Source organism: Mycobacterium sp. 050128, from assembly GCF_036409155.1.
In the GTDB taxonomy this organism is placed as follows: Bacteria; Actinomycetota; Actinomycetes; order Mycobacteriales; family Mycobacteriaceae; genus Mycobacterium.
Genome location: NZ_JAZGLW010000001.1, coordinates 3196464 through 3254134, shown reverse-complemented (window position 1 = coordinate 3254134; position 57671 = coordinate 3196464). Strand labels below are relative to the sequence as shown.

The window sequence follows — 57671 nt, the reverse complement described above, 5'->3', positions numbered from 1 at the left end:
CAAAGCGGTGGTCGGTGAGACGGTCCCAGTCAGCGCCGCGGTGTGGCGAGAAGGCCACGACGCAGTCGCGGCCACCCTGGTAGTCCGCTACCTGGGGACGCGCTACCCGCAGGTCACCGAGACGCGCCGGGTGACGGCGGTACAGGCCCCCGAGAAGCCGCTGCCTGCGTTGGATGCCGAGCCGCGCGAGCGGGTCAAGCCCCTGCAGCTGCCGATGACGATGGGCCTCGAGCCTTATGTGTTCCATGGTCAGTTCACGCCCGACCGGGTCGGGCTGTGGACCTATCGTGTGGACGGCTGGGGTGACCCCATCCACACCTGGCGGCACGGTCTGCTGGCCAAGCTGGATGCCGGCCAGGGTGAGAAGGAACTGTCCAACGACCTGTTGGTGGGCGCCGGTTTGCTCGAGCGCGCCGCCACCGGGGTGCCGCGCACGATTCGTGAGCCGCTGCTGGCCGCCGCCGCGGCGTTGCGAGCCCCGGGAGATCCGGTGACACGCACCGCGCTGGCGCTGGCGCCCGATATCGAGGAAATCCTCGACGCCTATCCGCTGCGGGAGATCGTCACCCGTGGCGAGCAGTACGGCATCTGGGTGGACCGGCCACTGGCCCGCTTCGGCTCCTGGTACGAGATGTTCCCGCGGTCAACCGGCGGCTGGGACGCCGACGGAAAACCGGTGCACGGCACGTTCGCGACGGCGGCCGCGGACCTTCCGCGCATCGCCGAGATGGGCTTCGACGTCGTGTATCTGCCGCCGATCCATCCGATCGGCAAGGTACATCGCAAGGGGCGCAACAACTCCCCCACCGCCGCTCCCGGCGACGTGGGCTCGCCCTGGGCAATCGGTAGCGACGAGGGCGGCCACGACGCGATTCACCCGGAGCTGGGCACGATCGAGGACTTCGACAATTTCGTCGCCGCGGCCCGGGATCTGGGCATGGAAGTCGCCTTGGACCTGGCGCTGCAGTGCGCCCCGGATCACCCGTGGGCGCGCGAACACCGGCGGTGGTTCACCGAGTTGCCGGACGGCACCATCGCTTACGCGGAGAACCCGCCGAAGAAGTACCAGGACATCTATCCGATCAATTTCGACAACGATCCCGCAGGGCTCTACGACGAAGTGTTGCGCGTGGTCCGGCACTGGGTTGACCACGGCATCAAGTTCTTTCGGGTCGACAATCCGCACACCAAGCCGCCCGACTTCTGGGCGTGGCTGATCGGTCAGGTCAAGGACTCCGACCCCGATGTGCTGTTCCTGTCCGAGGCCTTCACCCCGCCGGCCCGGCAGTACGGCCTGGCCAAGCTCGGCTTCACCCAGTCCTACAGCTACTTCACCTGGCGCACCGCCAAATGGGAACTCACCGAATTCGGCAACGACATCGCCGCTCTTGCGGACTTCCGGCGGCCGAATCTGTTCGTGAACACGCCCGACATCCTGCACGCGATACTGCAGCACAACGGCCCGGGCATGTTCGCCATCCGCGCGGTGCTGGCCGCGACCATGAGTCCGGCTTGGGGTGTCTACTCCGGCTACGAGCTGTTCGAGCACCGCGCGGTACGCGAAGGCAGCGAGGAATACCTCGACTCGGAGAAGTACGAATTGCGGCCCCGCGACTACGCGGCGGCGCGCGCCGAGGGCCGGTCGCTGGAACCATTTCTCAAGCAGCTCAACGCGATTCGCCGGGTCCATCCCGCGCTTGCGCAGCTGCGCACCATCTACTTCCACGGGGTGGACAACGACGCGTTGCTGGCCTACAGCAAGTTCGACCCGGCCACCGGCGACTGTGTGCTGGTGGTGGTGACGCTCAACGCATTCGGCCCTGAAGAGGGCATCTTGTGGTTAGACATGGCGGCATTGGGTATGGAGCCCTATGAGCGGTTTTGGGTACGCGATGAGATAACCGGCCAGGAATTCCAGTGGGGGCAGTCTAATTTCATTCGCATCGATCCCGGTCAGGCCGTCGCCCACATCATCAATATGCCAATCATCCCGCAGGAGTCTCGAATCACGTTGCTGCGCAGGAGGTAAGAGGGCCCGGAAGGGGATACCAGCATGAGTCGAACCGAGAGCCGAACCGATAGAACGCACCTGGCGCCCGACCCGGGCGACTTGGGCCGGCTGGTGAGCGGCACCCACCACAACCCGCACAGCATCCTGGGCGCGCACGAGTACGGCGACCACACGGTGATCCGGGCCTTCCGCCCGCATGCGCAGGAAGTCGTCGCGCTAGTGGGTGCCGACGAGTTCGCAATGGAGCACGTCGAAGCCGGATTGTTCGCCGTCGCGTTGCCGTTCACGAACCTGATTGATTACCGGCTCAAGGTTGACTACGGTTCCGGCGCGCACGTGACCGCCGACGCTTACCGCTTCCTGCCCACGCTGGGCGAGGTCGACCTGCACCTGTTCTCCGAGGGCCGCCACGAGCGACTCTGGGAAGTCCTCGGTGCCCACCCCCGCTCCTTCACCACGGCCGACGGCGTCGTCGACGGTGTGTCGTTCGCGGTGTGGGCGCCTAACGCCAAGGGCATCAGCCTGATCGGCGAGTTCAACGGCTGGACCGGTACCGAGGCTCCGATGCGGGCGCTGGGCTCCACCGGGGTCTGGGAGCTGTTCTGGCCCGGGTTCGCGACGGACGGCCTGTACAAGTTCCGCGTGCACGGGGCCGACGGCGTCGTCACCGAACGGGCCGATCCGTTCGCCTTCGCCACGGAGGTGCCTCCGCACACCGCGTCGCGGGTGACGACGAGCGAGTTCACCTGGACCGACGCGGACTGGATGACGCAGCGCGCCCAGCGCAACCCGGTGTTCGAACCGATGAGCACCTACGAGGTGCATCTCGGCTCGTGGCGGCCCGGACTCAGCTACCGCCAACTCGCCACCGAGCTGACGGATTACGTTGTGGAGCATGGCTTTACCCACGTAGAGCTACTGCCGGTGGCCGAGCACCCCTTCGCCGGATCGTGGGGATATCAGGTCACGTCGTACTACGCGCCGACATCGCGGTTCGGCACCCCCGACGATTTCCGGGCGCTCGTCGACGCCCTACACCAGGCCGGCATCGGCGTGATCGTGGACTGGGTTCCGGCGCACTTCCCCAAGGACGCATGGGCGCTGGGCCGCTTCGACGGCACTCCCCTCTACGAGCACTCCGACCCCAAGCGCGGTGAGCAACTCGACTGGGGCACTTACGTATTCGACTTCGGTCGCCGCGAGGTACGCAACTTCCTGGTCGCCAACGCCCTGTACTGGCTCGAGGAATACCACATCGACGGTCTGCGGGTGGACGCGGTGGCCTCGATGCTCTACCTGGACTACTCGCGGCCCGAGGGCGGCTGGACCCCCAACATCTACGGCGGGCGAGAAAACCTCGAAGCGGTGCAGTTCCTGCAGGAAATGAACGCCACGGCGCACAAGGCCGCGCCGGGCATCGTCACGATCGCCGAGGAGTCGACATCGTGGCCGGGCGTAACGCGGCCGACCAACCTTGGCGGCCTTGGCTTTTCGATGAAGTGGAACATGGGCTGGATGCACGACACGCTCGACTACATCAGCCGCGACCCGATCCACCGCAGCTACCACCACCACGAGATGACCTTCTCGATGCTGTATGCGTTCAGCGAGAACTACGTGCTGCCGCTCAGTCACGACGAGGTGGTGCACGGCAAGGGCACACTGTGGGGCCGCATGCCGGGCAACAACCACGTCAAGGCCGCCGGGCTGCGCAGCCTGCTCGCCTATCAGTGGGCCCACCCTGGTAAGCAATTGTTGTTCATGGGACAGGAATTCGGCCAGCGCGCTGAGTGGTCCGAGCAAAACGGTTTGGATTGGTGGCAGCTCGACGAGCAGGGATTCTCCAACGGCATACTGCGTTTCGTGCGCGACATCAATGCCATCTACCGCGACCGTCCGGCGCTGTGGAGTCGCGACACGACGCCGGAGGGCTATTCCTGGATCGACGCCAATGATTCCGGCAATAACGTGTTGAGCTTCCTGCGGTACGGCAAGGACGGCTCGGTGATGGCGTGCGTGTTCAATTTCGCGGGCGCCGAGCACAGCGGCTATCGACTCGGCCTGCCCAGCGCCGGTCGCTGGCGCGAGGTGCTCAACACCGACGCGACGGACTACAACGGGTCCGGCATCGGCAATCTCGGCGGCGTCGACGCCACCGAGGACCCCTGGCATGGTCGTTCGGCCTCGGCGCTGCTGGTGCTGCCGCCCACGTCGGCGCTTTGGCTGGAACCCGAGTAATCAGTAGAGCGCGTTGGCGAGGTTTCGACGACCGGCGATGACCTCAGGATCGGCGGGATCGAAGAGTTCGAACAACTCGATCAGCCGGGTTCGGACTCGGGTGCGCTCATCGCCGGATGTGCTGCGTACCAACGCCGTCAAGCGCTCGAATGCCGCGGTGACGTCCTGGTTGAGGATCTCCACGTCCGCGGCCGCGAAGGCCGCCTCGATGTCACCCGGAGCGGCATCCGCGACGGTCACCGCGTCGGGACGCTGTGTGGTTGCGCGCGTGAGGAAGTCGATCTGACGGATCGCACCCTTGGCCTCGACGCTGTCCGGATTGGCGTCCAGCAGCACCTGGTAGGACTGCTTGGCCGCCTCGAAGTCACCGGCCTCCAGCTGCTGGCGAGCCTGGGCCAAGGCCGGGTCGACCTCGGCCTCGTCCTCGGAACCGGTTGCGCCCTTGAGCTTTCCGGCCGTCGCCGACAGCAGCTGGTCGAGCCAACGGCGCAACTGATCGGCGGGCTGCGAACCTTGGAAGCTGGACAGCGGCTGGCCGGCCGCCAGGGCCACGACGGTGGGAACGGCTTCGACACCGAAGATCTGGGCCACCCGTGGCGCCACATCGACGTTGACGGTCGCCAGCGCCCATTTGCCACCGTCCGCGGCGGCCAGACCGGACAGCGTGTCGACCAGCTCGACGCAGGCCTCGCTGCGCGGCGACCACAGGGCGACCACCACGGGCACTTCGTCCGAGCGGATCAGCACCTCGGCTTCGAAATTGGCCTCATTGACCTCGGTGGTCCCCGGCCCCGCCGGCGTCGGCCGACCCGCGGCACCAGCGGCCGAAGGGCTCTGCTGGGCACGTTGCTTTAGACCGGACAGGTCGACCGCACCGGCGAGGGCGGGCCCGATCGAGGATCTCGGACGCGTCACGCCGTCAAGTCTGTCATGCGCGCCGACCACCCATCCACCCGGTCGCGTAGGGGCTCCCGCACGGGCGATTCCGGCCGAAAGTCGGCCCCACCAAGGTCCCTGGTCGGCTCATGAGAGCAACATCACAACGCGCACCGAATCCGGGCTTCCAGCAACGCTGACCGGTGGTCAGCATTGGGTTAGCCAGCCCGCAGAATCAGTGCGTCGCCCTGGCCCCCGGCGCCGCACAGCGCCGCGACGCCATAACCCGAACCGCGCCGCGCCAATTCCAGGGCCACGTGCAGCGTGATCCGGGCGCCTGACATGCCGATCGGATGTCCCACCGCGATCGCACCGCCGTTGACGTTGACGATCTCGGGGTCGATCCCGAGTTCACGCGTGGAAGCCAGTGCCACCGCCGAGAACGCCTCGTTGATCTCGACCACATCGAGCTGGTCAGCCGTGATGCCCTCGCGGCCGAGTGCCTTCTTGATGGCATTGGCGGGCTGGGACTGCAGCGTCGAATCGGGCCCGGCCACGACTCCGTGAGCGCCGATCTCCGCCAGCCACGACAGACCCATCTCCTGCGCCTTGTCCTTGCTCATCACCACGACCGCGGCGGCCCCGTCCGAGATCTGCGACGCCGAGCCGGCGGTGATGGTGCCGTCACTGCGGAAGGCCGGTTTCAGGCCGGCCAACGACTCGGCAGTGGTGTTTGCCCGGATGCCCTCGTCCTCGGTGAACTGCAACGGATCGCCTTTGCGCTGCGGGATGTTCACCGGCACCACTTCGTCGGTGAAGACGCCGTCCTTCCACGCCGCGGCCGCCTTTTGATGCGACCGTGCAGCGAACTCGTCCTGCTCGGCGCGGGTGAACTTGTCGACGTCGTTGCGCTGCTCGGTCAACGCCCCCATCGGCTGGTCGGTGAACACGTCGTGCAGGCCGTCGTAGGCCATGTGGTCGAGCACCGTCACGTCGCCGTACTTGTAGCCCGCACGGCTGTCCATCAGCAGGTGCGGGGCCCTGGTCATGGACTCCTGGCCACCGGCCACCACGACGTCGAACTCCCCGGCCCGAATCAGCTGATCAGCCAGTGCAATGGCGTCGATGCCGGACAGGCACATCTTGTTGATGCTCAGCGCCGGGACGTCCCAGCCGATGCCGGCAGCCACCGCGGCCTGGCGGGCGGGCATCTGGCCGGCGCCGGCGGTCAACACCTGGCCCATGATCACGTACTGCACCGCGGAGGCGGGCACGTTGGCCTTCTCCAGCGCACCGGAGATCGCGATCGCACCCAAATCGCTGGCCGAGAAATCCTTCAGCGAGCCCATCAACTTGCCGATCGGGGTCCGTGCTCCAGCAACGATCACCGATGTCGTCATAACAACCTCCTAGCGACGCATGGACGGCCCGTTCGGCCTCCCGGAGAAGCGCAATCTTTGCCGCCAGGTTACCTTTATGTGATGACGACCGATCAAGTTGACGCCCGTCAGATCCTGGCCACCTCGTTGGTGACTGCGATCGATCACGTCGGCATCGCCGTCGCCGACCTCGATGCCGCCATCGCCTGGTACCACGACACCCTCGGCATGGTCTTGGTGCACGAGGAAATCAACGAGGACCAGGGAATCCGCGAAGCCATGATCGCCGTGCGGGACGGCGAACCCGGCACGGCGCAGATCCAGTTGATGGCCCCGATCGACGAGTCCTCGACGATCGCCAAATTCCTGGACAAGCGCGGACCGGGCATCCAGCAGATGGCGATCCGAGTCAGCGATTTGGACGCTCTCTGCGAGCACCTGGAGTCGCAGGGTGTTCGGCTCGTCTACGAGGCCCCGCGTCGCGGCACAGCGAACTCGCGGATCAACTTCATCCACCCCAAGGACGCCGGCGGCGTACTGATGGAGTTGGTCGAGCCGGCTTCCTAGCCGCCCTTATTTCACGACCACTTTCTCGTCGGGCTGCGCTTTGCCCGATTCGTCCAGCACGGCGTGTGCCAGTGCCGACGGTCATCCACCCCGCCCAGCGGTGAGTCGGTCGGCCACACCACCAGATGTGCTGTACCGGAACGGATTTCGTGATCGCAGCCGGGGCAGCGGTAGGTCTTGAGCGCACGCGCGGCCGCGATCGGGCGCACTTCGTAGTCGTCACCGTCGGGCCCGGTTTCCACCCGCCGCAGGGCCGGCGACAGCGATGGCAGCTGTTGCCGGCGGGGCGGGGTGCGGCGCCGAGCCATGCCGACAAGTCTAATCGGGCAAATCAGAACAGCCGGTACTCGTCGCTGTCCATTCCCCGCATTCTGTCGTAATCCAATGTGAGACAACGAATCCCGCGGTCGGTGGCTAAAGTTCGCGCCTGAGGCTTAATCTGCTGCGCGGCGAACACGCCTTTGACCGGAGCCAGCACGCTGTCGCGATTCAGCAATTCGAGGTAGCGGGTCAGCTGCTCCACGCCGTCGATCTCGCCGCGCCGTTTGATCTCCACGGCCACCGAGCCACCGTGGGCGTCACGGCACAACAGATCGACCGGGCCGATCGCCGTCATGTATTCGCGGCGCACCAACGTATATCCCTCGCCCAGCAGCTGGACGTGTTCGGCGAGCAGCGCCTGCAGATGCGCCTCGACGCCGTCCTTGACCAGCCCGGGGTCGACGCCCAAATCGTGGCTGGAGTCGTGCTCGACCTCTTCGACGGTGATGCGCAGCTGTTCGCCCGCCTTGTTCTCCACCACCCATACCGGCGCCTCGCCGATGACCTCTTCGGTCAACCAGCACGGCGGACTCATCCAGTTCAACGGCTTGTAGGCGCGGTCGTCGGCGTGCACGCTGACCGACCCATCCGCCTTGAAGAGCAACAATCTGCGCGCCGACGGCAGATGTGCGGTGAGCCGGCCAACGTAGTCGACGGTGCACTGGGCGATCACTAGACGCACCCGACTCACCTTAGAGCGTCGTCAACGAATTAGGCTGACGCCACCATGTCGGCCAAAAAGAGCATGTCGGCGAACAAGAGCATGGCGCAACGCTTGGGACGGGTGCTCGAAAGGGTCACCCGTCAGAGCGGCCGGTTGCAGGAGACACCCGCCTACGGTTCCTTTTTGCTCGGCCGGGTGAGCGAGAGCCAGGCCCGTCGGCGGGTGCGCATTCAGCTCATCCTGACCACCTTCATCCTTGCGACGAACCTGATCGGGATCGGTGTTGCGGTGCTGCTGCTGGCCGTCGCCCTCCCGTCGCCCAGCATCTTTACCGACGCGCCGGGCTGGATCACCTGGGCCGTCGGGCCCGGATACATCGCCGTCGCGCTGGCGCTCGGCACCTTCTGGATCACCCACCGGACGACGGCCGCGCTGCGGTGGGCGATCGAGGAGCGCGCGCCCACGCTCAACGACGAACGCAACACCTTCCTGGTCCCGTTCTGGCTGGCGATGGGGGTGCTGGTGCTGTGGGGCGTCGGAACCGCGTTGCTGACGACGCTCTACGGATTGGTCAACAGCCTGTTCATCCCGATCGTGGGCTTCTCGGTGAGCTTCTGCGGCATTTTGGTGGCCACCGCGTGCTATCTATTCACCGAGTTCGCCTTACGACCGGTCGCCGCCCAGGCCTTGGAGGCCGGCCGCGTACCGCAGCGGCTGGCGCCGGGCATCATGGGCCGCACGCTGACCGTGTGGCTGCTCGGTTCCGGCGTGCCGGTGCTCGGCATCGCGCTGATCGCGTTCTTCGCGCTGGTGCTGCGCAATCTGACCGAGACCCAACTCAGCGTCGCGGTGCTGATCGTCTCGACCGCGACGCTGATCTTCGGCTTCATCCTGATGTGGATCCTGTCCTGGCTGACGGCGACACCGGTGCGGGTGGTGCGCGCGGCCCTCAAGCGCGTCGAGCAGGGCGACCTGCGGGGTGACCTGGTGGTGTTCGACGGCACCGAACTCGGCGAGCTGCAACGCGGCTTCAACTCCATGGTCGACGGCCTGCGCGAGCGCGAGCGCGTACGCGATCTCTTCGGCCGGCATGTCGGTAGGGAAGTCGCTCTGGCCGCCGAGCGTGACAAACCCAAACTCGGCGGCGAAGAGCGCCACGTCGCGGTCGTGTTCATCGACATCGTCGGCTCCACGCAATTGGTGACCAGTCAGCCCCCGACCGAGGTGGTGCAGCTGCTCAACCGGTTCTTCGCGATCGTCGTCGAGGAAGTCGACCGACACCACGGCCTGGTCAACAAGTTCGAAGGCGACGCGTCGCTGGCCATCTTCGGCGCTCCAAACCACCTCGACTGTCCCGAAGACGAGGCGCTGGCCGCGGCGCGCGCGATCTGCGAGCGGCTGACCAACGAAATATCCGAACTCGAGGCCGGTATCGGGGTGGCAGCCGGCCAGGTCGTCGCGGGCAATGTCGGAGCCAAGGAACGGTTCGAATACACCGTGATCGGCGAACCGGTCAACGAGGCGGCCCGGCTGTGCGAGCTGGCCAAGTCGCACCCGGGTAGATTGTTGGCGACCGCGGACACTGTCCACGGTGCGAGCGAAAGCGAAAGTGCCCGTTGGTCTTTGGGTGAGACTGTGACACTGCGTGGACACGATCACCCCACCCGGCTGGCCTCGCCCCGACGCGGCGAGTAGCGGAGCTGTTCAGTGGCAACCCTCGTCGCCTTTCACGCGCATCCAGACGACGAGGTGGTCCTCACCGGCGGCACGCTCGCCGCGGCGGTGGCTGCGGGGCATCGGGTAGTCCTGGTGACCGCGACCGACGGACGGGTGAACGACGAGGACGATGGCACCCGAATGGATGAATTACTGACGAGTGCAAGCGTTCTCGGTGTGCACCGCGTCGAGTGCCTCGGCTACGCCGACAGTGGCTACGGGCCGATCTTCTACCCCGATCCACCCGGCCGGATCAGGTTCGCGAGGGCCGAGGTCGAAGCGGCGGCGCGGCGACTGGCCACCATCCTGCGCGACGAGGACGCACAACTGCTGCTGAGCTATCAGCCCAACGGCGGATACGGACACCGGGATCATGTGCAGGTCCATCACGTCGGCAAGCGTGCCGCCGAGTTGGCCGCGACCCCGCGGGTCCTCGAAGTCACGATGCCACGCGAATTGCTGCGCCGCGTCTCCAATGTGCTTCGCTTGCTGCGACTTCCGGCACCATACGATGCCGACACGCTGCGCACCGCGTACGCGCCGCAAGCCACGATCACCCACCGCATCGACGTGCGGCGGTTCGCCCGGCAAAAGCGGGATGCCTTCGCCGCCCATCGCTCGCAGATCGGCGGCGGACTCAACGCGCGCTTGTTCGGACTGGTGATGCTGTTGCCACCGCAAGTGTTCGGACTGATGATGAGCCACGAATGGTTCGTCGATCCGGGCGCCCACCCGGGGACCGTGCGCCGCGATATCTTCGACCACTAGGAAAGACTGCGAACTCGCACCGGCACAGCCGCTCTCACCAACGATGCCACCAGTAGCAGGGCGAGGATCAGCAGCGTTCCCACAAACCAGACGGTGGCCCGCCAGCCGCCCACGCTGTAGACCAGCCCACCCACCGCCCCGGCCACCGATCCGCCCAGGTAGTAGCTGAACAGGTACAGCGCGGAGGCCTCGGCGCGATCGCGGCGTGCCACGGCCCCCACCCAACCGCTGGCCACCGCGTGCGCGGCGAAGAACCCGCCGGTGAACACGCCGGTCCCGACGACGATCACGGGCAGCGCATCGGGCAGTGTCATCAGCAGCCCCGTCACGGTGATCGGCAGGGCGCCACCCAGCACGAGCACGCGCCCCCGGCGATCGGCGAGCCGTCCCGCCACGACCGACGTCCAGGTGCCCACCAGGTACAGCAGGAACAGCAGGCCCACCACCGACGGCTTCAACTCCAACGGCGCGGCCGCCAGCCGATAGCCGAGGTAGTTGTACACGGTGACGAATCCGCCCATCAGCGTGAAAGCCAGGACAAAAAGCTTCAGCAACAATGGGTTTCGCAGATGTGTCAGCAGACTCTGGGTGGTCGCCCGGAGGCTCGCCGGCTTCGGGGCAAAGAACTGTGACTTCGGCACCAGCAAGGCGAATACCACCGTCGCGGCCAACGTCGTCAACGAACACACCAACAGCGCGATCCGCCAGCTGCTGACCTCGAGCACCAGCGCCGGGACGATCCGTCCCGCGCAGCCACCGATCGTCGTCCCGGCGATGTAGCGCCCCATCGCCGATCCCAGCGACGACGCGTGCACCTCCTCGGCCAGAAACGCCATCGCGACCGCGGGAATCCCGGCGAGCGCGACGCCTTGGGCCGCCCGCCCGACCAGCAGCACAGCGAGCGTGGGGCTGAACGGCAGCAGTAACCCGATCACGCTGGAGGCGACCCCCGAGATCAGCATCACGGTGATTCGCCCATACCGTTCCGAGAGCACGCTGGCCGGGACGATGGACAAGGCCAGCATTCCGGTGGTGAGCGAGACCGTCAGCGCCGACGTGGCCGGGGAGATCCTGTAGTACGCCGACAGCGCGGGAAGCAGCGCCTGAGTGCAATACATGGCGGCGAAACTGGCCAGACCGGCGCCGACCAGCGCCGCGGTGATACGCCGGTAGCCGCGGCTGCCGGCTTGGTGCGCGCGGGGAGTCGCGGTGAGCTGGGGCATAGAAATGATCGTCCGCGCCGGCCAGCCCAATCGGAAATGAATTATTTCCGACATTATGATGCAGTTGCGACATAAGTAGAGGTGGCAGTCATGGCCGATGGCGACTACGAGTGGTTCCTCACACTTGCCGAGCTGCAACACGTAACGGCGGCGGCCCAACAACTGCATATCGCGCAGCCGACGCTGACGCGGATGCTGGCACGCCTGGAACGCCGGCTCGGGGTGCAGCTATTCGATCGCCACGGCCGCCGCCTCACCCTGAGCACCTACGGCCGGATCTTCTACCAGCACGCGCGCCGGGCGCAGTTGGAGCTCGATTCGGCCCGACGCGAAATCGCGGACCTGAGCAACCCCGCGGCCGGTGAGATCCGGCTGGGGTTCTTGAGTTCGTTCGGATCGATCGTCGTGCCGCGGTTGATCGCCGCGTTCACCGAGGTGTCGCCGCGCGTGACATTCTCGCTCGAGGAGGGCGCGGCCGAGTCGATCAGTGATCGCGTGTTGGAGGGCTATATCGACGTCGCGGTGGTATCGCCGCGACCACAGAGGCCAACCTTGGCCTGGCGCAGCCTGTTTCGTCAGCGCCTGGGCGTCGCGGTGCCCCGCGACCATCGGCTGTCGGGCGCGACGGCGGTGTCGATGACGGATCTCGCCGACGAGCCGTTCATCACCATGCATCCGGGATTCGGCATGCGACAGCTGCTCGATGAGCTTTGTGCCGCAGCACAATTCCAGCCACGCATCGTCCTGGAATCGGCGAACCTGACCACCAACGCCGGGCTGGTGGCCGCCGGCCTGGGCATCAGCCTGACACCGATCGACGGCAGCGAGCATGCGCCCGGGGTCTGCATACTGCACCTGGCCGACGCGGACGGCTACCGCGACATCGGGATGATCTGGGACTCGTCGCGGCCGTTGTCGCGTGCCGCCCGGGATTTCATCGCATCCGCCGCGACGGCTTAGCCGTTCGATGTGGACAACCCACATATCGACTGAATTGGCGTGGCCGAAGGGATGGAGTCGAGGCGGTCGATGGCTGGGACGCGATGAGTCTGGCGGTGGCCGTCAAGTCCGCCATCGACGATCGCGGCCCGACCCTCATCGGGGCCGTCAGCCGGCCCATTGACCGCCGCTCCACGATCATGTCGCTTTTCCGCCAGTCTTGTCGGCCCGCTGGTGTAACTGTGGAAACGTGCACGACGATTTCGAACGCTGTTACCGGGCGGTCCAGTCCAAGGACGCCCGGTTCGACGGCTGGTTCGTCACCGCGGTGCTTACCACCCGCATCTACTGCCGGCCCAGCTGCCCGGTGCGCCCGCCGTTCGCGCGCAACGTGCGCTTTTATCCGACCGCGGCGGCCGCGCAGCGGGCAGGTTTCCGCGCGTGCAAACGATGCCGCCCCGACGCCTCGCCGGGGTCGCCCGAATGGAATGTGCGCGGCGACGTCGTGGCACGGGCCATGCGGCTCATCGCCGACGGAACGGTGGACCGCGACGGAGTGGGCGGTCTGGCCGCCCACCTTGGGTACACGACGCGGCAGCTGGAGCGGCTGTTGCAGGCCGAGGTCGGCGCCGGACCGCTCGCGCTGGCGCGCGCGCAACGAAGCCAGACCGCCCGGCTGTTGATCGAGACGACCGACCTACCGCTCGGCGATGTGGCGTTCGCCGCCGGCTTTTCCAGCATCCGCCAGTTCAACGACACCGTGCGCCTGGTGTTCGAAAGCACGCCGACCGACTTGCGCAAGCGCGCGGCGGCCCGGTTAGGGTCCTTGAGAGCCGGAGCGACTTCGCCTGGGACAGTGTGCCTTCGGCTGCCGGTGCGCACTCCCTTCGCCTACGAGGGCGTCTTCGGACATCTGGCCGCGGGCGCCGTTCCCGGCTGCGAGGAAGTGCGCGACGGTGCCTACCGGCGCAGCCTTCGGCTTCCGGCCGGCAACGCCGTGGTCGCGCTGACGCCGGCCGTCGATCACGTCCGCTGTCTGCTCGTGCTCGACGACTTCCGCGATCTCACGACCGCGATCGCCCGCTGCCGGCGGCTGCTCGACCTCGACGCCGATCCGGAAGCGATCGTGGACACCCTGAGTCGCGACCCGCTGCTGGCTCCCGTCGTGGCCAAGGCGCCGGGACAACGCATTCCGCGCGCGGTCGACGAGGCCGAACTCGCGGTGCGCGCGGTGCTCGGTCAGCAGGTCTCGACCAAGGCCGCACGCACCCACGTCGGCCGGTTGGTCAGGGCGTACGGGCCGGCAGTCCACGATCCCGAGGGCGCACTGACGCATGCCTTCCCGTCGATCGAGCAGCTCTCCGAGATCGATCCCATCCATCTGGCGGTGCCCAAGTCGCGACAACGGACGATGACGGCGCTGGTCGCCGGGCTCCTCGATGGCAGTGTGGTCCTGGACGCCGGAAGCGATTGGGACAGCGCACGTACTCAGCTGCTGGCCCTGCCGGGGGTGGGCCCGTGGACCGCCGAGGTGATAGCGATGCGTGGCCTTGGCGACCCGGACGCGTTTCCCGTCAGCGACCTTGGGCTCCAACTCGCCGCCAAGCAGCTGGGCCTGCCGACGAATCAACGCAAACTCATTGAGCACAGCGCACATTGGCGCCCCTGGCGCTCGTACGCCACCCAGCATTTGTGGACCACGCTCGAGCACCCGGTGAACCAATGGCCGCCACAGGAGGCCGCATGATCCAGTACCGCACCATCGACAGCCCCATCGGGCTGCTGACCCTGGCCGGCCACGGCTCGGTGTTGACCAATCTGCGGATGGTCGATCAGACCTATGAACCGGGTCGCGCCGACTGGTCGCCAGATCCGGCAGCGTTCGGCGCGGCCGTCGAACAATTAGTGGCGTACTTCGCCGGCCAGCTCACGACTTTCGACATTGAACTCGACCTGAGGGGCACCGAATTTCAGCGCCGCGTCTGGAAAGCGCTGCTGACGGTTCCCTATGGAGAGACCCGTTCGTATGGAGAAATCGCCGAACAGATCGGGGCCCCGGGCGCCGCACGTGCGGTCGGACTGGCCAACGGTCACAATCCGATCGCGATCGTCGTACCATGCCATCGCGTCATCGGCGCCAATGGCAGCCTGACCGGCTTCGGCGGCGGGCTCGGCCGCAAGCGCACATTGCTCGAATTGGAAAATCAGCGGTCGACTTTAACGCTATTCGACTAAAAGAAAACGCAAAAATGCCCCCTTTGCAGGGGGCATTTTTGTGTATGTTCGGCGGTGTCCTACTTTTCCACCCGATAGGGCAGTATCATTGGCGCTGACAGGCTTAGCTTCCGGGTTCGGAATGGGACCGGGCGTTTCCCTGTCGCTGTGGCCGCCGTAACTCTATTTATTTTTCATTCAAGTGTTCTGGTGGGGGGTGTGGTATTCGACGCGACTAAAAGTCACGAAAAGAATAGTGGTTGCGATTGTGTTGGTAAGTTTTCGGCCGGTTAGTGCCAGTTCCCTGCACTCATTGCTGAGCTTCTAGGTCTGGCCTATCAATCCCGTGGTCTGCGGGGGGCCTTATCCCTCTAAAAGGGTGAGAAACCTGATCTTGGAGAAGGTTTCCCGCTTAGATGCTTTCAGCGGTTATCCTGTCCGAACGTAGCTATCCAGCAGTGCCTCTGGTGAGACAACTGGTGCACTAGAGGTTCGTCCGTCCCGGTCCTCTCGTACTAGGGACAGGTTTCCTCAAGTTTCTGACGCGCGCGGCGGATAGAGACCGAACTGTCTCACGACGTTCTAAACCCAGCTCGCGTGCCGCTTTAATGGGCGAACAGCCCAACCCTTGGGACCTGCTCCAGCCCCAGGATGCGACGAGCCGACATCGAGGTGCCAAACCATCCCGTCGATATGGACTCTTGGGGAAGATCAGCCTGTTATCCCCGGGGTACCTTTTATCCGTTGAGCGACACCCCTTCCACTCGGGGGTGCCGGATCACTAGTCCCGACTTTCGTCCCTGCTTGACGTGTAGGTCTCGCAGTCAAGCTCCCTTGTGCACTTACACTCAACACCTGATTGCCGTCCAGGTTGAGGGAACCTTTGGGCGCCTCCGTTACATTTTAGGAGGCAACCGCCCCAGTTAAACTACCCGCCAGGCACTGTCCCTGAACCCGATTAGGGTTCGAAGTTAGGTGTCCAATACGGTCAGAGTGGTATTTCAACAACGACTCCGCTCTAACTGGCGTTAGAGTTTCACAGTCTCCCACCTATCCTACACAAACAGTACCGAACACCAATACCAAGTTGTAGTGAAGGTCCCGGGGTCTTTTCGTCCTGCCGCGCGTAACGAGCATCTTTACTCGTAGTGCAATTTCGCCGAGTCTATGGTTGAGACAGTTGGGAAGTCGTTACGCCATTCGTGCAGGTCGGAACTTACCCGACAAGGAATTTCGCTACCTTAGGATGGTTATAGTTACCACCGCCGTTTACTGGGGCTTAAATTCTCCGCTTCACCTTACGATTAACGGGTCCTCTTAACCTTCCAGCACCGGGCAGGCGTCAGTCCGTATACATCGTCTTGCGACTTCGCACGGACCTGTGTTTTTAGTAAACAGTCGCTTCCCACTGGTTTCTGCGGCCGGTTCCCGCTCCCAGCGCAAGGCTGTTCACGGTATGCCGGCCCCCCTTCTCCCGAAGTTACGGGGGCATTTTGCCGAGTTCCTTAACCATAGTTATCTCGTACGCCTTGGTATTCTCTACCTGACCACCTGTGTTGGTTTGGGGTACGGGCCATGTATGCGCTCGCTAGAGGCTTTTCTTGGCAGCTGAGGATCACCGAATTCGCCTCAATCGGCTATGCATCACCTCTCAGGAATATGAACGACGGATTTGCCTATCGTTCTCCCTACAGGCTTGCCCCAGTATTACCACTGACTGGTACGGCTACCTTCCTGCGTCACCCCATCGCTTGACTACTACCCATCCGGGTCCCACGCAGCCGGCAGTCCTCGCACCCCGAAGGGATTGATAGACCACCATTTGGGTGGTTAGCAGAATGGATTCGTCAGGGACGCTCATACACGGGTACGGGAATATCAACCCGTTGTCCATCGACTACGCCTGTCGGCCTCGCCTTAGGTCCCGACTCACCCTGGGCGGACTGGCCTGGCCCAGGAACCCTTGGTCTTTCGGCGGGCAAGGTTCTCACTTGCCTAATCGCTACTCATGCCTGCATTCTCACTCCCCCAAACTCCACCATCGGTCACCCGACAGCTTCTCTGCATGGGGGACGCTCCCCTACCCAACCTTGCGGTTGCCGCGGCTTCGGCGGTGTGCTTGAGCCCCGCTACATTATCGGCGCACAATCACTTGACCAGTGAGCTATTACGCACTCTTTCAAGGGTGGCTGCTTCTAAGCCAACCTCCTGGTTGTCTCTGCGACTGCACATCCTTTTCCACTTAGCACACGCTTAGGGGCCTTAGCCGGCGATCTGGGCTGTTTCCCTTTCGACGTACGGAGCTTATCCCCCGCCGTCTCACTGCCACGCTATACACCACGGCATTCGGAGTTTGGCTGACGTCAGTAACCTAGTAGGGCCCATCGGCCATCCAGTAGCTCTACCTCCGTGGTGAAACACGTAACGCTGCACCTAAATGCATTTCGGGGAGAACCAGCTATCACGGAGTTTGATTGGCCTTTCACCCCTACCCACAGCTCATCCCCTCAGTCTTCAACCTAAGTGGGTTCGGGCCTCCACGCGGTCTTACCCGCGCTTCACCCTGGCCATGGGTAGATCACTCCGCTTCGGGTCCAGAACATGCCACTCAAGCGCCCTATTCAGACTCGCTTTCGCTGCGGCTACCCCACACGGGTTAACCTTGCGACATGTCCCTGACTCGCAGGCTCATTCTTCAAAAGGCACGCCATCACTCCACAAGGAAGCTCTGACGGATTGTAGGCACACGGTTTCAGGTACTATTTCACTCCCCTCCCGGGGTACTTTTCACCATTCCCTCACGGTACTAATCCGCTATCGGTCATCGAGAAGTATTTAGGCTTACCGAGTGGTCTCGGCAGATTCACAGCAGATTTCACGGGCCCGCTGCTACTCGGGAGTTGATAAAGGCAGGTGCCAGGTTTTCGCGTACCGGGCTCTCACCGTCTGCGGCGGACCATCCCAGGCCACTTCCGCTAACCACGACACTTTCTGACTGCCTCCCAGCTAGGTAGAGCTGAGAAATATCAATCCCACAACCCCGCACACACAACCCCTACCCGGTTACACATGCATGCGGTTTAGCCTGTTCCGCTTTCGCTCGCCACTACTCGCGGAATCACTTTTGTTTTCTTTTCCTACGGGTACTGAGATGTTTCACTTCCCCGCGTTACCTCCCGCACCCTATATATTCAGATACGGGTAACACGACATAACTCGTGCTGGGTTTCCCCATTCGGAAATCCTCGGATCAACGCTCGGTTGACAGCTCCCCGAGGCATATCGCAGCCTCCCACGTCCTTCATCGGCTCTCGATGCCAAGGCATCCACCATGTGCCCTTAAACACTTACGAACACAAAAACCAAAAGAAAAAATTACACATATATATGGACACATCACCACAAGGGCAATGCATCCACTAGATGCTCGCAACCACTATTCAATAACTCAAACACCACACCCCACCACCAAGATGGAGGGACACCACATCGACCAAAGCCGGCCGAGTGTTGTCTCAGGGCCCAATAGTGTGTCTGGCGATTGCCTGTTGTTGTGCACCCGGCCCTCGTCCACTACAGACGAGAACCCCTCACGGCTCACACTCCACCAATTGGAGTGTTTCTCGTGGTGCTCCTTAGAAAGGAGGTGATCCAGCCGCACCTTCCGGTACGGCTACCTTGTTACGACTTCGTCCCAATCGCCGATCCCACCTTCGACAGCTCCCTCCAAAAGGTTAGGCCACTGGCTTCGGGTGTTACCGACTTTCATGACGTGACGGGCGGTGTGTACAAGGCCCGGGAACGTATTCACCGCAGCGTTGCTGATCTGCGATTACTAGCGACTCCGACTTCACGGGGTCGAGTTGCAGACCCCGATCCGAACTGAGACCGGCTTTAAAAGGATTCGCTTAACCTTACGGCATCGCAGCCCTTTGTACCGGCCATTGTAGCATGTGTGAAGCCCTGGACATAAGGGGCATGATGACTTGACGTCATCCCCACCTTCCTCCGAGTTGACCCCGGCAGTCTCTCACGAGTCCCCGGCATTACCCGCTGGCAACATAAGATAAGGGTTGCGCTCGTTGCGGGACTTAACCCAACATCTCACGACACGAGCTGACGACAGCCATGCACCACCTGCACACAGGCCACAAGGGAACTGATATCTCTACCAGCGTCCTGTGCATGTCAAACCCAGGTAAGGTTCTTCGCGTTGCATCGAATTAATCCACATGCTCCGCCGCTTGTGCGGGCCCCCGTCAATTCCTTTGAGTTTTAGCCTTGCGGCCGTACTCCCCAGGCGGGGTACTTAATGCGTTAGCTACGGCACGGATTCCAAGGAAGGAAACCCACACCTAGTACCCACCGTTTACGGCGTGGACTACCAGGGTATCTAATCCTGTTCGCTCCCCACGCTTTCGCTCCTCAGCGTCAGTTACTGCCCAGAGACCCGCCTTCGCCACCGGTGTTCCTCCTGATATCTGCGCATTCCACCGCTACACCAGGAATTCCAGTCTCCCCTGCAGTACTCCAGTCTGCCCGTATCGCCCGCACGCCGAGGGTTAAGCCCCCGGTTTTCACGAACAACGCGACAAACCACCTACGAGCTCTTTACGCCCAGTAATTCCGGACAACGCTCGCACCCTACGTATTACCGCGGCTGCTGGCACGTAGTTGGCCGGTGCTTCTTCTGCAGGTACCGTCACTTGCGCTTCGTCCCTGCTGAAAGAGGTTTACAACCCGAAGGCCGTCATCCCCCACGCGGCGTCGCTGCATCAGGCTTGCGCCCATTGTGCAATATTCCCCACTGCTGCCTCCCGTAGGAGTCTGGGCCGTATCTCAGTCCCAGTGTGGCCGGACACCCTCTCAGGCCGGCTACCCGTCGTCGCCTTGGTAGGCCATCACCCCACCAACAAGCTGATAGGCCGCGGGCCCATCCCACACCGCAAAAGCTTTCCACCAAAAGGCATGCGCCAAAAGGTCATATCCGGTATTAGACCCAGTTTCCCAGGCTTATCCCGAAGTGCAGGGCAGATTACCCACGTGTTACTCACCCGTTCGCCACTCGAGTACCTCCGAAGAGGCCTTTCCGTTCGACTTGCATGTGTTAAGCACGCCGCCAGCGTTCGTCCTGAGCCAGGATCAAACTCTCCAAACAAAAACTCCTCGATAAACGAGGTGTATTCGAATCAGAGAAAATCTGACCTAACAAAAAGACACCAAAAACTGGCATCAAAATAAAACGACCACACCCATCACACGGGGAGTGTTTACGGTGCGGTCATAAAAAACAACAACAAACAAAAACACCAAACACACTATTGAGTTCTCAAACAACACTCTTGCTTATTTCGCCCGCTTCGGGGCAACCCTGCCAGCTTAATACAGATCCGGCAGAGGCGTCAACCCCCAATTTCTTGCGATCGTGGTGATCGCTGCGGAGGGCAGCCGTGCCAGGTTAGTACCAATCCGGCGAGGGAGTCAAGCCCCGGTCTCGGTCTCCTTCGAGGGGTGACCGCGCCTGTGGGGCACTGACTTTGGTTACTGTACCCGCTCGATCTCCGCTCCCAAAATCGCCAGGTTTTCGACGAACAATGGGTAGCCGCGATCGATGTGAAAGACGTCGTGGACCTCGGTGTCGCCGTCGGCGACGAGCCCGGCCAGCACCAGGCCGGCACCGGCCCGAATATCCGAACACCAGACCGGTGCGCTGGAAAGTTGCGGCAGGCCCCGCACCACGGCGTGGTGGCCGTCGGTGCGCGCGTCGGCGCCCAGCCGGATCATTTCTTCGACGAATCGGAAGCGCGCCTCGAACACGTTTTCCGTGATCATCGAGGTGCCGTCGGCGATCGATGCCAGCGCGATCGCCATCGGTTGCAGATCCGTCGGAAAACCGGGAAACGGCAACGTCGCAACGTTCATCGCCTTCGGGCGCTCGTACTGCGTCACGCGAAAACTAGTGTCCGTCTGGGTGACGGTGGCACCCGCGTCATGCAGTTTGTGCAGCACCACCTGAAGATGCGCGGGATCGATACCGCTGATCGAGATGTCGCCCCGGGTGATCGCGGCGGCGATCCCCCAGGTGGCGGCGACGATGCGGTCACCGATCACCCGGTGCTCGGTGGGATAAAGCCGCGGCACCCCGGTAATCGTCATGGTCGGCGAACCCGCACCCTCGATCTGCGCGCCCATCTGATTGAGCATCGTGCAGAGGTCGACGACGTCGGGCTCCCGCGCGGCATTGTGGATCGTGGTGACACCCTCGGCGACCACGGCGGCCATCAGGATGTTCTCGGTGGCACCCACCGAGGGGAATTCCAGTTGAATCTCCGCGCCGCGCAATGTATCTGCGTGAGCGACGACACACCCGTGCTCGATGTTGCAGGTCGCACCCAGTTGCCGCAGGCCCGCCTGATGCATATCCAGCGGGCGCGATCCGATCGCATCGCCACCGGGCAGCGCGACCTTGGCCCGCTTGCATCGGCCGACCAGCGGGCCCAGCACGCACACCGAGGCGCGGAACTGCCGCACCGCGGCGAAGTCCGCGTCGTACTTGGGTTCGTCGGGTGAGGTGATCCGGGCGACGTCACCGTCGAGTTCGACGGTGGCGCCCAGGCCACGCAGGACCTCGGCCATCAGCGGCACATCGAGAATGTCGGGGCAGTTGGTGATCGTGCTGGTGCCTTCGGCCAGCAGGGTCGCGGCCATCAGCTTGAGCACGCTGTTCTTGGCGCCCCCTACCGCGACTTCGCCGGACAACCGATTGCCGCCGGTTACCACGAATCGCTCAGCCACCCGCGTCAGTCTAGTGAAGGGGTACCGGCTTGTCAGTCAGCTAACTCACGTCGCCGGGTACGGTTTGATCATGGCAGTACATCTGACCCGCATCTATACCCGGACCGGCGACGACGGAACGACGGGATTGAGCGACTTCTCGCGCGTCTCGAAGAACGATCCTCGCCTGGTCGCGTACGCGGATTGCGACGAAGCCAACTCCGCGATCGGCGTCGCCATCGCCGTCGGGCAGCCTGATTCCGAACTCGCGGACGTGCTGCGTCAGATCCAAAACGACTTGTTCGACGCCGGGGCGGACCTGTCCACCCCGGTAGTGGAAAACCCGAAATATCCTCCGCTACGAGTCGCCCAGTCCTATATCGACCGGCTCGAAGGATGGTGCGACAAATACAACGAGCCCCTGCCGGCGCTGAATTCCTTTGTGCTGCCCGGAGGTTCGCCATTGTCGGCACTCTTGCACGTCGCCCGCACAGTGGTGCGTCGGGCCGAGCGATCCGCTTGGGCTGCAGTCGATTCCGCGCCTAAGGAAGTCAACGTGCTGCCGGCGAAGTACCTGAACCGGCTGTCGGACCTACTCTTCATCCTCTCGCGGGTGGCCAACGCGAGTGGTGATGTGCTGTGGAAGCCGGGCGGCGGCGCCTGACAGGTTGAGCTGCTGGGCTTTTCGTCAGACGCTGCGACGCCGTGCACGCGGTGACGGGCGAGACTCCAGCCACGACAAGAACGCGGTCAACGCACCCTGATCGAGCGCCAGTTCGTGACCCGACCTGCGCTCCTGGGTGGTATCGCGTAGTTCCAGCACCACGATCTCGTCGGTCATGATGTCGAACTCATCGCCGCGCGGCGCGCGCCGGGCGACGATCTCCACACCGCGCCGGGATAGCCGTCGATCCGGCCAGAGCCGGACGCTGGAGAGCCGGTAGAACGCGGCTTCACCGCCGCGATAACGGATTACGCCGTGACGCCAGCCGTGACCTCCGACCGCCGGGATGTCGCGCATGATGCCGGCTGTTCCACCCTGCCGGAGTTTCAGCAGCCGATAACTCAGCGCCAGAACCGCAGCTCCCAACACGACGACGAGCACGACCATGCCAACCATGGGCGCGCTCATCGCCTTGTCCTGGGCGCTAGTCGATCGCGCCGACGGCGCGCAATCTCGCGCGGCCCCTCGCGGCAATGCGAGGGTCGTCGGACTCGGAATCTTGCTTGGCGGAAGCCTCGTCGATCTCAGATTCGAACTCGGCGGATTCGGCGAGGATGGTCACGCTCTCCTCGGTCACCGATAAGAACCCGCCATCCACCGCGACCCGTAGATCGTCTTCGCCCTCACGCTCGACGCGCACCATTGCGTCGTCGACCAACTGGGCCACCAACGGAATATGGCGGGGCAGGATGCCGATCTCGCCGGCGGTGGTTCGGGTGAATAGGAACGACGCCTCCCCCGACCAGATCTTGCGGTCGACGGCGACGATCTCGACGTTCAATTCAGCCATCTCACACCACCTTTCGACTCGGCCAGCGGTTAGAGCTTGGCGCCAAGAGTCTCGGCCTTCTTCGCCAAGTCGTCCAGGCCCCCGATCAAGAAGAAGGCCTGCTCGGGCACGTGGTCGAAATCACCCTTGCTCAGCCGGTCGAACGCCTCGATGGTTTCCTTGACCGGGACCGTCGAACCCGGCTGGCCGGTGAACTGTTCGGCCGCCATCATGTTCTGCGACAGGAATCGCTCGATGCGCCGGGCCCGGTTGACCAGCTGCTTGTCCTCCTCCGACAGCTCGTCGATACCGAGGATCGCGATGATGTCCTGAAGGTCCTTGTACCGCTGCAGGATTCGAATGACTTCCTGCGCAACACGGTAGTGCTCGTCACCGACGACGCTCGGGTCGAGGATGGTCGAGCTCGACGCCAGAGGGTCGACGGCGGGGAAGATGCCCTTGGAGAACACCGATCGGGACAGCTCGGTGGTGGCGTCCAGGTGGGCGAACGTCGTCGCCGGGGCCGGGTCGGTGTAGTCGTCGGCCGGCACGTATACCGCCTGCATCGACGTGATCGACTTGCCTCGCGTCGAGGTGATGCGCTCCTGCAACTCGCCCATCTCGTCGGCCAGCGTGGGCTGGTAGCCGACCGCCGACGGCATCCGGCCGAGCAGTGTCGACACCTCCGAGCCGGCCTGCGTGAACCGGAAGATGTTGTCGATGAACAGCAGCACGTCCTTGCCCGCCTCGTCGCGGAACCACTCCGCCATCGTCAGCGCGGACAGCGCCACTCGCATACGAGTACCGGGCGGCTCGTCCATCTGACCGAAGACCAGCGCGGTGTCCTTGAGCACATTGGCTTCCTTGAGTTCGACCCAGAGGTCGTTGCCCTCGCGGGTGCGCTCCCCCACGCCGGCGAACACCGAAGTACCGGAGAAGTTACGGGCGATGCGGTTGATCATCTCCTGGATCAACACCGTCTTGCCCACGCCGGCGCCGCCGAACAGTGCGATCTTGCCGCCACGCACGTACGGAGTAAGGAGGTCCACCACCTTCAGTCCGGTCTCGAGCATCTCGGTGCGGGGTTCGAGGTCCTCGAAAGCCGGCGGCTTGCGGTGAATCGACCAGTGCTCGAAGTCTTCTCCGTATCCCGGTTTGTCGAGGCAGTATCCCAGCGCGTTGAAAACGTGGCCCTTGACGTCCTCACCGACCGGCACGGTGATCGAATTGCCGGTGTCGGTCACCTCGACGCCGCGCACCAGGCCGTCGGTGGGCTGCATCGAGATGGTGCGCACCAGATTGTCACCGAGGTGGTTCGCCACCTCCAGCGTGAGGGTTTTTTTGAGCTCTTCGAACGTGATCTCCGCGTGCAGTGCGTTGAACAGTTCAGGGACCGAACCCCGCGGGAACTCGACGTCAACGACCGGCCCGGTCACCCGTACCACGCGGCCGCTGGTGTCCGATTTCGTCGGCTTGTCGGTCTTCTCGGCAGTAGCGCTCATATCTTTTTCGCTTCCTTGGGGGGCTACTTAGCGGCGTCGGCGAGCGCGTTTGCGCCACCGACGATTTCGCTGATTTCCTGGGTGATCTGGGCCTGCCGCTCGCGGTTGGCCTCCAACGTCAGAGCCTTGATGAGGTCGTCGGCGTTGTCGGTGGCCGATTTCATCGCCCGCTGACGCGATGCCAGCTCCGATGCCGCGGACTCGAGCATGGACGCATAAACCCGCGTGGTCAGGTACCGCGGGAGCAGCGCCTCGAACAGCGTCGTCGCGTCCGGTTCGAACGAGTACAGGGTGCGCGGTCCGGTGTCTTCTTCGACATACTCCACGACCAAGGGCGCCATCCGGTGGGCCACCGGGGTCTGCGACATCATCGACTTGAACTCCGAATACACGATGTGCAGTTCGTCGACGCCCGGGCCGTCGTCGGCCTGCTGATCGTCGTCATCCCCGGCGCCCTTCATGAACGCCTCCACCAACGTCGAACCGATCTCCGCGGCGTTCTCGTACTGGGGTTGCTCAGAGAAGCCCGACCACGACTCGACGATGTCCCAGTTCCGGAAGGTGTAGTAGTTCTGCGCCTTTCGGCCCACGGTGTAGAGGACCGGTTCCTTTCCCTCATCTCGAAGCTGGGCGAAAAGCTGCTCGGAGCGACGGAAGATGCCGGAGTTGTAGGCGCCGCACAAACCACGGTCGGAGGACACCACCAAAACACCGGCCCGCGTCGGGTTCGGGCGCTCGACGAGCAACGGATGGTCCAGAGCGGCTTCGCTGGCCAGGGTGGTGAGCATCCGGGTGATCTCGAAGGCGTAGGGACGGGCGGATTCGAGCCGATTCTGCGCCTTGGGAAGGCGCGATGTCGCGATCAGCTCCTGGGCTTTGGTGATCTTCTTGATCGAGCCCGCGGAGCGGATCCGCCCGCGTAGTTCGCGAAGTGTGGCAGCCATGGTTAGCTACTTCTTGTCCTTCTTGGACTCTGTCTTCGCGTCCTTGTTCTTGGGCTCCGCCTTTTTGACCTTCACCGATTCCTTGTCGTCGTCTTCCTTGGCCTCGGCGTGCTCGTCGGGCACCACCGAAGCACCGCCGGTGGCCGCGAAGCCCTTCTTGAAGTGGTTGATGGCGTCGGTGAGGGCCTTCTCGTTTTCCTCACTGAGCTTCTTGCTGGTGCGGATCTCTTCGAGGATCTTGTCCTCGGAGCCCCGGATGTGGTCCAGCAGTTCGGTTTCGAATCGCCGGACATCCTCGACCGGCACCGAGTCCACGTGCCCACCGGTGCCCAGGAACATGGACACCACCTGCTCCTCGACGGGCAACGGCTGGTTTTGCGGCTGCTTGAGCAGCTCGACCAACCGCGCGCCACGCTCCAACTGCGCCTTCGATGTGGCGTCCAAATCCGAGGCGAAGGCGGCGAAGGATTCCAATTCGCGGTACTGCGACAGGTCCAAACGCAGGCTTCCTGCCACCTCTTTCATGGCCTTGATCTGCGCCGCACCACCGACTCGGGACACCGAGACGCCGACGTTGATGGCGGGCCGGACGCCCTGGTTGAACAGGTCGGTCTCTAAGAAGCACTGTCCGTCGGTGATCGAGATGACGTTGGTGGGGATGTAGGCCGAGATGTCGTTGGCCTTGGTCTCGATGATCGGCAAACCGGTCAGCGAACCGGCGCCGAGCTCGTCGGAGAGCTTCCCGCATCGCTCCAACAGCCGCGAGTGCAGATAGAAGACGTCACCGGGGTATGCCTCGCGGCCCGGCGGGCGGCGCAGCAGCAGCGAGATCGCGCGGTACGCCTCGGCCTGCTTGGTCAAGTCGTCGAAGACGATGAGCACGTGCTTGCCCTGATACATCCAGTGCTGAGCGATTGCCGAACCGGCATACGGCGCAAGCCATTTGAAGCCCGCCGCATCCGAGGCGGGTGCCGCGACGATGGTGGTGTAGTCCATCGCACCGCCCTCTTCGAGCGTGCGGCGCACGGACGCGATCGTGGTGCCCTTCTGGCCGATCGCCACGTAGACGCAGCGCACCTGCTTCTTCTCGTCGCCCGTCTCCCAGTTCTGCCGCTGGTTGAGGATGGTGTCGACGCAGACCGTGGTCTTACCGGTCTTGCGGTCGCCGATGATCAGCTGACGCTGGCCACGCCCGATCGGTGTCATCGCGTCGATGGCCTTGATCCCGGTCTGCAGCGGCTCACTGACGCTCTGCCGTTGCACCACCGAGGGCGCCTGCAGTTCCAGCGCGCGACGAGTCTCGGCTTCGATGTCGCCGCCGCCGTCGATCGGTTGGCCCAGCGGATTAACCACCCGCCCGAGAAAAGCGTCGCCGACGGGGACGGACAGGACTTCGCTGGTGCGCTTGACCTGCTGGCCTTGTTCGATCTTCTCGAAGTCACCGAGGATCACCGTGCCGACACTGTGCTCATCGAGGTTGAGGGCGACCCCGAGGACGCCGCCTGGGAACTCGAGCAGCTCCTGGGTCATCACCGACGGCAGACCCTCGACGTGCGCGATGCCGTCTCCGGCATCGATGACGGTGCCGACCTCCTCGCGAGAGGTGTCGGAGGTGAAGGAATCTACATACTCTTCGATCGCGCTCTGGATGTCAGCAGCGGATATCGTCAACTCGGCCATAGCTTTTCGTCTTCCTACTTCGGTTATTGCTGACTAGTTCGTGATCATTCGGGCAGTTGAGCCGCGGCCGCGGTCAGGCGAGACGAGAGCGTCCCGTCGATCACCTCGTCGCCCACGGAGATCAGGAGCCCGCCCAGCAGTGCCGCATCGGTCTGCAGCTGGACGGCCACCGGGTGCCCGTAGATGCGGCTGAGCACCTCGATCAGCCGGGTGCGCTGAGCATCGGTGGGCTCGGCCGCCGCAGTCACCTGCGCGACGACCTCGTTGCGGCGTGCCACCGCCGCTTCGGCCAAGAACATCACGGCGTCGTCGGCGGATTGACCTCTCAACAGCTCGATAGTCTGGGCCAGCAGTGAATTCGTGATCCGATTGCTCTGGCCGGTCGCGCTTTGGAGCACGCTGCGTAGCAACCTGACTCGGCCTTCCGCCGGAGCCCCGTACTCGCCAAGCAGGACCGCAAGGCGCGGCTGCGCCTCAAGGATCCGGGCGAACCGGAACAACTGGTCTTCGACCTCGTCGACCCGATCCTCGCGCGCGGCGACTTCCAACAGCGCTTGCCGCGCCACATGTTCGACGGCCTCGACCAGATCCGAGTTGGCGGACCACCGTTGCGAGACAGCGGTTGTCAACACCTCAAAAGTGGTGTCGGCGACTTTGCCGGATAGCAGGCGCTCAAGCAACCTGACCCTGGGCGCGGCGTCTTCGGAAGGCAGGGTGAGATACCGGGTGACGACGATTTCGCCGTTCAGCATCTTGGCTACCGAAACCAGTTCAGCGGCCAGCTTTTCCAGTCCGCGAGTGTCGAGATCCTTTGCGATGGCTTCGAATCGATCCGTGACGCTCTTCAGCGCACGCCGACTCGCCGAGCGCATCTTCGCCATCAAGGGGTACTTGACATCAGTCGCCGCGGGGGCCATGGCATCGAGCTCGTCCAGAATGCGATCGACCGTGGACGCTTGCTGCTGGGCGTCGGCCACGTAGTTGCGCACCAATTCCTCTGCCTGGCGGACAGATTCGTGCCCGAGCTCCAGCCTTAGCTGACGGCTCAGCTGGGCCCGCAACAGCTCAGCCTGACGCACACCCTGTGCCTTGATCCGCTCCGCATCGATCTCGGCCTGGGCCTGTAGCTGTTCGGCAATCCGTCCCGCGTCTACCTTGGCCTCTTCGACGACCTGCTCGGCGTCCGACTTGGCGGCTTCCACGGCCTTGCTATGGGCTGTCGTCGACTCGGTCAGCCGCTCGGCGGCCGCCGCCGAATCTTCCAATTGCTGGCGCACCGTGTTCTGACGAGCGGCCATCAAATTGCGTACCGGCGGCACGACATAACGCACCACCAGGAAAACGATGGCGGCGAAACCGATCAGCTGTCCAATAAACGTCGACATTGATTAGTTACCCTGTCGCGGCGGAAGTTGTGACGTCGACGCCGAGAATCCGACTGGCCAACGTCGCCGACATGGTAGCCACGTTGGCACGCAAATCCAGTTCCACGGCGTCCCTTTCCCGCTTCAATTGCTCGCCGGCCTGCTGCAACGTCGCCAACACCTGCCGCTCGGCGTCTGCGCGCGCGTCGTCAACGACCTTGCGGCCGTCCGCGCGGGCTTTGTCGCGGAAGGATGACGCCTGCACCCGGGCTTCTTTCATCGCCTTCTCGTAGTCGGCCTGCGCGGCCTCGAACTGCTCGTTCGCCTTCTTGGTGTCGGTGGCGGTCTTGGCGACCATCGCGTCGCGTTCGCGCAACACCTTCATGACCGGCGGCACGACGAACGTGCCGATGACGGCCAGCACGATCAAGAAGATCGCCAGCACGAAAAAGAACGTGCCGTTGGGGACGAGGAAGTTGTTGCCTCCCTCGGCTACTGACTGGCTGGACGCCAGAACGCTGCGGCTCGCGTCACCCATCACTGCGAACTAGCCGACGGGGGTGGCGAAGACGAACAGCGCCATGAAGGCCAGGTTGATGAAGTACGCCGCCTCAACCAGACCGACGGTGATGAAGAACGGCGTGAACAACCGGCCTTGCGCTTCCGGCTGACGGGCAATACCCGCAACCAGCGCGTTACCGGCAATACCGTCACCGATACCGGCACCGATTGCGCCGCCGCCCATGATGATTCCACCGCCGATGAGAGCAGCGGCAGCGACTTGGGGGTCCAGGGCCATTCTTATCCTCCTTATAACTGGTAGCTGTCTACCAGGCTTCTGTAATCGTGTGTGGCTCAGGCCGATTCAAGATGGTCTTCAGTCATGGTGATCCTCGATCTCCATGGCTTGGCTGAAGTACAGGATGGTCAGGATCGAGAAGATGAACGCCTGGATCGCGCCGACGAACAGGTCGAACGCTTTCCAGATCGCGTTGGGCGCCCACATGATGTAGGGCGGGAAGAGCGCGATCAGCGCGACCAGAATGCCGCCGGCGAAGATGTTGCCGAAAAGTCGCAGCGACAACGAGATCGGCTTGGCGAGTTCCTCGACGAGGTTGATCGGCGCCAGGAACGCCACGTGACCCTTGAGCACCGCAAGCGGGTGCCCCACGATGCCGCGGCGCCAGATTCCGGCCACGTGGTAGCAGACGAATACGAAAAGAGCCAGCGCGAGAACGTAATTGATGTCCGCGGCCGCCGAACTGAGTAACTCGGTGGTGCGCCCGGATTTGTCGGTGTACTGCAGCGGCAGCACCGACAGCCAGTTGGAGATCAGGATGAACACGAAGATGGTGACCGCCAGCGGCAGGACGAAGGGTGCGATCCGCATCCCGACGGCGGCCTCGATCTGGTCGCGCATCTGGACGGTGATCGCCTCCCAGAACAACTGAACTCCGCTGGGTACCCCGGTCGAGGTGATCTTCGCGCGCAGGTAGAAGGCGAGTGCCAGGACGATCACGGCAGCGATCCCGGTCGACAGGATCGTGTCGGTGTTGACGGTCAGCCCGAGCCAGGTGGCGTGGGTGTGCTCGCCGACCTCGATTGCGCCTTCGGCCAGGAACCTCGTCTCACTCATCGCTGGTGTTACCTCTTTCGGTACCTTCGGACGCCGGCTCCGCCCAGTCGCCGGCGCGCAGCTTCTTCCATACCGGCAGGGCGGTCGACAGCACCAACACCACCTGGAACAGGGCCAAGCCGAACACCACGCCCAAGCCGGCGGGCCGGAAGATGTAAGCAATGATCAGGCCGATGACGGTGATGATCGCCAGCCGAGTCGCCGAATTCAGCGCCATCGAGCTTTTCATCGGATGTTCTTTCGCCGTTATCGACGCAACCGAGCGACGCACCAGCAGCGCGTTGAGCAAACCCAGGAGCAGTCCGACGCCGAAGAACACTCCGACCATCAGATGACCGGAGAAAGCGGCGCCAGCTACCGCCACCGCGGTGATCCCAGCGCAAACCACCAGGAGCCGAGACGGATTGAATGCAACGGACGGAAACACCAACGGCGCGTCCTGCGCTGGTGTCGTCACTGCAGCACCTCAATCCGGATTGGCGGAGCGGAAAACTTCCGACCGACTGATCGGTAGCCCGCCGAGCGTATCGCACGTCACAGGGGATTCACTCAAGGGGTATCTCCCTTAGTCGGTCGTCGATCGGCGCGGTCGGAAAACGATCCGGCGGGCCGATTGGCCGGCAACCCTCAAGATTCTTTTTGGGGTTCTACCAGCACCGTACCACAAGGTCAGCGGTACTACTACCGCCCGTCGTAGTCCTCGTCTTGGTAATCGTCGCGGCGGCGCAACAGCGGGATCACCGTCGCAACGCCGGCAACCACGATGGCGCCCAACATCACCGCGCCGGTATCGCGCGGGTTGAAAAAGATCGTGCTGGCGGCGCCGAACGCGACGATGCCGACCCACAAATAGATGAGCAGTACCACCCGGCGATGCGAATGGCCGATCTGCAGCAACCGATGGTGTAGATGCATCTTGTCGGGGCTGAACGCGCTGCGGCCCGCGCGGGTGCGCCGCACGATGGCCAGCAACAGGTCGAGCATCGGCACGAACATCACCGCGACCACCAGCAGGAACGGTGACAGCAGAGCAAAGACGTCACGGGCGCCGTAGGCATTTTGCGAGATCGGTCCGGCCGCGGTGGTGGACGCGGCAGCAAGCATCAAGCCGATCAGCATCGACCCGGAGTCGCCCATGAAGATCTTGGCTTTGTGGAAGTTGTGTGGCAGAAAGCCAAGGCAGGCCCCCGCCAGCACGACGGAGATGACGGCGGGCGGATAGAACAGTACGTCGCCGCCGTGGTCGCGCAGCAGACCGACCGAGAACACGCAGATGGCCAGCGCGGTGATCAGCCCCAACCCGGCCGCCAGCCCGTCGAGCCCGTCGACGAAGTTCATCGCGTTGACAATCGACACCGTCAGCGCCAGCGTCAGCAGGATCGACGACGCCTGGTCCAGCACGATGGTGCCGACGCCGCCGAACGGGATGTACAGCACGCTCCATGCCACACCCATCGTGACCAGCACGCTGGCGGCGGTGATCTGGCCGGCGAATTTCGTCAGGGCGTCCAGACCCCAGCGGTCGTCGATGAGTCCGATGCCCATGATCACCGCGCCGGCCACCAGAACCGCCGGCATACCGGTGGAATAGACGAAACCGCGGGTGAGCGCCGGGAGCTGGGATGCCAAGAACACCGCGCAGAGAACACCGACGAACATCGCCAGCCCGCCCATGCGTGGGGTCGGCGTGACGTGCACATCGCGTTCGCGCGGATAGGCGACCGCTCCCAAACGAGTGGCCAGCACCCGCACCGGTCCGGTCACGAAGTAGGTGATGATCGCGGCCGTCAGTCCGACCAACGCCAGCTCGCGCAGCGGGACCCCGGCGCCGCGGTCGGACAGCGCGTGCAGACCAGCGGCAATGCTGACGAGATTGCTGGCTGGGTCGCTGGACACCACGAGACCGTACGCCACCTTCCTGAGACCTGAGGTCTCACTCCATCACCGTTGCGCCGCTAGGCGATTAACCGTCCCGGGTCCATTCCAAGCACTTCCGCGATGCGCTCGACGCTTACCGGTCCGGCGCGCAGCAGGCGCGGAGTCTCGCCGGTGAGGTCAACGATCGTCGACGCCGCCTGCTGCTGCGAGGGTCCCGCGTCGAGATAGACATCGACGAGATCGCCGAGTTGGTCGCGCGCCTCGGCGGCGTTCACCGCAGGCGGACGACCGGAGACATTGGCGCTGGATACCGCCATCGGACCGACCTCGCGCAGCAGCTCGATCGCGACCGGGTGCAACGGCATCCGCAGCATGACCGTGCCGCGGGCATCCCCGAGATCCCACTGCAGCGACGGCGCTTGCGCCACAACCAGACTCAGCGCACCGGGCCAGAACGCGCGGATGAGTTCGCGGGCGCCGTCCGGCATGGTGTAGACCAGGCCCTCGATGGTGTGCCAGGAGCCCACCAGCACGCCGACCGGCATGTCGCGCCCGCGGCCCTTCGCCGCCAACAGCGCGGCCACGGCGCTGCTGTCGAATGCGTCGGCGCCGATGCCGTACACGGTGTCCGTCGGCATCACGACCAGCCGGCCACCCTTGAGCGCCCCGACCGCCGAGCTGATACCGACCGAACGCTGTTCGGGTTCAGCACAATTGAACAACTCAGCCACGAGCGCTCCTACAGGCAGTCACAAACCTTGGCCGGCCGGTGAGATCTTGGCGAGCGCGGACGTCTTCGAAAAGCCCTGTGCGCTGGATCAATTCGACAGTCTGCGACGACGTGGTGTCATCGTGCTCGACGGCGAACAGGCCGCCGGGGCGCAGCCAGCGTCCAGCGAGGTCCACCACCGCGCCGATCACCGTCATGCCGTCCGGGCCGCCGAACACCGCGTGCGCCGGATCATGCTGGGCGACTTCGGGATCCAGCTCGACACCATCGGGCACGTAGGGCGGATTGGCGACCACTAGGTCGACTCGTCCGTCCAGCTCGGGCAGCAGGCCTTGCGTGGTGACGTCGGCACGAACCAGCTGCACCGCGGTGCCCTCGACATTGCGGCGCGCGTAGTCCAGTGCCGTCTCGGAGTCATCGATGGCGATCACCCGCGCCGCCGGCCGATGTCCGGACAGTGTCACCGCCAACGCGCCGGATCCCGTACACAAATCGACGATCACCGGCGCCGCGGCGAGGCACTGTGCGGTGGCCCACTCCAAGATGGCCTCGGTCTCCGGGCGCGGGATGAAGACGCCGGGGCCGACGTGCAGCACGACCGGCCCGAATGCCGCGGTCCCGGTGAGATGCTGCAACGGCACGCGCCGCGAGCGGGCGGCGACGACGTCGTGATATCGCACCAGGAACTCGTCGTCGATAGATTCGATCAAGGTCAGCCGACCGCGCTCGGCACCCGCCACATGAGCAGCCAACTCCTCGGCATCCCAACGCGCAGAATCGATTCCGGCCTCGGCGAGCACCGCCGCAGCAGAGTCGATTGCGCGCCGTAGGACGGTCATGCCTGTTGGAGCCTCGCCTGCTTGTCGGCGGCACTCAGTGCGTCGAACAACGCATCCAGGTCACCGTCGAGAACCTGGTCGAGATTGTGTGACTTGAAACCGATTCGGTGATCGGTGATCCGGTTCTCCGGGAAGTTGTAGGTGCGGATCCGTTCGCTGCGATCCACGGTGCGGATCTGGCTGGCCCGGTCCGCCGACGCGTCGGCTTGCGCCTGCTCCTCGGCAAGTGCCTGCAGGCGGGCGGCCAGCACTTGCATCGCCCGGATCTTGTTCTGCAGCTGCGATCGTTCGTTTTGGCAGGTGACGACGATTCCGGTGGGCAAGTGGGTGATTCGCACCGCCGAGTCGGTGGTGTTGACGCCCTGCCCGCCCTTGCCGGACGAGCGGTAGACGTCGATGCGCAGATCCGACTCATCGATCTGCACCTCGCCGACTTCCTCGGGCTCGGGGTAGATCAGCACGCCGGCCGCCGAAGTATGCACGCGGCCTTGGGATTCCGTCACGGGGACCCGTTGCACGCGGTGCACCCCGCCCTCGAACTTCAGGCGCGACCACACCCCGTCGGCCGAGTCGCCCTTGCTGGCGATCGTCAGCGTCGCGTCCTTGTAGCCGCCCAGATCGGAGGTGGTTTCGCCCAGCATGGTCACCGTCCAGCCATGCCGCTCGGCATAGCGGATGTACATCCTGGCCAAGTCGGCGGCGAACAACGCCGATTCCTCGCCGCCTTCACCGGATTTGACCTCGAGCACGACGTCGTCGGCATCATGCGGATCGCGCGGCGCCAGCATGTCGGTGAGTTGAGTGTCCAGTTCGGCCACCCGCGCTTCGAGCTCGACGACCTCGTCGGCGAACGAGTCGTCGTCGGCGGCCAGTTCGCGGGCGGTCTCCAGGTCGTCGCGCGCCGACCCCAGTTTGCGATGCGTGGCGACGATCGGGGCCAGGCGGGCGAATCGACGGCCGGCCTTGCGCGCCTCGTCGGGATTGCTGTGCAGCTCGGGGTCTGCCAGTCGCCGCTCCAGCTCGGCGTGCTCGGCAAGCAGCACGTCAATCGTCTGTACCGGTTGCGTCATCACACACCTCCTCCCCCGCCGTTTGCCGCGAACGCAAACCGACGCCCGGCCTGCGCAATTTCGTGCGCAGTTCGGGCGTCGGTAGGGCAGCTATTTGTCGGCCGATTCCTGGTCAGCTCCGGCCTTGCGCTTTCCGTAGCGCTTTTCGAAGCGCGCCACACGGCCACCGCTGTCCAGGATCTTCTGCTTGCCGGTATAGAACGGGTGGCATTGCGAGCAAACCTCGACAGTGATGTGACCGCCGTCTTTGGTGCTACGCGTCTGGAACGTATTACCGCAACCGCAGAGCACGGTGGTCTCCCCGTAGGCGGGATGAATGTCAGCTTTCATGATGTCCTCTTCGATCGTTGTCGCCCTGGTCCCCGCAGGGATCCGGCCGTCGGGCGTAACCTCGGAACCGCAAGGCGGCTCCGGGCAGTCGACGCTCGATTATGCCAGGTCAACTACCTTCTCCCCAAACACCGAGATACACCCGCACATTCCCGGCCGGATTCGTCGCGGCGACTGCACCGAGACCGTAACCACGCGGACATCCATCGCCGTGTCGTCTGCGTGGTTACCGGGGGCACCTAACCCTTGCGGGGATGTGGTGGTCAAGCTGCTGAAGCGTCTGCGCCACAGCGTGGGACGCTAGTCGTCGTCCATGTTCCCCGGTGTCGTCTTGGACACCTGGACCAGGAATTCGTAGTTGGTCTTGGTCTTGCGCAGCTGCGACATCAGCAGGTCGATGGCCTGGTGCGAGTCCAGACCCGACAGCACGCGGCGCAGCTTGTGCACGATGCCGAACTCGTCGGGCGAGAGCAACAGCTCGTCCTTACGAGTACCGGACGGGTTGACGTCGACCGCCGGGAACACCCGGCGCTCGGAGATCTTGCGGTCCAGCTTGAGCTCGGCGTTACCGGTGCCCTTGAACTCCTCGAAGATGACCGTGTCACCGGTGGATCCGGTCTCGACCATCGCCGTGGCGATGATGGTCAGCGATCCGCCTTCTTCGATGTTGCGCGCCGCGCCGAGGAAACGTTTCGGCGGGTACAGCGCGGTCGAGTCGACACCACCGGACAGGATCCGGCCCGACGCGGGCGACGCGTTGTTGTACGCGCGGCCCAGGCGGGTGATCGAGTCCAGCAGCACCACGACGTCCTTGCCCTGCTCGACGAGCCGCTTGGCCCGCTCGATGGCCAGCTCGGCGACCGCCGTGTGGTCCGTCGGCGGCCGGTCGAAGGTGGAGGCGATGACCTCACCCTTGACCGAACGCGTCATGTCGGTGACCTCCTCAGGGCGCTCGTCGACGAGCACGACCATGAGGTGGCATTCCGGGTTGTTCTTGGTGATCGCGTTGGCGATGTCCTGCAGGATCGTGGTCTTACCGGCCTTGGGGGGCGACACGATCAGGGCACGCTGGCCCTTACCGATCGGCATGATCAGATCGATGACTCGCGTGGTCAGCCGGTCCGGGGTGGTTTCCAGGCGAAGGCGCTGGTTGGGGTAGAGCGGCGTCAACTTCTGGAAATCGGGACGCTTCTTGACGTCTTCGACCGGTCCGCCGTTGACGCTGTCCAGGCGAACCAGCGGGTTGAATTTCTGCCGCTGATTGGGCTGTTCGCCCTCCTTGGGCACCCGCACCGCGCCGGTGACGGCGTCACCGCGGCGCAGGCCGTTCTTGCGCACCATATTCATGGACACGTAGACGTCGTGCGGGCCGGCCAGATATCCGGAAGTGCGCACGAACGCGTAATTGTCGAGGACGTCAAGGATGCCGGCTACCGGTTGGACGACGTCGTCCTCGCGCAGTTCGGCCTCGCCGCCGCCCTCGCCGGAGCGCTCACCGCGACGCCGGCGGTCACGGAACCGGCGGCCGCGCCGGCCCCCACGCCCGTCGCCGTCGTCGTCCTGCTGGTTCGAGCCGCCGCGATTTTGCTGGCCGCCGGAGCCTTGCTGATCGCCGGAATCTGATCCGCGGTCGTCGTTCTTGGATTCCTTTTGGCCTTGGCCCTGGCCGCCGTCGCGCCGGTCGGCTTGGCCGCCGTCGCGCTTCTCGGCCGCGCGAGGGGCGGTGCCGTTGCGGCCCGCCGAGCCCTCGCCGTCCGCCTCATCGGCGGCGGGGGTGGCCGATCCCGCGTCGCGGGAGGCGCCGCGCCGTTCCCGGCGTTGGCTGCCCTCATTCGCCGAATCCTTCTGTTCCCCTTGGGCAGTCGGTTCTTCGGCGGCAGTTTTCTGTTGGTTCTTGTCCTGTTCGGACTTGCCGGTGTCCTCGGACGGGGCGGCCGCGGACGTACCGTTGGCCTGTCCCCTCATTTCCTTGATCGCGGCAATGAGCTCGTTCTTACGCATCCCCGACGTCCCCTTGACGCCGGCCTGATTAGCCAGCGCGCGCAACTCGGGCAGCACCATGGAGGACAGGGAACCGGCCGGGACGTTGGTTTTCACGTCCGGAGTGTCGGTGGTCACGGCGTTCGGCAGCTGATTGCTGTCCGTACTTTCGTCAGCCGTGAACAGGTCCGTATCAGTCACGGATTTCCTTTCTTCCCTCGCTGATCACGTCATACGAGGGGTTCGTTGCATTCAGCCAAATTGCCGAGTGCACCCAATCATCGACTCTGCAACGGTGATCGCCTGAGATGGGCGGAGAAAGCGGCGAACCTCGTCCACGAGATGAATTGGTGTTGTCCCAGCGGCAAGGCAGTATGTATGCAGATGCAGATGCTGCAATTGCTGGACGATGCCGAGGATAACCCGCATCTGTGCTTGAAGCAAGCAAACCCTCCGGTGCGCTCGTGGATTAACCAGCGACTGTGACACCCGGGCTCCAGCGAGCCCCTTCGCCGGGCGTCATCTCCGCGATGGTGAATCCATTGGCAACGCCGCAGGCCAACGCCTCCGACGGCAACTCCGACTCGGTAGTCAATGCGATGACGGACGGACCCGCCCCAGAAAGCGTCGCCGACACGTTAAGACGCCGCAGCAGCCGCAGATATTCCGCCGAGGCCGGCATGGCCGGGGCCCGTTGCGGCTGATGAAGCACGTCCTCGGTGGCCGCCATCAGCAGATCCGGGCGTTGGGTCAGCGCCACCACCAGCAATGCGGCGCGGCTGACGTTGAATCGTGCGTCCTCGTGGCTGACCTGGGCGGGGAGCAGTACCCGCGTCTCGGCGGTCGACGAACGCTCTTCCGGGATCGCGCAGAACAGCCGGATATCGGGGTGCAACGTCAGCGGGACGGCCGAGTAGGCCGGCGAATCGCCGGCCCCCTCGGTCCACGAAACCACCGCGCCGCCCAGCACCGCGGCCGCGGCGTTGTCGGGGTGACCCTCGAACTCCGAGGACAGCTGGATCAGCTGAGCCTCGCTGAACGGGGTGGAATCCGTTTGCGCGACAAGGCCATTGACCGCAGCAAGGCCGCTGACCACAGCCGCCGCCGACGAACCGAGGCCGCGCGAATGCGGGATGGCATTGCGACAGCGCACCATCAGGCCGGGCGCACGGACGCCGGCGGCCTGCAGCCCGCGCTCGATGGCTCGGACCACCAGGTGCTCGGGCCCCAGCGGCACCTGTCCCGCGCCCTCTCCCTCGACCTCCACGACCAAGCCGGAATCGGTTGTCTCCAGCACGATCTCGTCGTACAGACTCAATGCGAGGCCGATGCTGTCGAAACCCGGGCCGAGATTGGCGCTGGACGCCGACACCACGGCGCTGGCCACCAGCCCGGCGGGCAGCAGCTGGTTCACCGGCAAGCGCTCATTACGCGAGTCCCAATTTCTCCACGACGAGTACAGGATCCACCGGCAGCGGGGAAACGGTCGGCATATCCTTCAGCGCCGTGTCGGGATCCTTGAGGCCGTTGCCGGTGACCGTGCACACCACGGTCGACCCGCGGGGCACCCAGCCGTCTTCGACGGACTTGAGCAGGCCCGCGATGCTGGCCGCAGAGGCGGGTTCGACGAATACGCCCTCGGATTCGGCCACCAGGTGGTAGGCCGCCAGGATCTCCTCGTCGGTCGCTGCCAGGAAGCGTCCATTGGATTGCTCCTGAGCCGCCACGGCGGCCGTCCACGACGCTGGCGAACCGATCCGGATCGCGGTGGCGATCGTCTCGGGGTTCTTCACGGGTTTGCCGTACACCAGGGGCGCGGCCCCCGCCGCCTGGGTGCCCAGCATGCGGGGCAGCTTCTCGAACACGCCGTCCTGGTGGTACTCGGTGTAGCCCTTCCAGTACGCGGTGATGTTCCCGGCGTTGCCGACGGGCAGCGAGTGGATGTCCGGCGCGGTGCCCAGCGCGTCCACGATTTCGAACGCCGCCGTCTTCTGGCCCTCGATCCGCACCGGGTTGACCGAGTTGACCAACGAAATCGTCGGGAAGTCGGCGGCCATCTTGCGGGCCAGCTCCAGGCAGTCGTCGAAGTTGCCGTCGATCTGAATGATTCTGGCTCCGTGCATCACCGCCTGCGCGAGCTTGCCCATCGCGATCTTGCCCTGGGGTATCAGGACCGCACAAGTGATGCCGGCGCGCGCCGCGTAGGCCGCCGCCGACGCCGAGGTGTTTCCGGTCGATGCGCACAACACGGCCTGCTGTCCGCGTGCCACGGCGTCGGTGACCGCCATCGTCATACCCCGGTCCTTGAACGAGCCGGTGGGGTTGAGCCCCTCGACCTTCAGGTGGACCGTGCAGCCGGTCTGCTCCGACAGCCGGGTCGCCGGGATCAGCGGGGTGCCACCCTCGAGCAGCGTGATCGCCGTCCAGTCGGCGCCGACCGGCAACCGGTCGCGGTACGCGGCGATCAGACCCGGCCAGGGTTTGTGGACCGCGGTTCGTGGCGTGCTCATATGCTGGTTCCTTCCAATCGCAGCACGCTTGCCACACTCTGCACGACATCCAAATCGGCCAGCGCATCAACGGTTTCCGAGAGTGCGGCATCGGTGGCGCGGTGCGTGACCACCACGATGCGGGCCCCCACCCGTCGCCCGCCCTCGTCCACGACGCCTTCCTGACGAACCTCGGCGATGCTGACCTCACGCTTCGCGAATTCGGCCGCCACCGAGGACAACACACCGGGCTTGTCCGCGACGTTCATGCTGACGTAGTAGCGGGTCGAGATGAAACCCATTGGCGCAACAGGCAATTGGGCGTACTTCGATTCTTTCGGACCGCGACTGCCCAGCACCCGGTTGCGAGCAGCCATCACCAGGTCACCGGTCACCGCCGATGCGGTCGGCGCACCGCCGGCGCCCTGGCCGTAGAACATCAGCCGGCCCGCCGCTTCGGCTTCCACCACCACCGCGTTGAACGCGCCGTTGACGGTGGCCAGCGGATGCTCCAGCGGCACCAGCGCGGGGTAGACGCGCGCCGAGACCCGTTGCTGGCCATCGTCGGTCGTGATGCGCTCGCAGATGGACAGCAGCTTGATGGTGCAGCCCAACGCATGCGCGGACGCGAAGTCGGCCGGGCTGATCTTGGTGATGCCTTCGCGATAGACGTCGTCGGCGGTCACCCGGGTGTGGAAGGCGATGGACGCCAGGATCGCGGCCTTGGCCGCGGCGTCGTAGCCCTCGACGTCGGCGGTGGGATCGGCCTCGGCGTAGCCCAGCGCACTCGCGTCGGCCAGGGCGCTGGCGTAGTCGGTGCCGGTGCTGTCCATCGCGGACAGGATGTAGTTGGTGGTGCCGTTGACGATGCCGGCTACCCGGACCACCGTGTCCCCGGCCAACGACTGGGTGAGCGGACGGATCACCGGGATGGCGCCCGCGACCGCCGCCTCGAAATACAAGTCGACATGCGCGTTTTCGGCTGCCTGAGCCAGTTCGCCGGTCGAGGTGGCCAGCAGTGCCTTGTTGGCAGTGACGACCGACTTGCCGTGCTCGAGCGCGGCCAGGATGGCCTTGCGCGACGGCTCGACCGGCCCCATCACCTCGACGACGATGTCGACGTCTTCCCGCGAGACCAGCTCTTCGATGTTGTCGGTGAGCAGTTCGACGGGCACACCGCGGTCGTCCGCGACGCGCCGTACCCCGATGCCGCGCAGCGCAAGGGGGGCGCCGACACGGGCCGCGAGATCGTCCGCGCTCTGCTCGATGATGCGGACTACTTCGCTGCCGACGTTGCCCAACCCGAGTACCGCTACGCCGACTGGCTTTCCATTCCCGGACACAGTCACCTCACTTCCAAACTCAGCAGATCGTCGACCGTCTCGCGGCGCAGGATCAGGCGGGCCCGTCCATCGCGAACCGCGACCACGGCAGGGCGGCAGATCATGTTGTAGCGGCTCGACAGCGAATAGCAGTAGGCGCCCGTCGCGGCCACCCCGAGCAGGTCGCCCGGTCCCAGATCACCGGGCACCCAAGTGTCGCGCACGACGATATCGCCGCTCTCGCAGTGCTTTCCGACGATGCGGGCCAGCGCCGCCGGTGCGTCGCTGACCCTGGACACCAGCCGGGCGTCGTACTGCGCGTCGTAGAGCGCGGTACGGATGTTGTCGCTCATGCCGCCGTCGACGCTGACGTAGCGTCGAACGGCCGTCGTGCTGACCTCGACGTCCTTGACGGTGCCGACCTCGTAGAGGGTTATGGTCCCCGGTCCGGCGATGGCCCGTCCGGGTTCGACCACCAGCCGGGGCGTGGGCAGACCAACGGCCGCGGATTCATTGCCGATGATCGCGCTGAGCTTGGCTGCGAGTTCGGCCATCGGGGGCGGGTCATCGGAGGCCAGGTACGAGATGCCAAGGCCGCCACCGAGATCGACGGTCGAGATCTGTGCGGTCTTGTCCACCCCGAACGCAGCCACGACCTCCCGCAGCAGGCCGAGGACGCGGCGCGCGGCCAGCTCGAAGCCGGCGACGTCGAAGATCTGCGAACCGATGTGGCTGTGCAGGCCGACCAGCCGCAGGTGATCGGTGGCGAATACCCGTTCCACCGCCGCCATCGCCGCGCCGCCGGCGACCGACAGGCCAAACTTCTGGTCCTCGTGCGCGGTGGAGATGAACTCGTGGGTGTGAGCCTCGACGCCGACGGTGAGTCGCACGAAGACGTCCTGGACGACGCCGGCCTCCCCCGCGATCGTTTCGAGGCGCTCAATTTCGGTCATCGAGTCCACGACGATATGGCCCACACCGGCTTTGACCGCGGTCGTCAACTCCGTGACAGATTTGTTGTTGCCGTGCAGGGTAATTCGCTCCGGCGGGAAGTTGGCGTGCAGCGCAACGGCCAGTTCCCCGCCGGTGCACACGTCGAGGCAGAGGCCCTCTTCGTCGATCCAGCGCGCAATCTCGGTGCACAGGAACGCCTTAGCGGCGTAGTGGACATTGGCGCCGCCGCCGAACGCCGCCGCGATCTCCCGGCAGCGGGAGCGGAAGTCGTCCTCGTCGACGACGAAGAGCGGCGTCCCATACTCCTGGGCGAGATCGGTCACCGGGACGCCGGCGATGACGGCTACCCCGGCTTCGTTGCGAACCATGTTGTGCGGCCAGACATTCGGCGCCAAGCCCAGCAGTTCCTCCGGAGATTGCGGCCGGGGCGGGCTATCCGCGTGACGGATTTCTTCGGCATGCCGGGGACCGGCGGGATGGACGTTCACATTCTCTCCGGGGCGCTGACGCCGAGTATTGCCAGTCCGTTGGCGATGACCTGCCGGGTGGCCTGGCACAACGCCAACCGGGCGATGTGCAGGTCCGTGGGTCGTTCGTCGCCCTGCGGCAATACCCGGCACGAGTCGTAGAACCGATGGTAATCACCGGCGAGGTCTTCCAGGTAACGGCAGATCCGGTGTGGTTCGCGCAGCGACGCCGCGGTGTTGAGCACCCGCGGGAACTCGCCGACGGTGCGCAGCAGCGCACCTTCCTTGTCGTGGCTGAGCAATTCGAGATGCCCGGTATCGGGAATCAGGCCGAGCTCGGCGGCGTTGCGGGCCAGCGCCGAGAGCCGAGCATGCGCGTATTGCACGTAATAGACCGGGTTTTCATTCGACGCCGAGGACCACAGCGCCAAATCGATGTCGATCGCGGTGTCCACCGACGAGCGGATCAGGCTGTAGCGGGCGGCGTCGACACCCAGCGCGTCCACCAGGTCGTCGAGCGTGATCACGGTGCCTGCCCGCTTGCTCATCCGTACCGGCTGGCCGTCGCGGACCAGGTTGACCATCTGCCCGATCAGCACCTCGACGGTCGCGGGGTCGTCACCGAACGCGGCGGCCGCGGCCTTGAGCCGCGCGATGTAGCCGTGGTGGTCGGCGCCGAGCATGTAGATGCACAAGTCGAAGCCGCGTTGGCGCTTGTCCAGGTAGTACGCGATGTCCCCGGCGATGTAGGCGGGTTTGCCGTCGCTCTTGATCACGACGCGGTCCTTGTCGTCACCAAAAGCGCTGCTGCGCAACCAACTTGCGCCATCCTTGTCGTAGATGTTGCCGGCCTCCCGCAGCTGCGCAATAGCTTCGTCGACGCGTCCGCTGGTGTGCATCGAGTCCTCGTGGGTGTACACGTCGAAGTCGGTGCCGAATTCGTGCAGCGTCTCCTTGATGTGGGTGAACATCAGGTCGACGCCGATCTCGCGGAAGGTCTCGTGCATCTCGGTGTCGGGCAAGCTCAGCGCGTCGGGCGCCTTCTGCAACACCTGGGCGGCGATGTCGTTGATGTAGGTGCCGGCGTAACCGTCCTGCGGGGTGGGTTCACCCTTGGCCGCGGCGATCAGCGAGTTGGCGAAGCGGTCGATCTGCGCGCCGTGGTCGTTGAAGTAGTACTCGCGCGTGACATCGGCGCCCTGGGTGGATAGCAGCCGGCCCAGCGCATCGCCGACCGCGGCCCAGCGAGTACCGCCGATGTGGATCGGTCCGGTCGGGTTGGCCGAGACGAATTCCAGATTGATCTTGGTGCCGGACAGCGTGTCGGAGTATCCGTAGCGGTCGCCGGCGTCGATCACGTCGTTGACGACCTTGGCCTGGGCCGACGCCTCGAGGCGCAGGTTGATGAAGCCCGGTCCGGCCACTTCCGCCGAGGAGACACCGTCGGCGGCGGCCAGCGCCTCGGCCAGCCATCCGGCCAGTTCACGCGGGTTGGCGCCGACCTTCTTGCCCAGCTGCAGCGCCAGGTTGCTCGCGTAATCGCCGTGTTCGGGATTGCGCGGACGTTCGACGGTGACCGTCGCCGGCAGCGCCGACACGTCGAGGCCATGCTCGGCAAGCACCGCGGATGCGGTGGCTTTGAGCAGCTCAGCCAGGTCAGCGGGGGTCACGAGCGTCCATCCTATTGGTTAGCGTGCCTACGCCCCGAATCCATTGGATGTCAGCTCGGCCACCCGCATGCGTTAGTCTGTCTGGGCCCATTGGCGCAGTATGTATATCGTGCGCCCCCGTAGCTCAGGGGATAGAGCGTCTGCCTCCGGAGCAGAAGGCCGCAGGTTCGAATCCTGCCGGGGGCACTCTCTGAACAGGGACGATGCGATCCCGCGCAAGTTTTGCACAACTCGTTACCAGGCAAATCCTTGACGTGTCACTCTTGGCGGGGGCCCAGTCAATGCGACAACTCTCGTCGAGGCTGAAACCTGCGGCTCGCGCCAGCGCACCAACGCGCGCGGCCTAAGCTTGCTTGTAGAGTCTGGCAACAGCGCCGAAAGGTAGGCGCCTGCGGCAAGTGGGAGCGGACGTGGCGGACGTTGCGATAGCCCTCGACGGCATATCGGTGATCGTTAAGGGTCACTTCAACGCTGCCATCTTCTCGCCGCTCTGGCTACTTCAGCAAGAGCTGATCGGCTCTAAGGCTTTCACCGAGGCCAAGATCGAGGTAATCACGAGCGACATCGCGTCCTTTTCCACAGGGTGGCTCAATTGCCAAGTGCTACCGGACACGTTGCAGTTCAGCACGATCGATCCAGACGAGTTCGAACGACTCCGAGATGTAGCGGTCGGTACGCTCCGCGCTCTCCCGCACACGCCCGTAGCTGCACTCGGAATCAACCGCCAGTTTCATTTTGCCCCAGACGATCAGACGCATTACCACGCTGTTGGAGACACACTGGTACCGAAGGCTTTCTGGAAGGATTTGGTTGACCTGCCCGTCACTAGAGAGGTGATGATTTGGGGTCTGCGTCCCGACAAATACGGCGGACGGGTACAGATCCAGGTCGAACCTTCGTTTAGATTTGCCGGACATATCTACGTGGCACACAATGATCACTTCGACTTGAGTGTCGTTGAAGACCGGCCGTCTGATCGCGACGAGGCATGGGAAATCAGCAGTCAGCAACCTGTAAATTGGGAGCCTTCCGCAGAAAAAATCGCTATATTAAATGAGATACTTACGTCGGTTTGGGCTGCCAGTATTCAACGATCCAATGATGTGGTCAACGCGATAGCGAGGATTCGATGACGCCTGCTCTGTCCGAATTGTCGAACACGACCACCGGATATGCATCGGCGGACAAGCTTCGCCGGTCGGTTGATCGCCTGAAAAGCGTTGTCCGCCAGAATATTGAAGAATCATCCGCCTCTGGACTGCTGGACAACGCGGCCGGTACATCAGCCACGGAGCTCGCGTACAACCGTGGGAATCTGCCCGAAGAGCAGAAGGTGGCCCAACGGATCATCGAGCAGCATGCTAGGTTGCTTCGCTCCGCGCTGCGACGGCCGGATATCGAGTCCACAGAGCGCACAGCGCCTCCTGACTTTCCGATCATGGGCATGCAGAAATGGGAGGGGCGAGTCCTCGACGTCGACGACGACTTAATCTCCGTGGAGTTGGTGCCATCTGGAGAAGGTCCGGTGGTGACTGCGGACTTCGCCAGACACCGACTTGACGAAGAGGACGTGCGGCCAGGCGACGTGGTCTACGTGACTGCCCGGACCATCCGGGGATGGGGAGGCCCTACCTACACATCCTCGATCCGGCTTCGCCGCTTGGGAAAGTGGACAGAGGCGGAGATCGCCGATCAGGCTCAGCGAGCGAAAGAGGAAGTAAAGGAGTTGGCCGCCTACATTGAGTAGCGCGCGAACCAATCCACCGGAGCCTGACGAAGTCGAGGTGTCGGTGTTCGGCCCAGGCAAAGGCGAGTCCGTCGCTGTACACATCGGAGGCGGCGAGTGGATTGTCGTGGATTCATGCCGAGATCAGCAGACCAAAGAAATTCCAGTGCTTAACTACTTGACTGGGATGGGTGTAGACGTTTCGAAAGATGTCAGGTTAGTCGTGGGCACTCATGCACATGATGATCATATCGCTGGGCTAGCGACGGTATTCGACGCTTGTAAGAACGCATTTTTCGTATGCGCCAGTGCCTTAACGCTCGACGAGTTCATGCGGGACATCCAAGCTGATGCGGACATAGAAAGCCACATACGCCCGGCTATCCGTGCCGAGTACCGGAACATATTCAAAATCGTGAAGACGCGGCCTGTAGGTAAGCGATTGAAACACGCGTCCGAAGAGAAGCCGTTGTACCGTCGCGACGGTACAACCCAAACGCCAGCCGCGCTGATTACAGCGTTGTCTCCATCAAGCGAAGCTATCGAGCGAGCGCGGTCAATACTAGAGGCTGGTCTCGCCAGGGCTGGCGACAGGCGGCGATTGAGTTCCACCGACCCGAATGAATTAGCCGTCGCGATCCTCGTAAACGTAGGGCCCACAGCAATTCTGCTCGGAGCAGATTTGCTAAGCGGTCCAAAAGGCTGCGGTTGGGACGCCGTCCTAGCAACCTTTCGGCCAGATCCTCGCGCAAGTCTTTTTAAGGTTCCACATCATGGGGCTCCCAATGCACACCACGAAGGAGTATGGACGCAGCTCCTGACTGACAGCGTCGTATCTTTGCTTGCGCCATACCGAGCAGGCCGCACACCCCGGCCCGCAGAAGCCGACATCGATCGCTTGAAGAGCCATTCCAAGGCGGTGTACTCATCAGCCAATCCCAAACCCCCCGCGCTAAGTAAAGCTGTCAGGCAGACCCGTGCCGCAATCGGCATCGCCCAAAATGTGCGTTTCGAGGGCGTTAGCGGCCAAGTTCGGGCACGAAAACATTGCGAAACAGGCGACGACTGGGAAGTTGCCCTCTTTCCACCCGCCATGCAACTATGAACGGCCGGGCGTAGACATCGCGCGCACGACGGCGCGAAACGGGTTACCACAGAACATGACAGTGCTTACACACCATCTCGCTCCAGGCTGAACACCGACGAAGGGGCCCCGACACCGACTAGCGGAAGCGACGCCGGACTAATCGTCGTCCTCAGCCACTTCAATCTCCCGTAGCCGCTTTTTGTCGGGTCCATACAGAATCACGATCCGGGTAGCACGCGGCGGCTCGTCATCGTGTCGCGGGTGCCTCTTGAACCTGCCGGGGGCACCAAGTAAATGCCTGGCTTTAATATTTCCGGGCTATTTCCGGGCTATAGCGGGCGCGAAGGTGACGACCGACGACGACATTGTCGAGTTCCGCTTCGACGTGTAACTGAACACCGGACGACATCCTGTACGCCACCGGGTATTCGCAGAGAACGGGCTCAGTCGGCAGTGGTGAGTCGGACCTCGGGCTCGGCCTGACTGCGCTGGCTCGGCGGAGTCCCCCGCGTCTAGCCGATTCGCCGCACTTGCCCGGGAAGGATGAGGTCGCCTCGTAACTCCTGAGTAGCCTGAGCACGTGGACAAACCGCTGGTTATCTCGGCTGAGCTGTATAAATACTGGCACGTCGATTTCCAGAACGAGACCATTCGAATTGTTTGTCAGGATGGTCAGATCATTGAAGAGGAACTGGAATCTAGGTTCAGGACTGTGGGCTCCCAGATCGCCAGTTCCACCTTCGACTGGGAGAAGTGGTGGGTCATGTCGATGACCGTCAAGGGAGACCTGATCATCACCGAAGGGTTCAATCCGACCTCTCAGCCACCATTCAATGGCCGACCTTCGGTCTACCTTGATCAGAATCGCTGGCGGACCGTTTCTGACGTGCTGCACGATTCAACCCGAGTGAAGGACGGCGCTGAACGGCGCGCAGCCCAAGACCTCATCGACCTTGCCAGTGACGGCCGCATCGTTCTTCCGTTGTCCATGGGTCACATGTTGGAAACAGCGGGCCTCTTCGGCGAGCGACGCTACGAGGTGGGTCTGACCATGGCCAGGCTAGCGGGTGGGTGGCAGATTCGGCATCCACTTGACATCTGGAAGCACGAGGCTGAAATGACGATTCGAGGTCACCTCCGACGCTTGGAGGGTGCGCCCGTCTTTCATCCGGTCATTACTGAGCCTGGCGCGCTTTTCGGAAGTGACACGACGCTGGGGATCAGTGACGAGATGCCTGACGCCGATAAGTTCTTGGCGATGTTGACGATGCCATGTGTCGTCCTGGACGCCCTGGTTGATCCCGAGCGCACTCCAAAGCATGAGCTTGCAGACTGGGTCGATCATCACCTGCGTATTACGGCCCAAATGCATGCGCAGAATGTTCCGAAGCACCAGCGTCGCCAGCTCGCTAGGCGCCGGTATTGGAACGAGAACATCGGCTTCTATACGGCTGTCTACCAGCGATTGACTCGCGCTGCAGACTTCCCGATGTTCAGCGACAGCGAATTGAGCGAGTTGTTTTCCACTTCCCCCATGGTCGGGTTCTTATCCGAACTATTCGTACGCCGATTCATTGATCATCGAACCAAGTGGTGCCGTAACGATTTGCTTGACATGCTCCACCTTTCGAGTGCGGCCGCGTATACCGATTACGTTTGCGCAGAGGTGCACACTGGAACACAACTCCGCGAAACCCAGCGAATGATGGGGAGAAAGGAGACAGTCTTCACAAAACTCGACGAATTGGTCGAGGCTATTCAGTGAGATGTCGCCAGGCTCAAACCCTAAGTCCCTGAGAGGAAACGCCGAGCGTTCCCATCCCGGTACTTCTGGTTTTATCTATGCGGAAGCGACGAGTTGCCGCGCGGCGGAGATCGCTTCCACGTGCCGTCGTCTCGTTGTAGCTCATGCGTCTCGACGCAAGTTGTTCTATAACAAATGCGGTCGAGTTCCGCCTCAACGTGTAGCCGCGTTCCGGTTCAACCTCTGGCGAAAGCGCACAGCAACGCCGAAATGTGCGGCTTGGAGGAGCGATTGTGAACATTTAGGTAGATCATGCGATCGGCGCCACGAATGGAGAACCGTCTATGCCTCTCCCCGAATCTACCCGTTCAGAAGTCGTGGGCTATGCAGTCGCCGACTTGCCGGGTGATCTCGCGTGGCACGTCAACTTCTTTGATTTCATTGGCGATTCGGGTCTCCGTGATCGGCTCGGACAAGAGTTCTATGCGGCGAGGTGCCTTTACAAGCTGTGGGAAGGGCTGAGGATTGATGAGCCGTGGGCGAGGCAGGCGCAGGTGCAGCTGCAGGTTCAGCAGTACGCCTCGATCTACGAGGCGTCCATCCATCACCTTCTGTTCGTTGAAGCAGCCGAGGCGCCAATAGTTCAGCGTCTTAATGAGTACGAGGCGCTGGTCGAACGTCCGTTACCGGGCCACATTATGGAACGCATTCGTCGTCTCGACTCTAGCGACGCCAATGACATAGTCGGGGCAGTGCTGGCGAGACGCCGCACGCAAGAGTCCAAAATTCGGTTCGATAGCAAGGTTGCAGCGGCCGTGAAACTTGGAATTCTCGACGAGCCCCTTGGGCGAGAGATCAAGGGCTTTTATACCGCCCGGAACTACATCCACATCCATGCAGAGCTCCGCCAGACCGATGTTGACTGGCAGGTGTCGTTTGCGCGTGACGCGTATCGACGCTTAGAGCCGTTCAAAGCTCAGGTCTCATCCTGGCTTGCGAAGGGGGCATGATCGAAGTCAACCGCTGGGTCCTGCAGAGAGTGCGGACGCGGACTACTGCGAGCACCATCCTGCGTTCATCTATTGATGTTCATTGTGTACACGTTTCTGGCGACGGAACTTGGTGGAGGTCCGGTTCGGAACAACGTCTACGTCGAAAGCCAAGGCATAGCCGTTAAACTGGCTCGGGAGGTTGCGTCCCGACCCGCCGCCAATGGACGTCGTTCGCGTCGGTAAAGGACATCACCAGATTGTCTGCCTCCGACCACTCAGCCGCAGGGCCACCGTGCTGGTCAGCGGGCCGAACCATCCACTTGGTGGCCTCGCCCGCGCCCACGGACCCTTCTTTATAGTCGGCCTGCCGCTTCGTGCTCGACGGGTAGTAGACGGTAAGGGGCGCGCCATTAGCCGACTGCAGAAAGATGTCGGTGATGGCGGCGTCGCCGTGGTTCTGGACCAGAAATCCTGACTGGCCGTGCAGCGGAACCCCAATCCCGAAACTGACGCGCTTGGCATGTTCGGCGACTGCCGCCGCCCGACGCGCTTCGCTCTCCTCTGCGAGCCGGGCGACGTCGGCGGCGATAGTGTTACCGGCCAACAAACGCGCTGACAGCATCCGCACCTCGGAGGCCTTCGCAGGCTCCGACTGCGCTGCACCTCGCACGAAAATCGTGCCCTCTGGGTAGGTGGCCTTGTTTTTCTCGAAGGTGCGTTCCAGGACGTGAATCGGATCGCCAGGCTGGGGTGGCGCGATCACCACGACGAGAACCGTTTTCCCCATGAACGGGGAGGCGTGTGGCACCCAAGATGGACCATCGATGTACGTCTTGAGCTTCTGAGCGAGGGTCGCGTAGTCGAGGTTGACGACTCCGGGCGCGCTCTGGGGTTGAACGCCGGCGACTATGTACGCATAGCCCTCGACAGCCAATAGCGCTTGGGCGACCTGGCGGTTGGCGAAACCGATGATCACCTTCGCCAGAGTGCCTTTCCCGGCCGGAGTGCCGAGATCAAGCGGATTTCCACTCCAGCCAGTTGGTCTCATGGGCCACGCCAGGTGTGTCGTCGTAGATCGCTTGCACGATCGCCAGCAACTCGGTCTGGCTCCTGCTCGCCTTCGTGGTGTCGATCGCGCTCACGCTCATCGTGGCGCAGCCTACGCTCGCCTTATTACAAATGCGGGGTGTTGTCAGCCCGCGCCTTAACCATCGAGTTCGAGCATCCGCAGGGTTCGAATCCTGCCGGGGCACTCATGTTCTTGTAGTTCAGAGGACGTTTCCGTTAGTCAGCTCGGCTAATGAAGAACGCCGTTTTGGGCCTCAGTGTCGCCGTTAGGCACGCTGATACGTTCACCGCGGCATGGACTCAGATGGTGCATTTCAACCCGACGTGGGCGTCGTGGTACCCGAGCCGGCGATAGAACGCCCGAGCCCTTTCGCGAGCCTCGTCCGTGGTCACCTGCGCCAGCCGTGCCCCGTGTGCTCGGCCGTAGTTGTGTGCCCACTCGACGAGTGCAGTACCAAGGCCCTGTGCGCGTTCGGCTTTGGCGACCCGTAATCCCTCGATCTGCAGCCGGGTGGCACCGCCGCGGGAAAGGCCGGGAATGACGGTCAATTGCACCGTCGCAACGACCATGTCGGAACTGTTCAGGACGACTCCGAGATAGTTGGATCGGTTGCGAACGACCATGTCGTAGGCCGCCTCGTAGCGTTCGAGTTCGGCGCCTTCGCGATCCTGACCGAATTCGTCGTCGGAGAGCAGCTGGGCGATCACCCCCACGTGTTCGCGCGTCGCGCGCTGCACACGATATGTGCGGCCCGCTACCCGCAACAGTCCTCGAACCGAGGACTGCGCCAGTGCCTGTAGGCGCGCCACCAACAGGTCCAGCCACGCCCCCACGTTGGTTCGTGCCGCCGCGGTATCTGGGTAGCGGCATCGTAGATGTAGCCCGGACTCGTCCTGGATGAACCACAGCATGACGCCGTCGGTATCAACGCTCGCGCTCACATATTGTGCGTCGAGTCCGACCGAGTCGATGCGCACCGGAAGTCTGGTTTGGTCCAGCCAGGAAATCGCGAACATGCCGGGCGCGATTGGCATTCCCCCCCACGGGGCCAGTACGTCGGCCAGTGGCCAGGAACCAAGCTGCACGGCTTCTTTGACGGCGGCGGCCGCGGCGTGCGGCTCGGCAACCGCCGACTCCAGGACCGAATTGGTGATGAACCAGCCCACCGAGTCGTGCCATTTTTCTTCAAATCGGCTGTGCACGGGGAACACCGCGCGCAGTGGGGCCCCGGCCAACTCGCGGGTCACCGCAGTCATGGCGACCACCGCAAGCGCCAGCGTCGAGACACCGTCCTCGCGTGCCTGCTCGGCAAAAGCGGCGCCGTCATCGACGTCGAACACGTCACGCACTTCAACGCGTTCCGGATGCGGCCCGAATTCGTCCAACGGCAGCGGAAACCGTGGCATGACCCCACCGCTGTCGCTGATGATTTGTGCCCATCGGGCGCGCACATGGTCAGGTGCCGCGGGACGGTCCAACAGTGCTTGCGTGTGCACGACAAATGCCGGCGGCGGCTGCAGCGACGGCGTACGAGCGATGCGCGCGTCAGCGAGCACCGACAACAGGTCTCGGGCAATCACCAGCATCGACCACATGTCCACGTGGGCGTGGTCGGCGGCGATCACCACCGTCAATCCGGCGGCAGTCTCCAGCACACACAACCGATGCGAGGGCCGCGCATAGGGCGAGCACGCCGCATTGAGAACTACTCGCAGTGCGTCGTTGACCGCCTGGCCTGGAGCGATCTCATGCTCGACCCACCTGTCCGGGTGAATATCGATCTCATGCAGCTGCGGGTCGCCGTCCGGCCCGGGTGCGAATGCCGTTCGTAGCGTGCCGTGACGGGCGATCACCGCCAGCCACGCATCGGCCAACGATTGGCGGCTGACCCCTGCAGACAACCGAATGGACAGAGCCATCCAGGAACCGGGCCGTGGGCCCGCACCAACGTGTATGCGTTGGTCAAAAGACACCGGGAGCTGCCGGCCGAGGTCAGACACCGACACGTCGTAGCCCCAGAGTCGTCCGAAGGGTAGCCGCAGGTGCGCCACGTTGGTCAGCCGCATGGCGGTACCCTAACGCCCCAGATAGCCTGAATGCTCGGTCAGCGCGGGGCGAGCCGTCGGGTCGTGAAAAGAGTTGCGTGATGTCCACTTTCGTGGTTCCTGGAGCAGAGCTTGCGGTTGAACTGAGCGACGAGGGTGGTCATCCGGTTGTTCAACTGCACGGACTTACCTCCAGCCGCGCGCGTGACCGGGTACTCAATCTCGACCTCGGCAGGGGCCTCAGCGGGACCCGACTGCTGCGGTACGACGCACGCGGCCATGGCAAGTCGACTGGGCGCAAGGTCGACGAGGATTACCGATGGGAAAGCCTTGCCGAGGATCTTCTGCAGCTGCTCGACAAATGGTTTCCCAGCGAACGGGTGCACGGAGTCGGCCCGTCCATGGGTACCGGCACGCTGCTGCACGCGGCTGCCCGCGAGCCGGACCGCTTCGCCGGCCTCACGCTCATGGTCCCGGCCACCGCGTGGGAAACCCGGCCCGCGCAGGCGGCGATCTACCGGGCTGCGGCCGAACTTATCGAAACCGAGGGAGTCGGGGCGTTCATCGCGTCGGCGCGTGGGCCGACTCCGCCGCCAGCCACGGTCGGCGCGCCCGAAACAGTTCCGGATGTGGCCGATGCGCTGCTGCCGTCACTGTTTCGAGGCGCGGCTCTCAGCGACCTGCCCGCTCGCGAGGTGGTCGCACGAATCGATGTACCGACGACGATTCTTGCCTGGGTCGGCGACCCGGCGCATCCGATGTCGACGGCGGAATCGCTTGCGACACTGATGCCGCGGTCAACGCTCACCGTGGCGCACGTCCCGGCCGATGTCGAGACCTGGCCCCAGATCCTGAGCCAAGACGTCGCCCGCAGCGGCTGACTTGTTCGGCAGATGAATACCGCTGCGATTGAGCGCACTGCCCAACCACGACGTCGGCCCGGCGCGGCGGCGACGTCTTCAGGTGATCCGATTGGGACCGGTTGTCGCACAACAAATTTCATTTTGCCCGCTGAGGAATCCGACATCCGACACGCACACCCGCATTGTCCTTCGAGAGTGCGAGTATGTAGCTCAATTCCGGCAAGTCATCAATCCGCACCGCGGGATTCACGCGTACGGTTGCAGCGGCCCGACCTGGCCGCCCGGATGGGTGCCATCGCCCTGCCGTAAAACGGTGAGACCGCCGGGAATCCACGGAGTCTGCAGCTGCGCGGTCGAGTCAGGCGGAGTCACCACGATCGTGGTCGGCGGCCAGGCCGGCTCCATGCCGTCGGGGCCCAACTTCGGCAGAAAGGCCACCAGGCTGGCGGCGGACGCTCCCGGCGCGAGCACGACGGGCCGCACATCGCCGCTCTCTCTGGGCAGGCTGTAGGTCGGGCCCAACGGCGGATCGTCGGGGCCGACTAGGTCCACGCCGGGATAGCCCTGCAGGGTGCAGGTCTGCCGGGAGACATTCGTCAGGATCACGTAGAAGTGCAGATAGACCTGCTCGCCGGGCGAAATCGGTGGACTGGCACTGAGTTTCAGCGAATCGGCCCCGCACCATGGCGTGGCCGCCGCGGTGGTATTCGCCGCTGCTGCCAAAGCGAGCGCAGACGCAATGGCCATGGCGGCCGCACCGAGTCTCATCTATTTCGCCGCGTCGACCTGGTCCCGACCGTATTCGATGACGGGCGCCGAGTCGCCGTACACGTTGAGGGTGTGGATGAAGCGATGCAACCCCATCACGCCCGCACAGGTGAACCCAAGCTCGATGATCTGTGCGGCGGTGAAATGCTCGCCCAACCGCTTGTAGAACTCGTCGTCGATCGCATGATGATCGGCCGAGAGCAGATCAAGGAACTCGACCGCCATCTGCTCTTGCGGGGTGAGGTCGCCGTGACCCGGTGCCAGCAGGCAGACGACGTCATCGTCGGTGATCGAATCATGTTTGCGCGACTGGCTACACGGCTCGCATTCACCGAGTTGGGCGCTGCGGATGCGCAACAGCTCGAGGATCCGACCGCCCAGCAGGGTGCCGGCACCGAGGTGGGTCCGCGCCATGTTCACCTGTTCGAGCTGCGCGCTGCGGTAGGCGAAGATCTGCAACGGCACCGGCGTCGCGTAGAGCCCGGCGGCGACGCCGGCATCGACGATTTCGCGGGAGTGCGCGCTGAGTTCTTCCATCGGGATTGGTGCAATACGCGGCATTAATTCAGGCTATCTTTTTTGTGCGGTGCTGAAAAGGAGAAATCGATGTCCAGACTTGCCGGAAAGGTCGCGATAGTTACCGGAGGTGCCGGCGGGATTGGTGCGGCGACGGCAGCCCAATTAGCCCGCGAAGGCGCGGCTGTTGCCGTCGTCGATATCGATGAGGCAAAGGCCAACGAGGTCGCCGACGAGATGCGGCGAGCCGGGGCCCGAGCAATCGCCCTCGGCGGCGATCTCGCCGAGGAAGACGTGGCCAGGTCCGTGGTGCAGGCCACGGTGGCAGAGTTCGGCCGGGTCGATGTCCTGCACAACAATGCGGCGCTGACGTCCAGTAGCTTCCTGTCTCGCGATACCACGGTCTGCGAGATGCCCCTCGAGGTGTGGCACCGCTCCATGGACGTAAACCTCGGCTCCCAGCTGCTGATGTGCAAGTACGCCGTGCCCGAAATGCTTAGGGGCAGTGGAGGTTCGATCGTCAACATGTCGTCGGGCGCGGCACTGTCGGGTGACCGCACCCGCTTGGCCTACGGCGTCTCGAAGGCGGGGGTGCACGCGCTGACGATGTATGTGGCCACCAGCGAGGGCAAGGGCGGCATCCGGGCGAACACCATCGTGCCCGGCTTGATCCTGACCGATGCCGTGCGTGCGCACCTGTCCCCCGACATCCTCGACGGCTTGGGCCGAGCCACCCTGACGCCGTACGTCGGACAACCCGAAGACGTCGCAGAACTCGTTGTTTTTCTGGCTTCCGAGCAGTCCCGCTACATCACCGGACAAATGATTTCGATTGACGGCGGGATGTCAGCACATGTCGCAATGAATACCAGCGATTAATTAATCGCAGCAATTATCAACACGACCGCCATTGCGACCGGCGGACGTGAATTAACGAATCCCTATTGAGTTGTCGGCCCGAGCGCGTACACGCCGGTCTCCGGGTGGTGATACCAGCCGCTGGCGGCATGTGTGCCGCCGTCGACGTGGATCGTCTGGCCGGTGATGTAGCTGGACATCTCGGACGCGAGAAATACTGCCGCGCCGGCCATTTCGTCCACGTGACCCGCGCGCCCCATCGGAACCGTGAAGCCCATCCGCTGCCTGGATCCCGGCGGCGCTATCTGCTCGAGGCCTTCGGTCCAGGTGATGTCGGGGGCCAGCGCGTTGACTCGGATGCCGTGCGGAGCGAGTTCGAGTGCGGCGGTCTTGGTGTAGTTGATGACGCCCGCTTTGGCGGCCGCATACGTCGCGTAGCCCGGGGCGGCCCGCACCCCCTCGATCGAGGTGACGCTGATGATGCTGCCGGGCAGTTTCTGCTCGACGAGGATGCGGGCCACTCGTTGCGTGCACAGGTACACGTGGCGCAGATTCGACTTGTAGAGGGCGTCCCACCCGTTTTCGGTGGTCTCGAGGATCCCCGACCAGAAAACGCCGCCGGCGTTGTTGACCAGGATCGTCACCGTGCCGAGCTCGCCCGACGTCTGCTGCAGCGCGGCGTCCACCGCGGCGCTGTCCCGTACATCGACGGGGATCCCGAGAGCACCGATCTCCTCGGCGGCGGCCGCACAGCTATCGGGGTTGCGCTCCCAGATCGCCACCCGTGCGCCGAATGCCTTCAGCCCCGCCGCGATGCCGCGGCCGATGCCTGCGCCCCCACCGGTGACGACGGCGACGCGATCGGTCAGGAGCACGCTGGAGGGATCGAGTGCCATGGGCTGACTATAGAACATTCCCATTTCACGGTTTACAGTTATCACTAAATATGTTCGATATGTAACGCAGTCCGAGGGAGGCCGCGATGGCCAGCACGATCTTCGTCACCGGCGCGACCGGTCAGACCGGCGGCAACGTCTGCCAGCAGCTGATCGAGCGCGGCGACCACGTCCGCGCCCTGGTCCGCGATCCCGACACGGCCACGGCGCTGGCCGAGATCGGCGTCGAATTGGTCAAGGGCGACATCAGCGACGCCGACGACGTGCGGGGCGCCGCCAAGGGCGCCGAGGCGGCGATCCACTGTGCCGCACTGCTGGGCGGTGCGAGTCAGGACCTCGACGATTTCAGGGCCGTCAATGTCGTCGGCACGACGAACGTCCTGGACGCGGGCAAGGCCCACGGCATGCGCCGGGTCGTCGCCCTGAGCACCGCCACCTTCCTCGATCTGAGCACGGGCGTCGACTTCGAAGAGGCGCCGGTGCTCAAGAACCCGCCCAACGATCCCTACACCGTCACCAAACTCGCCGCCTTCGAGGAGGCCCACCGGCGCGCGGCTGCCGGCGATGACGTGCTGACGTGTCACCCGGGCGCCATCTTCGGGCCCGGCCTGGTGGTGGAACGGGCATTGCACCGCACCAGTTTCAACCGGGTGCTATTGGCGGGTATGCGCGGAAAGATCAAGCGCTACTTAGCCTTTCCGGTGACCTGGGTAGCCGGAGCGGATGTCGCGAAGGGCTCGATCGCAGCTCTGGACGACGGGGTCGCCGGCGAGCGCTACCTGTTGGTCGGCCGGCCCGAGGACACCTTCAGCACCGCGGGCGGCATCAACCGCGCCTGCGAGGTCGCCGGAATCGACCACCGCGTCGAGGATCTCGACTACCGCACCGATCCCGAGGCGCTGACCGCCGAATTCGGGCCCACATTGATGGCCATCGCAGAAGCCGCGGCGCGCAGCGAGCGCAAGCCCCGAACCAACAACAACCTGACCGCCCGGCGACTCGGGTATGCGCCGATGTCTTTTGACGATGGGCTGCGGCTGTTGATCTCGTGGCTACGCAAGCTCGGCAA

The 57671-nt window shown here is 63.9% G+C and carries 49 protein-coding genes, 1 tRNA gene and 3 rRNA genes (2 of these 53 cut by a window edge); 17 read left to right on the top strand and 36 right to left on the bottom strand.

Annotated features, from left to right (window positions below; all coding sequences use genetic code 11):
- On the top strand, positions 1–2029 hold the 3' portion of the coding sequence (locus SKC41_RS15710) for an alpha-1,4-glucan--maltose-1-phosphate maltosyltransferase (protein ID WP_330978414.1). 62 nt of this gene lie to the left of the window's left edge; the window shows 2029 of its 2091 coding nt (coding positions 63–2091); the start codon falls outside the window, past its left edge; the stop codon is at positions 2027–2029.
- Positions 2030–2053: 24 nt separating this feature from the next.
- On the top strand, positions 2054–4249 hold the full coding sequence (gene glgB, locus SKC41_RS15705) for a 1,4-alpha-glucan branching protein GlgB (protein ID WP_330978413.1): 2196 nt from the start codon (positions 2054–2056) through the stop codon (positions 4247–4249).
- On the opposite strand, the gene SKC41_RS15700 is transcribed toward glgB, so the two are convergent.
- Both SKC41_RS15700 and SKC41_RS15695 read right to left on the bottom strand, forming a co-directional pair.
- Positions 4250–5164, bottom strand: a complete 915-nt coding sequence (locus SKC41_RS15700; protein WP_330978412.1) for a co-chaperone YbbN — start codon at positions 5162–5164, stop codon at positions 4250–4252. It abuts the gene before it with no gap.
- Positions 5165–5343: 179 nt separating this feature from the next.
- On the bottom strand, positions 5344–6525 hold the full coding sequence (locus tag SKC41_RS15695; RefSeq protein WP_330978411.1) for an acetyl-CoA C-acetyltransferase: 1182 nt from the start codon (positions 6523–6525) through the stop codon (positions 5344–5346).
- Between the two features lie 78 nt (positions 6526–6603).
- Here SKC41_RS15695 and mce point away from each other — a divergent pair, with 78 nt between their 5' ends.
- A complete protein-coding gene (gene mce, locus SKC41_RS15690; protein WP_330978410.1) occupies positions 6604–7071 on the top strand; it encodes a methylmalonyl-CoA epimerase in 468 nt (155 codons plus the stop codon).
- Between the two features lie 11 nt (positions 7072–7082).
- Here the strand turns inward: mce and SKC41_RS15685 are convergent, their stop codons facing one another.
- On the bottom strand, positions 7083–7379 hold the full coding sequence (locus SKC41_RS15685) for a hypothetical protein (protein WP_090605090.1): 297 nt from the start codon (positions 7377–7379) through the stop codon (positions 7083–7085).
- A gap of 23 nt (positions 7380–7402) precedes the next feature.
- Positions 7403–8074: an endonuclease NucS gene (gene nucS / locus SKC41_RS15680; RefSeq protein ID WP_330978409.1), complete on the bottom strand. Its 672-nt coding sequence runs from the start codon at positions 8072–8074 to the stop codon at positions 7403–7405.
- Between the two features lie 63 nt (positions 8075–8137).
- On the opposite strand from nucS, the gene SKC41_RS15675 reads away from it, so the two are divergent.
- On the top strand, positions 8138–9751 hold the full coding sequence (locus SKC41_RS15675; RefSeq protein WP_330978916.1) for an adenylate/guanylate cyclase domain-containing protein: 1614 nt from the start codon (positions 8138–8140) through the stop codon (positions 9749–9751).
- A 12-nt stretch (positions 9752–9763) separates the two neighbouring features.
- Positions 9764–10540 (top strand): PIG-L deacetylase family protein, encoded by a 777-nt coding sequence (locus SKC41_RS15670; protein WP_330978408.1) that lies wholly within the window; start codon positions 9764–9766, stop codon positions 10538–10540.
- Here SKC41_RS15670 and SKC41_RS15665 read toward each other — a convergent pair.
- Positions 10537–11763: an MFS transporter gene (locus SKC41_RS15665; RefSeq protein ID WP_330978407.1), complete on the bottom strand. Its 1227-nt coding sequence runs from the start codon at positions 11761–11763 to the stop codon at positions 10537–10539. The two genes, SKC41_RS15670 and SKC41_RS15665, sit on opposite strands and share 4 nt — an antisense overlap.
- A 90-nt stretch (positions 11764–11853) precedes the next feature.
- Between SKC41_RS15665 and SKC41_RS15660 the strand changes: the two genes are divergently transcribed.
- The 3 genes from SKC41_RS15660 to SKC41_RS15650 all read left to right on the top strand — a co-directional run bounded on the left by SKC41_RS15660 (position 11854) and on the right by SKC41_RS15650 (position 14937).
- Positions 11854–12723 (top strand): LysR family transcriptional regulator, encoded by an 870-nt coding sequence (locus SKC41_RS15660; RefSeq protein ID WP_330978406.1) that lies wholly within the window; start codon positions 11854–11856, stop codon positions 12721–12723.
- A 229-nt stretch (positions 12724–12952) separates the two neighbouring features.
- Positions 12953–14449 carry a DNA-3-methyladenine glycosylase 2 family protein gene (locus SKC41_RS15655; protein WP_330978405.1) on the top strand — a complete coding sequence of 499 codons (1497 nt, stop codon included), beginning with the start codon at positions 12953–12955 and terminating at the stop codon, positions 14447–14449.
- Positions 14446–14937 carry a methylated-DNA--[protein]-cysteine S-methyltransferase gene (locus SKC41_RS15650; RefSeq protein ID WP_330978404.1) on the top strand — a complete coding sequence of 164 codons (492 nt, stop codon included), beginning with the start codon at positions 14446–14448 and terminating at the stop codon, positions 14935–14937. Before SKC41_RS15655 ends, SKC41_RS15650 begins: the two co-directional genes overlap by 4 nt.
- Positions 14938–14983: 46 nt before the next feature.
- Here SKC41_RS15650 and rrf read toward each other — a convergent pair.
- The 4 genes from rrf to murA all read right to left on the bottom strand — a co-directional run bounded on the left by rrf (position 14984) and on the right by murA (position 21711).
- Positions 14984–15096, bottom strand: a 5S ribosomal RNA gene (gene rrf, locus SKC41_RS15645).
- 90 nt (positions 15097–15186) lie between these two features.
- A 23S ribosomal RNA gene (locus tag SKC41_RS15640) occupies positions 15187–18269 on the bottom strand.
- A 286-nt stretch (positions 18270–18555) separates the two neighbouring features.
- A 16S ribosomal RNA gene (locus SKC41_RS15635) occupies positions 18556–20074 on the bottom strand.
- Together the 16S, 23S and 5S rRNA genes form the textbook arrangement of a ribosomal RNA operon.
- Positions 20075–20457: 383 nt before the next feature.
- Positions 20458–21711: a UDP-N-acetylglucosamine 1-carboxyvinyltransferase gene (murA, locus tag SKC41_RS15630; RefSeq protein WP_330978403.1), complete on the bottom strand. Its 1254-nt coding sequence runs from the start codon at positions 21709–21711 to the stop codon at positions 20458–20460.
- Between the two features lie 70 nt (positions 21712–21781).
- Between murA and SKC41_RS15625 the strand changes: the two genes are divergently transcribed.
- Positions 21782–22354, top strand: a complete 573-nt coding sequence (locus SKC41_RS15625; RefSeq protein WP_330978402.1) for a cob(I)yrinic acid a,c-diamide adenosyltransferase — start codon at positions 21782–21784, stop codon at positions 22352–22354.
- 24 nt (positions 22355–22378) lie between these two features.
- Here SKC41_RS15625 and SKC41_RS15620 read toward each other — a convergent pair whose 3' ends face one another.
- The 21 genes from SKC41_RS15620 to argS all read right to left on the bottom strand — a co-directional run bounded on the left by SKC41_RS15620 (position 22379) and on the right by argS (position 44038).
- Positions 22379–22822 carry a DUF2550 domain-containing protein gene (locus tag SKC41_RS15620; RefSeq protein ID WP_330978401.1) on the bottom strand — a complete coding sequence of 148 codons (444 nt, stop codon included), beginning with the start codon at positions 22820–22822 and terminating at the stop codon, positions 22379–22381.
- A 16-nt stretch (positions 22823–22838) separates the two neighbouring features.
- Positions 22839–23204: a F0F1 ATP synthase subunit epsilon gene (locus tag SKC41_RS15615; RefSeq protein ID WP_330978400.1), complete on the bottom strand. Its 366-nt coding sequence runs from the start codon at positions 23202–23204 to the stop codon at positions 22839–22841.
- A 29-nt stretch (positions 23205–23233) separates the two neighbouring features.
- The gene (gene atpD / locus SKC41_RS15610) at positions 23234–24685 is read right to left on the bottom strand and encodes a F0F1 ATP synthase subunit beta (RefSeq protein ID WP_267734139.1); all 1452 of its coding nucleotides are present in this window, start codon (positions 24683–24685) and stop codon (positions 23234–23236) included.
- Positions 24686–24708: 23 nt separating this feature from the next.
- On the bottom strand, positions 24709–25629 hold the full coding sequence (locus SKC41_RS15605; protein WP_330978399.1) for a F0F1 ATP synthase subunit gamma: 921 nt from the start codon (positions 25627–25629) through the stop codon (positions 24709–24711).
- A 6-nt stretch (positions 25630–25635) separates the two neighbouring features.
- Positions 25636–27309, bottom strand: a complete 1674-nt coding sequence (gene atpA, locus SKC41_RS15600; protein ID WP_330978398.1) for a F0F1 ATP synthase subunit alpha — start codon at positions 27307–27309, stop codon at positions 25636–25638.
- Positions 27310–27353: 44 nt separating this feature from the next.
- A complete protein-coding gene (locus SKC41_RS15595; RefSeq protein ID WP_330978397.1) occupies positions 27354–28694 on the bottom strand; it encodes a F0F1 ATP synthase subunit B/delta in 1341 nt (446 codons plus the stop codon).
- 7 nt (positions 28695–28701) lie between these two features.
- Positions 28702–29211, bottom strand: coding sequence for a F0F1 ATP synthase subunit B (locus SKC41_RS15590; RefSeq protein ID WP_330978396.1), 510 nt, complete (start codon positions 29209–29211; stop codon positions 28702–28704).
- Positions 29212–29220: 9 nt separating this feature from the next.
- Complete coding sequence (locus SKC41_RS15585) at positions 29221–29466, bottom strand: F0F1 ATP synthase subunit C (RefSeq protein WP_090609504.1); 246 nt, start codon at positions 29464–29466, stop codon at positions 29221–29223.
- Between the two features lie 84 nt (positions 29467–29550).
- On the bottom strand, positions 29551–30309 hold the full coding sequence (gene atpB, locus SKC41_RS15580) for a F0F1 ATP synthase subunit A (RefSeq protein ID WP_163793297.1): 759 nt from the start codon (positions 30307–30309) through the stop codon (positions 29551–29553).
- The gene (locus SKC41_RS15575; protein ID WP_330978395.1) at positions 30302–30766 is read right to left on the bottom strand and encodes an ATP synthase subunit I; all 465 of its coding nucleotides are present in this window, start codon (positions 30764–30766) and stop codon (positions 30302–30304) included. Before SKC41_RS15575 ends, atpB begins: the two co-directional genes overlap by 8 nt.
- A 224-nt stretch (positions 30767–30990) precedes the next feature.
- Positions 30991–32223 (bottom strand): glycosyltransferase family 4 protein, encoded by a 1233-nt coding sequence (locus SKC41_RS15570; RefSeq protein ID WP_330978394.1) that lies wholly within the window; start codon positions 32221–32223, stop codon positions 30991–30993.
- A 41-nt stretch (positions 32224–32264) separates the two neighbouring features.
- Entirely contained in the window at positions 32265–32918 is a 654-nt protein-coding gene (locus SKC41_RS15565) for an L-threonylcarbamoyladenylate synthase (RefSeq protein WP_330978393.1), read from the bottom strand.
- Entirely contained in the window at positions 32911–33756 is an 846-nt protein-coding gene (gene prmC / locus SKC41_RS15560; protein ID WP_330978392.1) for a peptide chain release factor N(5)-glutamine methyltransferase, read from the bottom strand. Before prmC ends, SKC41_RS15565 begins: the two co-directional genes overlap by 8 nt.
- Positions 33753–34826, bottom strand: a complete 1074-nt coding sequence (gene prfA / locus SKC41_RS15555) for a peptide chain release factor 1 (protein WP_330978391.1) — start codon at positions 34824–34826, stop codon at positions 33753–33755. The genes prmC and prfA overlap by 4 nt, the downstream gene beginning before the upstream one ends.
- A 90-nt stretch (positions 34827–34916) precedes the next feature.
- Positions 34917–35156, bottom strand: coding sequence for a 50S ribosomal protein L31 (gene rpmE, locus SKC41_RS15550; RefSeq protein ID WP_330978390.1), 240 nt, complete (start codon positions 35154–35156; stop codon positions 34917–34919).
- A 300-nt stretch (positions 35157–35456) separates the two neighbouring features.
- The gene (gene rho / locus SKC41_RS15545) at positions 35457–37337 is read right to left on the bottom strand and encodes a transcription termination factor Rho (RefSeq protein WP_330978389.1); all 1881 of its coding nucleotides are present in this window, start codon (positions 37335–37337) and stop codon (positions 35457–35459) included.
- A gap of 268 nt (positions 37338–37605) precedes the next feature.
- Positions 37606–38541, bottom strand: coding sequence for a homoserine kinase (thrB, locus tag SKC41_RS15540; RefSeq protein ID WP_330978915.1), 936 nt, complete (start codon positions 38539–38541; stop codon positions 37606–37608).
- A 22-nt stretch (positions 38542–38563) separates the two neighbouring features.
- Positions 38564–39646 carry a threonine synthase gene (gene thrC / locus SKC41_RS15535; protein ID WP_330978388.1) on the bottom strand — a complete coding sequence of 361 codons (1083 nt, stop codon included), beginning with the start codon at positions 39644–39646 and terminating at the stop codon, positions 38564–38566.
- Positions 39643–40968, bottom strand: a complete 1326-nt coding sequence (locus tag SKC41_RS15530; RefSeq protein WP_330978914.1) for a homoserine dehydrogenase — start codon at positions 40966–40968, stop codon at positions 39643–39645. The genes thrC and SKC41_RS15530 overlap by 4 nt, the downstream gene beginning before the upstream one ends.
- A gap of 2 nt (positions 40969–40970) precedes the next feature.
- Positions 40971–42389 (bottom strand): diaminopimelate decarboxylase, encoded by a 1419-nt coding sequence (gene lysA / locus SKC41_RS15525; protein WP_330978387.1) that lies wholly within the window; start codon positions 42387–42389, stop codon positions 40971–40973.
- Positions 42386–44038 carry an arginine--tRNA ligase gene (gene argS / locus SKC41_RS15520; protein ID WP_330978386.1) on the bottom strand — a complete coding sequence of 551 codons (1653 nt, stop codon included), beginning with the start codon at positions 44036–44038 and terminating at the stop codon, positions 42386–42388. The genes lysA and argS overlap by 4 nt, the downstream gene beginning before the upstream one ends.
- Before the next feature lie 113 nt (positions 44039–44151).
- Here argS and SKC41_RS15515 point away from each other — a divergent pair.
- The 5 genes from SKC41_RS15515 to SKC41_RS15495 all read left to right on the top strand — a co-directional run bounded on the left by SKC41_RS15515 (position 44152) and on the right by SKC41_RS15495 (position 49605).
- Positions 44152–44224: transfer RNA gene (locus SKC41_RS15515), tRNA-Arg, on the top strand.
- A gap of 224 nt (positions 44225–44448) precedes the next feature.
- Positions 44449–45171 carry a hypothetical protein gene (locus tag SKC41_RS15510; protein ID WP_330978385.1) on the top strand — a complete coding sequence of 241 codons (723 nt, stop codon included), beginning with the start codon at positions 44449–44451 and terminating at the stop codon, positions 45169–45171.
- Positions 45168–45785, top strand: coding sequence for a hypothetical protein (locus SKC41_RS15505; RefSeq protein ID WP_330978384.1), 618 nt, complete (start codon positions 45168–45170; stop codon positions 45783–45785). Before SKC41_RS15510 ends, SKC41_RS15505 begins: the two co-directional genes overlap by 4 nt.
- Before the next feature lie 1646 nt (positions 45786–47431).
- Positions 47432–48616 (top strand): hypothetical protein, encoded by a 1185-nt coding sequence (locus SKC41_RS15500; RefSeq protein WP_330978383.1) that lies wholly within the window; start codon positions 47432–47434, stop codon positions 48614–48616.
- A gap of 323 nt (positions 48617–48939) precedes the next feature.
- Positions 48940–49605 carry a hypothetical protein gene (locus SKC41_RS15495; protein ID WP_330978382.1) on the top strand — a complete coding sequence of 222 codons (666 nt, stop codon included), beginning with the start codon at positions 48940–48942 and terminating at the stop codon, positions 49603–49605.
- 163 nt (positions 49606–49768) lie between these two features.
- Here the strand turns inward: SKC41_RS15495 and SKC41_RS15490 are convergent, their stop codons facing one another.
- The 3 genes from SKC41_RS15490 to SKC41_RS15480 form a co-directional block, all read right to left on the bottom strand.
- The gene (locus SKC41_RS15490) at positions 49769–50563 is read right to left on the bottom strand and encodes a hypothetical protein (protein WP_330978381.1); all 795 of its coding nucleotides are present in this window, start codon (positions 50561–50563) and stop codon (positions 49769–49771) included.
- A 37-nt stretch (positions 50564–50600) separates the two neighbouring features.
- On the bottom strand, positions 50601–50735 hold the full coding sequence (locus SKC41_RS15485) for a hypothetical protein (protein ID WP_330978380.1): 135 nt from the start codon (positions 50733–50735) through the stop codon (positions 50601–50603).
- Positions 50736–50955: 220 nt separating this feature from the next.
- Positions 50956–52722 (bottom strand): GNAT family N-acetyltransferase, encoded by a 1767-nt coding sequence (locus tag SKC41_RS15480; protein WP_330978379.1) that lies wholly within the window; start codon positions 52720–52722, stop codon positions 50956–50958.
- 80 nt (positions 52723–52802) lie between these two features.
- Between SKC41_RS15480 and SKC41_RS15475 the strand changes: the two genes are divergently transcribed.
- On the top strand, positions 52803–53582 hold the full coding sequence (locus SKC41_RS15475; RefSeq protein WP_330978378.1) for an alpha/beta fold hydrolase: 780 nt from the start codon (positions 52803–52805) through the stop codon (positions 53580–53582).
- A gap of 228 nt (positions 53583–53810) precedes the next feature.
- On the opposite strand, the gene SKC41_RS15470 is transcribed toward SKC41_RS15475, so the two are convergent.
- Entirely contained in the window at positions 53811–54311 is a 501-nt protein-coding gene (locus SKC41_RS15470) for a DUF4232 domain-containing protein (RefSeq protein WP_330978377.1), read from the bottom strand.
- 21 nt (positions 54312–54332) lie between these two features.
- Entirely contained in the window at positions 54333–54893 is a 561-nt protein-coding gene (locus SKC41_RS15465; RefSeq protein WP_330978376.1) for a carboxymuconolactone decarboxylase family protein, read from the bottom strand.
- A gap of 45 nt (positions 54894–54938) precedes the next feature.
- Here SKC41_RS15465 and SKC41_RS15460 point away from each other — a divergent pair, with 45 nt between their 5' ends.
- Positions 54939–55727, top strand: a complete 789-nt coding sequence (locus SKC41_RS15460) for an SDR family NAD(P)-dependent oxidoreductase (RefSeq protein WP_330978375.1) — start codon at positions 54939–54941, stop codon at positions 55725–55727.
- A 62-nt stretch (positions 55728–55789) separates the two neighbouring features.
- Here SKC41_RS15460 and SKC41_RS15455 read toward each other — a convergent pair whose 3' ends face one another.
- Positions 55790–56602 carry an SDR family NAD(P)-dependent oxidoreductase gene (locus tag SKC41_RS15455; protein WP_330978374.1) on the bottom strand — a complete coding sequence of 271 codons (813 nt, stop codon included), beginning with the start codon at positions 56600–56602 and terminating at the stop codon, positions 55790–55792.
- An 86-nt stretch (positions 56603–56688) separates the two neighbouring features.
- Between SKC41_RS15455 and SKC41_RS15450 the strand changes: the two genes are divergently transcribed.
- Positions 56689–57671: the 5' portion of an NAD-dependent epimerase/dehydratase family protein gene (locus tag SKC41_RS15450; protein ID WP_330978373.1), read on the top strand. It continues 7 nt past the right edge of the window; the window shows 983 of its 990 coding nt (coding positions 1–983); the start codon lies at positions 56689–56691; the stop codon falls past the right edge of the window.

Coding starts and splice junctions, on each gene's coding strand:
- glgB (WP_330978413.1), top strand. CDS start 2,054: ATGAGTCGAACCGAGAGCCGAACCGATAGAACGCACCTGGCGCCCGAC.
- SKC41_RS15695 (WP_330978411.1), bottom strand. CDS start 6,525: ATGACGACATCGGTGATCGTTGCTGGAGCACGGACCCCGATCGGCAAG.
- SKC41_RS15685 (WP_090605090.1), bottom strand. CDS start 7,379: ATGGCTCGGCGCCGCACCCCGCCCCGCCGGCAACAGCTGCCATCGCTG.
- SKC41_RS15675 (WP_330978916.1), top strand. CDS start 8,138: ATGTCGGCGAACAAGAGCATGGCGCAACGCTTGGGACGGGTGCTCGAA.
- SKC41_RS15665 (WP_330978407.1), bottom strand. CDS start 11,763: ATGCCCCAGCTCACCGCGACTCCCCGCGCGCACCAAGCCGGCAGCCGC.
- SKC41_RS15660 (WP_330978406.1), top strand. CDS start 11,854: ATGGCCGATGGCGACTACGAGTGGTTCCTCACACTTGCCGAGCTGCAA.
- SKC41_RS15650 (WP_330978404.1), top strand. CDS start 14,446: ATGATCCAGTACCGCACCATCGACAGCCCCATCGGGCTGCTGACCCTG.
- SKC41_RS15625 (WP_330978402.1), top strand. CDS start 21,782: ATGGCAGTACATCTGACCCGCATCTATACCCGGACCGGCGACGACGGA.
- SKC41_RS15620 (WP_330978401.1), bottom strand. CDS start 22,822: ATGAGCGCGCCCATGGTTGGCATGGTCGTGCTCGTCGTCGTGTTGGGA.
- SKC41_RS15615 (WP_330978400.1), bottom strand. CDS start 23,204: ATGGCTGAATTGAACGTCGAGATCGTCGCCGTCGACCGCAAGATCTGG.
- atpD (WP_267734139.1), bottom strand. CDS start 24,685: ATGAGCGCTACTGCCGAGAAGACCGACAAGCCGACGAAATCGGACACC.
- SKC41_RS15605 (WP_330978399.1), bottom strand. CDS start 25,629: ATGGCTGCCACACTTCGCGAACTACGCGGGCGGATCCGCTCCGCGGGC.
- atpA (WP_330978398.1), bottom strand. CDS start 27,309: ATGGCCGAGTTGACGATATCCGCTGCTGACATCCAGAGCGCGATCGAA.
- SKC41_RS15595 (WP_330978397.1), bottom strand. CDS start 28,694: ATGTCGACGTTTATTGGACAGCTGATCGGTTTCGCCGCCATCGTTTTC.
- SKC41_RS15590 (WP_330978396.1), bottom strand. CDS start 29,211: ATGGGTGACGCGAGCCGCAGCGTTCTGGCGTCCAGCCAGTCAGTAGCC.
- atpB (WP_163793297.1), bottom strand. CDS start 30,309: ATGAGTGAGACGAGGTTCCTGGCCGAAGGCGCAATCGAGGTCGGCGAG.
- prmC (WP_330978392.1), bottom strand. CDS start 33,756: ATGACCGTCCTACGGCGCGCAATCGACTCTGCTGCGGCGGTGCTCGCC.
- prfA (WP_330978391.1), bottom strand. CDS start 34,826: ATGACGCAACCGGTACAGACGATTGACGTGCTGCTTGCCGAGCACGCC.
- rpmE (WP_330978390.1), bottom strand. CDS start 35,156: ATGAAAGCTGACATTCATCCCGCCTACGGGGAGACCACCGTGCTCTGC.
- thrC (WP_330978388.1), bottom strand. CDS start 39,646: ATGAGCACGCCACGAACCGCGGTCCACAAACCCTGGCCGGGTCTGATC.
- SKC41_RS15505 (WP_330978384.1), top strand. CDS start 45,168: ATGACGCCTGCTCTGTCCGAATTGTCGAACACGACCACCGGATATGCA.
- SKC41_RS15495 (WP_330978382.1), top strand. CDS start 48,940: ATGCCTCTCCCCGAATCTACCCGTTCAGAAGTCGTGGGCTATGCAGTC.
- SKC41_RS15485 (WP_330978380.1), bottom strand. CDS start 50,735: ATGAGCGTGAGCGCGATCGACACCACGAAGGCGAGCAGGAGCCAGACC.
- SKC41_RS15480 (WP_330978379.1), bottom strand. CDS start 52,722: ATGCGGCTGACCAACGTGGCGCACCTGCGGCTACCCTTCGGACGACTC.
- SKC41_RS15475 (WP_330978378.1), top strand. CDS start 52,803: ATGTCCACTTTCGTGGTTCCTGGAGCAGAGCTTGCGGTTGAACTGAGC.
- SKC41_RS15470 (WP_330978377.1), bottom strand. CDS start 54,311: ATGGCCATTGCGTCTGCGCTCGCTTTGGCAGCAGCGGCGAATACCACC.
- SKC41_RS15465 (WP_330978376.1), bottom strand. CDS start 54,893: ATGCCGCGTATTGCACCAATCCCGATGGAAGAACTCAGCGCGCACTCC.
- SKC41_RS15460 (WP_330978375.1), top strand. CDS start 54,939: ATGTCCAGACTTGCCGGAAAGGTCGCGATAGTTACCGGAGGTGCCGGC.
- SKC41_RS15455 (WP_330978374.1), bottom strand. CDS start 56,602: ATGGCACTCGATCCCTCCAGCGTGCTCCTGACCGATCGCGTCGCCGTC.